The 54,851-nt window shown below is 48.4% G+C and carries 57 protein-coding genes; 56 read left to right on the plus strand and 1 reads right to left on the minus strand.

Translation table 11 applies throughout. From position 1 onward, the window contains the following. Nucleotides 1-1,006, minus strand: a 1,006-nt coding sequence (locus TX85_RS06800; RefSeq protein ID WP_044479875.1) for a YifB family Mg chelatase-like AAA ATPase, incomplete at its 3' end; no start/stop codon positions are given. Nucleotides 1,007-1,398: 392 nt separating this feature from the next. On the opposite strand from TX85_RS06800, the gene TX85_RS06805 reads away from it, so the two are divergent. The 56 genes from TX85_RS06805 to TX85_RS27390 all read left to right on the plus strand — a co-directional run. Continuing rightward, nucleotides 1,399-1,782 (plus strand): hypothetical protein, encoded by a 384-nt coding sequence (locus TX85_RS06805; RefSeq protein WP_148444346.1) that lies wholly within the window; start codon nucleotides 1,399-1,401, stop codon nucleotides 1,780-1,782. Nucleotides 1,783-2,165: 383 nt separating this feature from the next. Next, complete coding sequence (sucC, locus tag TX85_RS06810; RefSeq protein WP_044478338.1) at nucleotides 2,166-3,326, plus strand: ADP-forming succinate--CoA ligase subunit beta; 1,161 nt, start codon at nucleotides 2,166-2,168, stop codon at nucleotides 3,324-3,326. A 51-nt stretch (nucleotides 3,327-3,377) separates the two neighbouring features. Continuing rightward, entirely contained in the window at nucleotides 3,378-4,307 is a 930-nt protein-coding gene (gene sucD, locus TX85_RS06815; RefSeq protein ID WP_044478339.1) for a succinate--CoA ligase subunit alpha, read from the plus strand. Between the two features lie 123 nt (nucleotides 4,308-4,430). Next, nucleotides 4,431-5,519, plus strand: a complete 1,089-nt coding sequence (gene dprA, locus TX85_RS06820) for a DNA-processing protein DprA (protein ID WP_044478340.1) — start codon at nucleotides 4,431-4,433, stop codon at nucleotides 5,517-5,519. Between the two features lie 89 nt (nucleotides 5,520-5,608). Further along, the gene (topA, locus tag TX85_RS06825) at nucleotides 5,609-7,711 is read left to right on the plus strand and encodes a type I DNA topoisomerase (protein WP_044478341.1); all 2,103 of its coding nucleotides are present in this window, start codon (nucleotides 5,609-5,611) and stop codon (nucleotides 7,709-7,711) included. 57 nt (nucleotides 7,712-7,768) lie between these two features. Further along, nucleotides 7,769-9,088 (plus strand): methylenetetrahydrofolate--tRNA-(uracil(54)-C(5))-methyltransferase (FADH(2)-oxidizing) TrmFO, encoded by a 1,320-nt coding sequence (trmFO, locus tag TX85_RS06830; protein WP_044478342.1) that lies wholly within the window; start codon nucleotides 7,769-7,771, stop codon nucleotides 9,086-9,088. Nucleotides 9,089-9,319: 231 nt separating this feature from the next. Further along, a complete protein-coding gene (hslV, locus tag TX85_RS06835; protein WP_044478343.1) occupies nucleotides 9,320-9,859 on the plus strand; it encodes an ATP-dependent protease subunit HslV in 540 nt (179 codons plus the stop codon). A gap of 16 nt (nucleotides 9,860-9,875) precedes the next feature. Further along, nucleotides 9,876-11,279, plus strand: a complete 1,404-nt coding sequence (gene hslU / locus TX85_RS06840; protein ID WP_044478344.1) for an ATP-dependent protease ATPase subunit HslU — start codon at nucleotides 9,876-9,878, stop codon at nucleotides 11,277-11,279. A gap of 372 nt (nucleotides 11,280-11,651) precedes the next feature. Next, nucleotides 11,652-12,059, plus strand: coding sequence for a flagellar basal body rod protein FlgB (gene flgB, locus TX85_RS06845; protein WP_044478345.1), 408 nt, complete (start codon nucleotides 11,652-11,654; stop codon nucleotides 12,057-12,059). A gap of 6 nt (nucleotides 12,060-12,065) precedes the next feature. Then, nucleotides 12,066-12,521 (plus strand): flagellar basal body rod protein FlgC, encoded by a 456-nt coding sequence (flgC, locus tag TX85_RS06850; protein ID WP_044478346.1) that lies wholly within the window; start codon nucleotides 12,066-12,068, stop codon nucleotides 12,519-12,521. Between the two features lie 38 nt (nucleotides 12,522-12,559). Continuing rightward, on the plus strand, nucleotides 12,560-12,871 hold the full coding sequence (gene fliE / locus TX85_RS06855; RefSeq protein ID WP_044478347.1) for a flagellar hook-basal body complex protein FliE: 312 nt from the start codon (nucleotides 12,560-12,562) through the stop codon (nucleotides 12,869-12,871). 34 nt (nucleotides 12,872-12,905) lie between these two features. Then, entirely contained in the window at nucleotides 12,906-14,501 is a 1,596-nt protein-coding gene (gene fliF, locus TX85_RS06860) for a flagellar basal-body MS-ring/collar protein FliF (RefSeq protein ID WP_044478348.1), read from the plus strand. A gap of 32 nt (nucleotides 14,502-14,533) precedes the next feature. Then, nucleotides 14,534-15,529, plus strand: coding sequence for a flagellar motor switch protein FliG (gene fliG, locus TX85_RS06865; protein WP_101781124.1), 996 nt, complete (start codon nucleotides 14,534-14,536; stop codon nucleotides 15,527-15,529). Further along, a complete protein-coding gene (locus tag TX85_RS06870) occupies nucleotides 15,522-16,388 on the plus strand; it encodes a FliH/SctL family protein (RefSeq protein ID WP_044478350.1) in 867 nt (288 codons plus the stop codon). Before fliG ends, TX85_RS06870 begins: the two co-directional genes overlap by 8 nt. After that, nucleotides 16,366-17,688 (plus strand): flagellar protein export ATPase FliI, encoded by a 1,323-nt coding sequence (fliI, locus tag TX85_RS06875; protein ID WP_044478351.1) that lies wholly within the window; start codon nucleotides 16,366-16,368, stop codon nucleotides 17,686-17,688. The genes TX85_RS06870 and fliI overlap by 23 nt, the downstream gene beginning before the upstream one ends. Before the next feature lie 10 nt (nucleotides 17,689-17,698). Continuing rightward, nucleotides 17,699-18,142 carry a flagellar export protein FliJ gene (gene fliJ / locus TX85_RS06880; RefSeq protein WP_044478352.1) on the plus strand — a complete coding sequence of 148 codons (444 nt, stop codon included), beginning with the start codon at nucleotides 17,699-17,701 and terminating at the stop codon, nucleotides 18,140-18,142. A 45-nt stretch (nucleotides 18,143-18,187) separates the two neighbouring features. Continuing rightward, nucleotides 18,188-19,144, plus strand: coding sequence for a MotE family protein (locus TX85_RS06885; RefSeq protein WP_044478353.1), 957 nt, complete (start codon nucleotides 18,188-18,190; stop codon nucleotides 19,142-19,144). Nucleotides 19,145-19,177: 33 nt separating this feature from the next. Further along, nucleotides 19,178-19,888, plus strand: coding sequence for a hypothetical protein (locus tag TX85_RS25295; protein ID WP_049894846.1), 711 nt, complete (start codon nucleotides 19,178-19,180; stop codon nucleotides 19,886-19,888). 47 nt (nucleotides 19,889-19,935) lie between these two features. Then, the gene (locus tag TX85_RS25300; protein ID WP_049894847.1) at nucleotides 19,936-20,595 is read left to right on the plus strand and encodes a flagellar hook-length control protein FliK; all 660 of its coding nucleotides are present in this window, start codon (nucleotides 19,936-19,938) and stop codon (nucleotides 20,593-20,595) included. Between the two features lie 16 nt (nucleotides 20,596-20,611). Continuing rightward, entirely contained in the window at nucleotides 20,612-21,121 is a 510-nt protein-coding gene (locus TX85_RS06895; protein ID WP_044478354.1) for a flagellar hook assembly protein FlgD, read from the plus strand. Between the two features lie 5 nt (nucleotides 21,122-21,126). After that, on the plus strand, nucleotides 21,127-21,522 hold the full coding sequence (locus TX85_RS06900; protein ID WP_044478355.1) for a TIGR02530 family flagellar biosynthesis protein: 396 nt from the start codon (nucleotides 21,127-21,129) through the stop codon (nucleotides 21,520-21,522). A gap of 90 nt (nucleotides 21,523-21,612) precedes the next feature. Next, complete coding sequence (gene flgG / locus TX85_RS06905; RefSeq protein ID WP_044478356.1) at nucleotides 21,613-22,434, plus strand: flagellar basal body rod protein FlgG; 822 nt, start codon at nucleotides 21,613-21,615, stop codon at nucleotides 22,432-22,434. A 58-nt stretch (nucleotides 22,435-22,492) separates the two neighbouring features. Beyond that, entirely contained in the window at nucleotides 22,493-22,717 is a 225-nt protein-coding gene (locus tag TX85_RS06910; RefSeq protein WP_044478357.1) for a flagellar FlbD family protein, read from the plus strand. Continuing rightward, nucleotides 22,714-23,187 carry a flagellar basal body-associated FliL family protein gene (locus TX85_RS06915; RefSeq protein WP_044478358.1) on the plus strand — a complete coding sequence of 158 codons (474 nt, stop codon included), beginning with the start codon at nucleotides 22,714-22,716 and terminating at the stop codon, nucleotides 23,185-23,187. Before TX85_RS06910 ends, TX85_RS06915 begins: the two co-directional genes overlap by 4 nt. Before the next feature lie 41 nt (nucleotides 23,188-23,228). Beyond that, nucleotides 23,229-24,227 carry a flagellar motor switch protein FliM gene (gene fliM / locus TX85_RS06920; protein WP_044478359.1) on the plus strand — a complete coding sequence of 333 codons (999 nt, stop codon included), beginning with the start codon at nucleotides 23,229-23,231 and terminating at the stop codon, nucleotides 24,225-24,227. Then, the gene (fliY, locus tag TX85_RS06925) at nucleotides 24,217-25,449 is read left to right on the plus strand and encodes a flagellar motor switch phosphatase FliY (RefSeq protein ID WP_044478360.1); all 1,233 of its coding nucleotides are present in this window, start codon (nucleotides 24,217-24,219) and stop codon (nucleotides 25,447-25,449) included. The genes fliM and fliY overlap by 11 nt, the downstream gene beginning before the upstream one ends. 26 nt (nucleotides 25,450-25,475) lie before the next feature. Then, on the plus strand, nucleotides 25,476-25,841 hold the full coding sequence (locus TX85_RS06930) for a response regulator (protein WP_044478361.1): 366 nt from the start codon (nucleotides 25,476-25,478) through the stop codon (nucleotides 25,839-25,841). 134 nt (nucleotides 25,842-25,975) lie between these two features. Then, a complete protein-coding gene (locus tag TX85_RS06935) occupies nucleotides 25,976-26,392 on the plus strand; it encodes a flagellar biosynthetic protein FliO (RefSeq protein WP_233500638.1) in 417 nt (138 codons plus the stop codon). Continuing rightward, complete coding sequence (gene fliP / locus TX85_RS06940; RefSeq protein ID WP_044478362.1) at nucleotides 26,389-27,153, plus strand: flagellar type III secretion system pore protein FliP; 765 nt, start codon at nucleotides 26,389-26,391, stop codon at nucleotides 27,151-27,153. Before TX85_RS06935 ends, fliP begins: the two co-directional genes overlap by 4 nt. A gap of 36 nt (nucleotides 27,154-27,189) precedes the next feature. Next, nucleotides 27,190-27,459, plus strand: a complete 270-nt coding sequence (fliQ, locus tag TX85_RS06945) for a flagellar biosynthesis protein FliQ (protein WP_044478363.1) — start codon at nucleotides 27,190-27,192, stop codon at nucleotides 27,457-27,459. 9 nt (nucleotides 27,460-27,468) lie between these two features. Next, entirely contained in the window at nucleotides 27,469-28,263 is a 795-nt protein-coding gene (fliR, locus tag TX85_RS06950; RefSeq protein WP_081671667.1) for a flagellar biosynthetic protein FliR, read from the plus strand. 46 nt (nucleotides 28,264-28,309) lie between these two features. Beyond that, entirely contained in the window at nucleotides 28,310-29,368 is a 1,059-nt protein-coding gene (flhB, locus tag TX85_RS06955) for a flagellar biosynthesis protein FlhB (protein ID WP_044479878.1), read from the plus strand. 22 nt (nucleotides 29,369-29,390) lie between these two features. Next, nucleotides 29,391-31,427, plus strand: coding sequence for a flagellar biosynthesis protein FlhA (gene flhA, locus TX85_RS06960; RefSeq protein WP_071784172.1), 2,037 nt, complete (start codon nucleotides 29,391-29,393; stop codon nucleotides 31,425-31,427). Then, nucleotides 31,424-32,791 (plus strand): flagellar biosynthesis protein FlhF, encoded by a 1,368-nt coding sequence (flhF, locus tag TX85_RS06965; RefSeq protein WP_044478365.1) that lies wholly within the window; start codon nucleotides 31,424-31,426, stop codon nucleotides 32,789-32,791. The genes flhA and flhF overlap by 4 nt, the downstream gene beginning before the upstream one ends. Beyond that, nucleotides 32,788-33,678, plus strand: a complete 891-nt coding sequence (locus TX85_RS06970) for a MinD/ParA family protein (RefSeq protein ID WP_044478366.1) — start codon at nucleotides 32,788-32,790, stop codon at nucleotides 33,676-33,678. Before flhF ends, TX85_RS06970 begins: the two co-directional genes overlap by 4 nt. Nucleotides 33,679-33,705: 27 nt before the next feature. Further along, complete coding sequence (locus tag TX85_RS06975; RefSeq protein ID WP_044478367.1) at nucleotides 33,706-35,109, plus strand: protein-glutamate methylesterase/protein-glutamine glutaminase; 1,404 nt, start codon at nucleotides 33,706-33,708, stop codon at nucleotides 35,107-35,109. Between the two features lie 29 nt (nucleotides 35,110-35,138). Beyond that, complete coding sequence (locus tag TX85_RS06980; protein ID WP_044478369.1) at nucleotides 35,139-37,205, plus strand: chemotaxis protein CheA; 2,067 nt, start codon at nucleotides 35,139-35,141, stop codon at nucleotides 37,203-37,205. A gap of 46 nt (nucleotides 37,206-37,251) precedes the next feature. Continuing rightward, nucleotides 37,252-37,713, plus strand: coding sequence for a chemotaxis protein CheW (locus tag TX85_RS06985; RefSeq protein WP_044478370.1), 462 nt, complete (start codon nucleotides 37,252-37,254; stop codon nucleotides 37,711-37,713). A 3-nt stretch (nucleotides 37,714-37,716) separates the two neighbouring features. Next, a complete protein-coding gene (locus tag TX85_RS06990) occupies nucleotides 37,717-38,343 on the plus strand; it encodes a chemotaxis protein CheC (RefSeq protein ID WP_044478371.1) in 627 nt (208 codons plus the stop codon). Continuing rightward, entirely contained in the window at nucleotides 38,336-38,833 is a 498-nt protein-coding gene (locus TX85_RS06995; RefSeq protein WP_044478373.1) for a chemotaxis protein CheD, read from the plus strand. Before TX85_RS06990 ends, TX85_RS06995 begins: the two co-directional genes overlap by 8 nt. A 2-nt stretch (nucleotides 38,834-38,835) precedes the next feature. Next, the gene (locus TX85_RS07000; RefSeq protein ID WP_044478375.1) at nucleotides 38,836-39,255 is read left to right on the plus strand and encodes a hypothetical protein; all 420 of its coding nucleotides are present in this window, start codon (nucleotides 38,836-38,838) and stop codon (nucleotides 39,253-39,255) included. Between the two features lie 15 nt (nucleotides 39,256-39,270). Then, nucleotides 39,271-40,059, plus strand: coding sequence for a FliA/WhiG family RNA polymerase sigma factor (locus tag TX85_RS07005; RefSeq protein WP_044478376.1), 789 nt, complete (start codon nucleotides 39,271-39,273; stop codon nucleotides 40,057-40,059). Between the two features lie 43 nt (nucleotides 40,060-40,102). Beyond that, complete coding sequence (locus TX85_RS07010) at nucleotides 40,103-41,512, plus strand: DUF342 domain-containing protein (RefSeq protein WP_044478378.1); 1,410 nt, start codon at nucleotides 40,103-40,105, stop codon at nucleotides 41,510-41,512. A gap of 32 nt (nucleotides 41,513-41,544) precedes the next feature. Next, on the plus strand, nucleotides 41,545-41,868 hold the full coding sequence (locus TX85_RS07015; protein ID WP_044478379.1) for a hypothetical protein: 324 nt from the start codon (nucleotides 41,545-41,547) through the stop codon (nucleotides 41,866-41,868). A gap of 45 nt (nucleotides 41,869-41,913) precedes the next feature. Then, nucleotides 41,914-42,558, plus strand: a complete 645-nt coding sequence (locus TX85_RS07020) for a hypothetical protein (protein WP_049894851.1) — start codon at nucleotides 41,914-41,916, stop codon at nucleotides 42,556-42,558. Further along, nucleotides 42,555-43,142: an MltG/YceG/YrrL family protein gene (locus tag TX85_RS07025; protein ID WP_044478381.1), complete on the plus strand. Its 588-nt coding sequence runs from the start codon at nucleotides 42,555-42,557 to the stop codon at nucleotides 43,140-43,142. Before TX85_RS07020 ends, TX85_RS07025 begins: the two co-directional genes overlap by 4 nt. 221 nt (nucleotides 43,143-43,363) lie before the next feature. Further along, nucleotides 43,364-44,062, plus strand: a complete 699-nt coding sequence (gene rpsB / locus TX85_RS07030) for a 30S ribosomal protein S2 (RefSeq protein WP_044478382.1) — start codon at nucleotides 43,364-43,366, stop codon at nucleotides 44,060-44,062. A gap of 119 nt (nucleotides 44,063-44,181) precedes the next feature. Continuing rightward, nucleotides 44,182-44,832 (plus strand): translation elongation factor Ts, encoded by a 651-nt coding sequence (gene tsf / locus TX85_RS07035; RefSeq protein WP_044478384.1) that lies wholly within the window; start codon nucleotides 44,182-44,184, stop codon nucleotides 44,830-44,832. A gap of 124 nt (nucleotides 44,833-44,956) precedes the next feature. Further along, nucleotides 44,957-45,685, plus strand: a complete 729-nt coding sequence (gene pyrH, locus TX85_RS07040) for a UMP kinase (RefSeq protein WP_044478385.1) — start codon at nucleotides 44,957-44,959, stop codon at nucleotides 45,683-45,685. After that, nucleotides 45,686-46,240, plus strand: a complete 555-nt coding sequence (gene frr / locus TX85_RS07045; RefSeq protein WP_044478386.1) for a ribosome recycling factor — start codon at nucleotides 45,686-45,688, stop codon at nucleotides 46,238-46,240. 72 nt (nucleotides 46,241-46,312) lie between these two features. Then, nucleotides 46,313-47,080, plus strand: coding sequence for an isoprenyl transferase (locus tag TX85_RS07050; protein ID WP_044478387.1), 768 nt, complete (start codon nucleotides 46,313-46,315; stop codon nucleotides 47,078-47,080). Between the two features lie 21 nt (nucleotides 47,081-47,101). Further along, nucleotides 47,102-47,905, plus strand: coding sequence for a phosphatidate cytidylyltransferase (locus TX85_RS07055; RefSeq protein WP_044478389.1), 804 nt, complete (start codon nucleotides 47,102-47,104; stop codon nucleotides 47,903-47,905). A 21-nt stretch (nucleotides 47,906-47,926) separates the two neighbouring features. After that, on the plus strand, nucleotides 47,927-49,066 hold the full coding sequence (locus tag TX85_RS07060) for a 1-deoxy-D-xylulose-5-phosphate reductoisomerase (RefSeq protein WP_044478390.1): 1,140 nt from the start codon (nucleotides 47,927-47,929) through the stop codon (nucleotides 49,064-49,066). Nucleotides 49,067-49,247: 181 nt separating this feature from the next. Then, nucleotides 49,248-50,522: an RIP metalloprotease RseP gene (gene rseP, locus TX85_RS07065; RefSeq protein WP_044478391.1), complete on the plus strand. Its 1,275-nt coding sequence runs from the start codon at nucleotides 49,248-49,250 to the stop codon at nucleotides 50,520-50,522. 45 nt (nucleotides 50,523-50,567) lie between these two features. Then, entirely contained in the window at nucleotides 50,568-52,019 is a 1,452-nt protein-coding gene (gene proS, locus TX85_RS07070; protein ID WP_044478392.1) for a proline--tRNA ligase, read from the plus strand. Between the two features lie 129 nt (nucleotides 52,020-52,148). Further along, the coding region (locus tag TX85_RS27390) for a PolC-type DNA polymerase III (protein ID WP_044478393.1) at nucleotides 52,149-54,851 on the plus strand (2,703 nt) is incomplete at its 3' end.

Consider the following 54,851-nt stretch of genomic DNA (forward strand, 5'->3'; position numbering starts at 1 on the left):
CTAGAGCTGTCCGCGAGAATTCGGGCAGTTCATCCAGAAACAGCACCCCTCGATGAGCCAGACTGACCTCTCCCGGCTTGGGAATGCCTCCTCCGCCAATCAGCCCGCCTGCAGAAATTGTATGATGTGGCGAGCGAAAGGGCCGCGTGGTCAATAGACCGCCGGTATGCTGGCGTAACAGGCCAGCCGCGCTGTAAATTTTCGTGACCTCCAGCGACTCCTCGGGAGAAAGGGCGGGTAGGATGCCCGGAAGCCTGCGAATCAGCATCGTCTTGCCCGTGCCCGGAGGTCCTATTAGCAGCAGATTATGCATCCCTGCAGCGGCAATGGTAAGCGCCCGTTTGACATGATGCTGTCCCAACACATCACAGTAATCCTCGGCTATGCTGGAGGGCTCTGCCGCCGGAGCTAATGCGTCCCCTTCCCGTGTCGGCTGGCGGATCAAGCGTTCCCATGTTGCCGAATCAGCGGCGCTGGCTTGTTCCTGCTTGCCGTGATCTAATCCACTTTCCGGCAGAAGCTGCTTCAAATGCTGAAGGCCATAAATGGTCATCCCTTCCAACAGCAACGCTTCCTCGACGTTGCCTTCAGGCACAAGCACGGCATGAAATCCATTCCTTCTCGCCAGATCCACCATGGCAAGGACGCCTGGAACAGGGCGAAGCGCGCCGTCAAGCGCCAGCTCGCCAATGATCAGGAGCCGGTCCAGGCCCGGCAACTGGACTTGTCCGCTTGCGGCAAGCAGGCCGATGGCGATAGCCAGATCAAACGCTGTACCTTCCTTGCGAATATCGGCAGGCGCAAGATTGATCGTTATTCGCTGCATGGGAAAGGTGAACCCGCAGTTTTTGATCGCAGATCGTACCCGTTCAACCGCCTCCCGGATCGCCGAATCCGGAAGTCCCACCACCGTGGTCTGGGGAATCCCGCTCGCCAGATCGACCTCTACTTCAATCATAACTCCATCAATACCGTACAGACATGCGCTGGACACTTTGCTATACAACACAAAATACACCTTCTTCCATTGAATTCATTCGGCTTTGGCCGGTTCAAAGGGAAAAAGGTGCTTCCTTATTTCCGTGATTCTCTTATGATTCTCTATTGATTCTCTATTGATTCTCTAATGATTCTCTAATGGTATCCTAGTTGCTTCCAGCTTAATTGTCAATTCAATCAGGGATTAAAAGTGGTTGTTCAAAAAGTCATCTTTTGATCGCGAAGTGATTCAAGAGACTCATTCGATGTCGAAGGATCCTCTTGATCCCCCGCTTCTCCGATTTTTAACGGACATTACGTCTTCTTAGAACTGATTACTGATGATGATGGAATTGTAACGGACATTTTGTGCACTTAGCTAGTAGATTTGAAGGGGAAAGGGTTGATTGAGCACTCTAAGTGGCGAAAATGTCCGTTAGCGATCAAAACAGTCCGAAAAGGCTCGTTAACAATCCAAAATGTCCGTTAGAGGATCGGCGAAGCAGCCGCACGATGAGGGGACCAGCGAAGCAGTGCGCAATCGAGGGATCGGTGGAGCAGCCGTACGTTCGAGGGATCGGTGGAGCAGTCGCGTTTAAAAATGTAAATATCATGTCGAGGACCGCCGAAGCAACTAACTGCACGAGCGAGATCCTACGACGCAGCGGGTGTGAAGCAGGAGTGGAACGTGACCCTGCGGCGCGCAGCAGATGGGATGCAGGAGTGGAAAGCGGCCCTGCGACGCGCGGAGCGGGTGAAGCAGGCACTCCCAAATCAAAAGTTGATTATTTGAACATGCACTAATAGATAGATTTCAGAAAATCAAGTTACAAGCTCACAGAGGAATAATTTTTTTAAAAAGCAGTACAGGTGCTCCAAAGCTATGGGAGTGATACTTAATTGATATCAATATACATTGCATTTTCCAGATTGAAGTGCAGCAAGGATCGACGGCATCCCTTATTTTTTCTGAAAATAAGACTATTTTAGCAAGGAATAAGCCTTTTTAAAATTGGAAGGACGTCACCCTCTGATCGTTCTCGAAATGAGATAATATCCATATTAAAAAGTTGTGTATAAATCATGAACTTTTTAAGGAAAGCGTTTTAAAAACATGATACAATGGGTTGGGTTTTATCTAATAAGGCTTTACCTCTAATACCGCCTGTGACAGGAGGATTCCAAGTATGAATATCCACGAATATCAAGGAAAAGAAGTGCTTAAACAGTATGGAGTTGCCGTTCCGGAGGGACGAGTCGCATTTTCTGTAGATGAAGCGGTAGCTGCCGCGGAGGCGCTGAACAGTCCCGTTGTGGTTGTCAAGGCTCAAATCCATGCCGGAGGCCGCGGAAAGGCTGGCGGCGTCAAGGTTGCAAAGAGCTTGGAAGAGGTCCGTACATATGCGGATGACATTCTTGGCAAAGTGCTGGTCACGCATCAGACAGGGCCGGAAGGGAAAGAGGTCAAGCGCCTGCTGATCGAACAAGGATGCGATATTAAGAAGGAATACTACGTGGGCGTGGTTGTAGATCGCGGAACCGGACGAGTCGTTATGATGGCTTCAGAGGAAGGCGGCACCGAAATCGAGGAAGTTGCCGCGCATACGCCTGAGAAAATCATAAAAGAGATTATAGATCCCGCTATCGGACTTCAGGCCTTCCAGGCCCGAAGATTGGCTTTTGCCATAAACATTCCGAAGGAGCTTATCCAGGAAGCAGCCCGGTTCATGCTGGCTCTTTATGAAGCATTTATGGATAAGGATTGCTCCATCGCGGAGATCAACCCGTTGGTTGTGACCGGAGACGGGAAGGTCATGGCGCTGGATGCCAAGCTGAACTTTGATGCGAATGCCTTGTACCGCCATCCCGAGATTGTGGCGCTGCGCGATCTGGAAGAGGAGGATGTCAAGGAGATTGAAGCCTCGAAGTACGATTTGAGCTATATTGCACTGGACGGCAACATCGGTTGCATGGTGAACGGAGCGGGACTTGCGATGTCCACGATGGACATTATTAAATATTATGGCGGAGACCCGGCCAATTTCCTGGATGTCGGGGGCGGCGCGACAGCAGAGAAGGTTACTGAAGCGTTTAAAATTATTTTATCCGACTCGAAGGTAAAAGGGATATTCGTCAACATCTTCGGCGGGATCATGAAATGCGATGTGATTGCTTCGGGGATCGTTGAAGCTGCCAAGCAAGTTGAGCTGGACCGTCCGCTGGTGGTTCGTCTGGAAGGAACCAATGTCGAGCTTGGCAAGAAAATATTGGGAGAATCAGGGCTTGCGATCGTATCGGCGGATTCTATGGCTGATGGCGCGCAGAAGATCGTCGCCTTGGTTTCCTGACCGTTGAACATCACCATATCACCTGTTCTATATTAGGGGAGGTATTTTTAGATGAGTATATTGATCGGTAAACAGACCCGGGTTATTACCCAAGGAATTACAGGTAAAACGGCATTATTTCATGCCAAAGGGGCTTTGGATTACGGTACGCAAATGGTCGGCGGCACCTCGCCGGGAAAGGGCGGAACCCAGGTAGATATCGCGCTCGAAAACGGAGAGACTGTAAGTCTGCCTGTATTCAACACAGTTCGTGAAGCGAAGGAGGCAACGGGCGCAACGGCTAGCGTAATTTATGTGCCTCCTGCGGCGGCTGCAGATTCGATTCTGGAGGCGGTCGAAGCCGAGATGGAACTCGTAATCTGCATCACGGAAGGCATCCCGGTGCTTGATATGGTCAAGGTAAAGCGGTATATGGAAGGAAAGAAAACGGTGCTGATCGGGCCGAACTGTCCGGGGGTAATCACACCTGGAGAGTGCAAAATCGGCATTATGCCGGGCTATATCCATCTCCCCGGGCATGTAGGCGTCGTATCCCGCAGCGGAACGCTGACTTATGAGGCGGTTCACCAGTTAACGACCCGCGGGATCGGTCAATCCTCGGCGGTGGGCATTGGCGGAGATCCGGTGAAGGGCTCGGAATTTATCGATATTCTGCAGCGTTTTAATGAGGACGAGGATACCCATGCGGTCATCATGATCGGCGAAATCGGCGGGACAGCCGAAGAAGAGGCTGCGGAATGGATCCGGGATCATATGACCAAGCCGGTTGTCGGATTTATTGGCGGGGCAACAGCTCCGGCAGGTAAACGGATGGGTCATGCGGGAGCGATCATTTCCGGGGGCAAGGGCACAGCCAAGGAGAAGATTGAAAAGCTGGAGGAATGCGGGATTACGGTAGCTCCAACTCCTTCAGAAATGGGCTCAACGCTGGTTCGGGTGCTGGAGGAAAAAGGGATCCTGCAAGCCTGTCAGGCCAGATAGGCTGTTGCAACATGCGCAACTTTTGATATAATCAGTTCAAAGGTAAGCAACCTTCAGATTCCTGCGGGAAATGAGGGTTGCTTTTTTTGCGTTGTGCTAAGTTGAGGGAAGGATGTGACTTCCGTGGATCGACGGAATATGCTGATTGGATTGCATGAGTGCCCCGGATTAGGGTGGAAGCGAATTGAAGGTATTCTGCGCAAGGAGAAGCAGTGGACAGAAGCATGCCATTTTCAAGCCGGGGACTGGATGGAGTGTGGACTGGAGTCAGAGCTTGCGCTCCGGCTGGCGGAGGAGTTCGATGAAGCATGGATTGAGACGAGGTTATCTTTGATGGAGAGAAGCGGTGTTCAGGCGATCACCATTTTCGATCCCGAATATCCTGTATTAATGAAGGAAACGGCAAAACCGCCCTGGGTTCTGTATGCTATCGGCGATCCGGAGCTCTTAAACAGGGTAACGATTGCAATGATCGGGACGCGCATCCCGACCGCCTATGGACGCAGGGTGGCAGAAGATCTTACGGAAGCCTTGTGTAATGAAGGTGCAGTTATTGTCAGCGGTCTGGCGCGCGGAATCGACGGAATTTGTCATGAGGCGGCAATTCGCTGTAACGGATCCACCATTGCGGTGCTGGGTACGGCGATTGACACGGTCTATCCTTCAGAGCACAGCGGGCTATACCGGATGATTGCACAGCGAGGTCTGGTGCTGTCCGAATACCCCATAGGGACGAAGAGCCATCCCGGGCTGTTCCCCCAACGCAACCGGATCATTGCCGGTATTTCCCGCGGGGCGGTAGTCGTGGAAGCCGATGCTCGAAGCGGATCCCTAATTACTGCGGATCAGGCGCTGGAGGCGGGCAGGGATGTGTTCGCGGTGCCGGGACCGATTACTTCGCCCAAAAGCAGGGGGACGCTGGGGCTTCTCAAGCAAGGAGCGAAAATAGTGACCGAGCCCTCCGATATTCTAGAGGAATATGAGCAGGAATTAAAGGGCCGCGGTACGAAAAGCCGCTCCCTCCTTGCAATAAACGAGTTGACAAATGAGGAGCGCAAAATATACCATATGCTGGAGCAGGAGGACTTTACTTTTGACAGGCTAAGGGAACAGACCATGTGGGAGTTTGGACATTTACATTCAGTTCTGTTATCTTTAATCATGAAAAAAGCGGTAGTTCAATTACCTGGTTCTGTTTATAAGATTATATAGTCCATTCCTAACTGAGAGTGGCTTGTACAAGTGACTATATACTGCGTATTTTATTCAAGTGTTGTAATGTCTGAGAGGAGGATGAACCTGTGGCGGATTCACTCGTCATCGTGGAGTCGCCTGCCAAGGCGAAAACGATTGGCAAATACTTAGGGAGCAAATACATCGTGAAAGCCTCAATGGGACATGTTCGCGATTTGCCCAAAAGCCAAATTGGGGTTGAAGTAGAGAATGACTTCAGTCCGAAGTATATTACGATCCGCGGAAAGGGTTCTGTATTAAAAGAGTTAAAGGATGCCAGTAAAAAGGTAAAGAAAATTTATCTGGCGGCTGACCCCGATCGTGAAGGTGAAGCAATCGCTTGGCACTTGGCTCATGTACTGGATCTGGACCAGACGGAAAGCTGCCGGGTCGTATTTAATGAAATTACGAAGCAAGCTGTAAAGGATGCATTCAAAACCCCGCGTAAAATCAATATGGACCTTGTTAATGCCCAACAGGCCAGACGGATTCTGGACCGCCTTGTCGGTTACAAGATCAGTCCGCTGCTGTGGAAAAAGGTAAAGAAGGGCTTGTCTGCAGGACGTGTTCAATCGGTTGCTGTCAAGATCATTCTGGACCGGGAGAACGAAATTTCGGCGTTTGTGCCCGAAGAATACTGGAGCATTACGGCTCGCCTGACGACAAAGGGAACTCCTTTTGAGGCCAAGTTCTATCAATATAAAGGAGAAAAGCTGGAGCTTACCAATGAGCAGCAGGTTCAGACCATTCTGCAGGGGATCGAAGGAGCAAATTTTTCCGTCGCAGAGGTGAAGGAGAAGGAGCGCTTGCGTCATCCGGCAGCTCCATTTACAACGAGCTCCCTGCAGCAGGAGGCAGCCCGGAAGCTGAACTTCCGTGCCGCGAAGACGATGTCTGTTGCTCAGCAGTTATATGAAGGGGTCGACTTGGGCAAGGAAGGCACCGTCGGTCTGATTACCTATATGCGTACAGATTCCACGCGAATTGCTGCTTCGGCCCAAGAGGAAGCCAAAGATTATATTCAAGCCAAATATGGCGAGAGTTATGTGCCTGAATCACCGCGTCAATACTCGAAGAAAGCAGCTGGCGCACAGGATGCGCATGAAGCCATCCGTCCAACCTCGGCGCTTCGGGATCCGGATTCAGTGAAGGCATTTACAAGCCGGGATCAATACAGGTTATACAAGCTGATCTGGGAACGCTTTATGGCGAGCCAGATGGCTTCGGCAGTGCTGGATACGATGTCTGTTGATATTGCAGCCGGTGAATCGGTATTCCGTGCAGTCGGTTCAAAAATTCGGTTCCATGGATTTATGAAGGTATACGTAGAAGGAAATGACGATGGAACGACCGAGGATGATAAGTTTCTTCCTCCGATGCAGGCAGGGGATGCGCTGGAGATCCACGAGATCGAGCCAAAGCAGCATTTTACACAGCCTCCTCCAAGATATACCGAGGCCAGACTGGTGAAGACGCTGGAGGAGCTGGGAATTGGACGTCCGAGTACGTACGCGCCAACGCTTGAAACCATCCAGAAGCGAGGCTATGTAGCGATCGAGGAGAAGAAGTTTGTCCCTACTGAGCTTGGAGAACTGATCAATGAGCAGATGGAACAATACTTCCCGGAAATCCTGGATGTAGAATTTACCGCTCATATGGAAGGTGACCTTGACCATGTAGAAGAAGGCTCGGAGGACTGGGTTCGGGTCCTGGGAGAGTTCTACAAGACCTTTGAGCAGCGTCTTGAGGTGGCTGAGGAAGAAATGAAGGAGATCGAGATTGAAGATGAGGTCTCTGACGAAATATGTGAGAAGTGCGGCAAGCCTATGGTCTATAAACTCGGCCGCTTCGGGAAGTTTCTGGCATGCTCCGGATTTCCGGATTGCCGGAATACGAAGCCGATCATCAAGGATATTGGCGTGACCTGTCCAAAGTGCAAGGAAGGTCATGTGGTTGAACGCCGCAGTAAAAAGGGCAGGATCTTTTATGGCTGCGACAGATACCCTGAGTGCGACTTTGTGTCATGGGATAAGCCCTCTCCGAAGCCTTGTCCTAATTGCGGCTCCTTGCTGGTCGAGAAGCGCAACAAGCAGGGAGGGAAGCTGCAATGTACGGCCTGCGACTTTACGGAGCAGATCGAGGATCAGGATGACGATAGCATTGAAGATTGAGTGATAACCTTATCAACTCTACTTGAAGATTACAGCAAGATCCGGGAGGATAAGACATTGACAGACACGAAGAAGGTAACCGTCATCGGAGCGGGTCTGGCTGGCAGTGAAGCTGCATGGCAGCTTGCCAGCCGGGGCGTTCCGGTGAAGTTATATGAGATGCGGCCGGTCGTAAAGACGCCGGCCCATCATACAGATAAATTTGCCGAGCTCGTATGCAGCAATTCGCTGAGGGCTAACGGGCTTACCAATGCGGTGGGTGTGCTGAAGGAAGAGATGAGAATGTTGAATTCTCTGGTCCTCGGTTCGGCTGACCGCAATGCGGTGCCTGCCGGAGGGGCGCTGGCTGTCGACCGTGACGGATTCTCCGGTGAGATCACCGCTTCTCTTCATGAGCACCCGCTCGTAGAGGTTGTAAATGAAGAAATCACCCAAATTCCGGAGGATGGAATTGTAGTTATTGCCACGGGACCGCTGACGTCTCCGGCATTATCGGAGCAAATCCGCAACTTAACGGGTGAGGATTATTTTTATTTCTATGATGCGGCTGCCCCGATTGTGGAGAAGGATTCCATCGATATGAGTAAAGTGTACCTGGCTTCTCGCTATGATAAGGGGGAAGCGGCTTATCTGAACTGCCCGATGAGCGAGGAGGAGTTCGATGCCTTTTACGAGGCGCTGATTACGGCCGAGGTTGCTCAGCTCAAGGAATTTGAGAAAGAGATTTATTTTGAGGGCTGCATGCCGATCGAGATTATGATGCGGCGCGGCAAGCAGACAGCCCTGTTCGGACCGATGAAGCCGGTCGGCCTGGTCAATCCGCATACCGGAACACTTCCTCATGCGGTGGTGCAATTGCGCCAGGATAATGCCGCGGGAACCTTGTACAATTTGGTTGGCTTCCAGACTCATTTGAAGTGGGGAGAACAAAAGCGGGTATTTTCAATGATTCCCGGACTTGAAAATGCCGAATTTGTCCGGTACGGGGTCATGCACCGGAATACCTTTATCAATTCTCCAAGGCTGCTGTCTCCGACTTACCAGCTCAAGGAACGCCCGACTTTATTCTTTGCTGGACAAATGACCGGTGTGGAAGGATATGTTGAGTCTGCTGCTTCCGGCTTGATCGCAGGAATTAATGCCGTTCAAGCTTATCAGGAACGGGAAGGAATTGTATTCCCGGAAGATACGGCGCTTGGAAGCATGGCGAGATATGTTACCAATGCGGATATTGAGCATTTTCAACCGATGAATGCGAATTTCGGTCTGTTCCCGAAGCTCGATACCAGATATCGGAAGAAGGCGGAGAAGAATGAAGCGCTGGCGCATCGGGCTCTTGACAGTCTGAGGTCTTTTATTGGTGAAAAGGGACTATAAGTGAGAGTTCAAAAAGTCAACTTTTCAGCGCCGAGAAGGTTGCGAGAACCCGAAGAAGGAGGAACGGAGTGTAGGTAGACCCTACATGAGTACCAGAGTTCTAGGGTGAACGCAAGATTCGATGTCGAATTTACCTCTTGAATTACTTCGTGATCAAAAGATGACTTTTTGAATAACATCTATAATATACGGTAATTCAGCGAGCTAATCAAAAGGGAAGGAAGCGGTACGATGATTCCTAGTTTTCATGCCACGACCATCTGTGCTGTGCGTCAGAATGGGAAATGTGCCATTGCGGGGGATGGACAGGTGACCTTCGGAGAGAGTGTTGTCATGAAGCAGACAGCCAAGAAGGTTCGCAGATTATATCGGGGACAGGTTATAGCAGGATTTGCAGGTTCTGTTGCAGATGCAATCACCTTATTCGAGAAATTTGAGGCTAAGCTGGAGGAGCATCACGGCAATCTGCAGCGTGCAGCAGTTGAGTTAGCCAAGGATTGGCGGCAGGACCGGGTGCTTCGTAAGCTGGAGGCATTGATGATCGTTATGGATCGTTCGGGAATGCTGCTCATTTCGGGAGGCGGAGAAATTATTGAGCCTGATGATGAAGTGCTGGCTATCGGATCCGGCGGCAATTTTGCATTGTCGGCTGCCAGAGCCTTGAAACGGCATACCCAGATGGAAGCTAAAGAGATTGCTTATGAAGCACTCAAAGTGGCTTCTGAAATTTGTGTGTATACGAACAGCAACATTATTGTTGAAGAACTGTGACCGGAGGGATGCTGCAATGCAGAACGCTAATTTGACGCCCAGACAGATCGTAGCTGAGCTCGACAAGTATATTGTAGGACAGAAGCAGGCGAAGAAATCGGTTGCTGTTGCACTGCGGAACCGTTATCGCCGCAGTTTGCTCAGCGATGAGGTTCAAGACGAAATTGTGCCTAAAAATATATTGATGATTGGTCCTACAGGTGTGGGGAAAACGGAAATTGCCCGCAGGCTCGCGAAGCTGGTGGGAGCGCCTTTTGTGAAGGTGGAAGCTACCAAATTTACAGAAGTCGGATATGTCGGACGTGATGTAGAGTCGATGGTGCGTGATCTGGTTGAGGGCGCGATTCGCACGGTCAAGTTGGAGCGGACGGAGAAGGTGAAGGATCGGGCGGAGGAGCTGGCGAATGAACGCCTGGTTCAAATTCTAGTTCCATCCGGGAATAAGTCTAAAAGCAACCGCAATCCTTTTGAAATGCTATTTGGTAATCAAAATGACAGCAATGCTCCGACGGAAGGCAAGGAGGAGGAAGACAGTCAGGTAACGGAGAGCCGCCGGCAGATCCGGTTCAAATTATTGTCCGGGCAGCTCGAGAACGATATTGTCGAGATTGAGGTTGAGGATCACGCCCCCACGATGATGGATATGTTTGCGGGGCAAGGCAACGATCAGATGGGAATGAATATGCAGGAGATGTTCGGCAATATTTTGCCAAAGCGCACAAAGAAGCGCAAGCTCTCGGTAAAGGAAGCGCGCAAGGTGTTGACACAGGAAGAGGCCGCCAAGCTGATTGATCAGGATGACCTGATCCAGGAAGCGGTGGAGCGTGCAGAGCAGTCCGGCATTATTTTTATCGATGAAATTGACAAGGTGGCCAGCAAAGGGCAAGGCTCGGGTCCTGATGTCTCCCGCGAGGGGGTACAGCGGGATATTCTTCCGATCGTGGAAGGCTCTACGGTTATGACAAAGTATGGTCCAGTGAAAACAGACTATATCCTGTTTATTGCAGCTGGCGCCTTTCATATTGCGAAGCCTTCCGACTTAATTCCCGAGCTTCAAGGACGCTTCCCGATCCGGGTCGAGCTTAGCAGTCTGTCGCTCGATGATTTCGTCTCCATTTTGACTGAGCCGAAGAACGCGCTCACTAAGCAATACACTGAGCTCCTTCGGACAGAGAATATTGAGATCGAATTCTCTTCGGACTCGATTCGGGAGATTGCTTCAATTGCAGCAACTGTCAATGCCAATAATGAGAATATCGGAGCGCGTCGTTTGCATACAATCTTGGAGAAGTTGCTTGAGGATCTATCCTTCGAGGCCCCGGAACTAACTTTGGAGCGGATGGTCATTACACCGGAGTATGTTCGGGACAAATTGGGCGATATAGCCAAGGATCGTGATTTAAGCCAATACATTTTATAGTATAAGAATTGTTAATATAAGGCCATAGGACCCAATTTTTGCGGGTCTTGTGGCCTTTTGTCGTTTACGCGGGATTTTAGCAGAATTTAACCGGGACTCCTCGTCAAAATTGCAAAAAAATACAAATTGTGCCTATTTTATCATCAAAATCATGAAAGATAGGGCTTTTTTCATATTGTAAATATGTCGATTCTACACGAAACTTAGGATATATGACATTCTCCTAGTTTTTTCAAAAGTAGGACATTTGAAAGACGAAGTTGTTGTAATTATTTGTCGAAAAAAAGAGGGATTTGTGAAGCTTTGTGGAAGTTAGAGCAAGGAAGATTTTCAGAAAAAAGTGGAAGTTAGTAGTTTCGAGGAGGCAGCAGCATGCAACTGTTAAACGGCATCGGGTTCCAAAAGCTTGAAACCGCGCTGCAGGCGGCTAATCTCAGACAAGAGGTGCTCGTCGGCAACATAGCGAATGGGGATACGCCATATTACAAACGGTCAAGCGTATCATTTGAAAATTTACTGAAATCGGAAATGGACAGCATGACTCCCTCATTAGTCGGGCGCCGTACAAACGAAAAACACATGGAAATAGGAAAATCGACCCAAAATGTTAGACCGACAGTCACAATCGACCAATCAACTTCGATGAATAATAACTTAAATAATGTGGACATCGACAGTGAAATGACCCAACTCGCGGAAAACCAGTTGCGTTATAACGCGTATGTGGAACAGGTCAATTACCAGATTAAAATGAAACGAGTCGCAGTGGAAGGGAGATAGTGAGACATGAATATCAGCAACAGTTTTAGTATAAGTGCCTCAGCGCTTACTGCCCAAAGGCTCCGCATGGACGTAGTATCCTCCAATATTGCCAATGCCGAGACAACCAGAGCAGCAGTGGTGGACGGCAAAGCAGTACCCTACCGGCGGAAGGTAGTAGTGATGTCCCCATTGAACACCGGCAGCTTTAGTGAAACCCTGAATCAAGCGATTGGAAGCAGCCAGACATCAAGCCGCGGAGTCAAGGTCACTGCCATTAAAGAGGACGCATCTGACTTCAAACCGGTTTATAACCCTACGCATCCGGATGCGGACAGTGAAGGGTATGTATACATGCCTAATGTTGATATTTTGAAGGAAATGGTAGATGTCATTTCAGCTTCCAGGTCTTATGAAGCTAACGTCACAGCGCTAAATGCCAGTAAGGCTATGATCACCAAAGCATTACAGATTGGCAAGTAACGGTTAATCGAAACCTATAGAGACGGGAGTGGTGTAAGTTGATTCAAGGGATTGACTTAAATGCTTTAAATAGTGTAAGCCCGGTTGGAAGCGCCTCAGGAAAGACGGTATCTCAGACTCCAGCAGAAAGCATGAAAAACTTCGGAGCTTATCTGTCAGATGCATTGGATAGTGTCGCAGCACAGGAAAAAAATGTACAGGTAATGAACAATAAGTTCTTACTTGGACAGGTCAGTGCTGATGAAGTCATGATTGCTTCAGAACAAGCAATGTTAAGTTTGCAGTTGACTACGCAAGTGAGAAATAAGGTCATAGAGGCTTATCAAGAAATAATGCGTACGCAAATTTAACGAATTTTCAGGACGCTTGTGATGGGGTGACATTGTGAATGAAAGAATAGCCCAGTATCGGACGAAAGTTACCGAATTCTGGAACCGATTCAGTAATAAACAGAAAATTATGCTGTTTTCCACAGTTGGAATCATTTTGCTGGCGATCATACTGCTTACCATCCAATTCTCGAAGACGGAGTATGAGGTAGCCTTTACCAATCTCGATTCAACGGATGCTGCCGGGATTATTGAATATCTTGAAAGCGGCGGGATCCCATTTCAACTGGGCACTGACGGAACTAGCATATCAGTACCTAGTAAAGATGCTTCCAGGGTGAAGATTGGGGTAGGCTCTCAAGGGATTGTTCAGAACGGCTCGATTGGTTGGGAAGCCTTTAATGAAGGATCTTCGCTGATTGGCATGACGGATAATGAGTTTAACGTCAAATATAAAAGTGCTTTAAACGGTGAAATTGAGCAATTGCTTAAACGAATGCAAGGCATCCAGGACGCCAAAGTATTAATTAATCTTCCGGCAGAAAATGTATTTGCCAGTCTTAATGAAAAGGAAAAGGCTACAGCATCAGTAGTAGTAACCTTCAAATCCGGCTATCGTCCGGATCAGGAAGCGGTGGACGGATACTTCAACTTAGTTAAGACCTCTGTACCCAATCTGCCGATTGAAAATATTTCGCTTTCCTCTAGTGATGACTCTATCTTGTTGCCGACAGGAGAGGGTAAGGGGCAAATTGGCTCATTGACCTCGGCAGTGCAAGAAAACCTGACGCTGCAGAAAAAGTTCGAGAGCGATGTGAGGCAGAGCGTCAAACAGTTTCTGTCACGGTTGATGGGTCAGGAAAAAGTCGAGGTTCTCGTTAATTCCAAGCTGAATTTTGATCAAATTAGTCAAAGGGAAAACCTAGTAACCCCGGTGGACACGGAAAACATGAAGGGGATCGAAATCAGCGCTGAACGAATTCAAAAGAGCTATACCGGCCAAGGCACACCAAACAGCGGCGTAGCCGGAACGGGTGAAACGGATGTAACTAATTATCCGGCCGCTGACAATAACGGTGCCACAACTTCATCAGAGGAATCCTCCTCCATAATTAACTACGATGTCAATAGAATCACCAAGGATATCGTCGCAAGTCCATACGTCATTAAAGATTTAACCATAAATGTTGCTGTTGAACCACCAAACGGACAAGAAACTTTAGATCCTACTACAAAAGCGGATATCGAAAATGTGCTGGCTAATATTGTTGGTTCCTACTTAGCGGATTCTGGTAGTACTTATACAGACGATGAACTGCTTAAAAAAGTTTCGGTGTTGTCCCAAGCTTTTTATAAGGATGAGGCGGGATCTTCCGGACTTAGTCTTTCAAGCCCGCTTGTATGGGGAGCTCTTGCGGCGGCTTTGCTTGCCATTGCCGGAGTTGTGTTCGTACTGGTACGCCGCGGACGCAAACAGCAGCCCGAAGAGATTGAAGAGGAAATTCCTGTGCCGCTTACTCCGGAATTCCCGTCGATTAATCTGGATACTGTTACAAACGAAAATCAGGTGCGCAAACAGCTAGAGACGCTGGCCAAGAAAAAGCCGGACGAATTCGTCAATTTGCTTCGTACCTGGCTGGCTGACGAATAGAGGTGAACGCATTGTCAAAACCAACGACTCCCATGTTATCAGGCAAGCAAAAAGCGGCGATTTTACTTATTACGCTTGGTCCTGAAGTATCGGCACAGATATTTAAGCATTTGCGTGAGGATGAGATTGAGCAGCTAACTTTGGAAATCGCCAATGTACGTAAGGTGGATAACGCAGAAAAAGACATGATCATGTCGGAATTCCATCAGATTTGTCTGGCTCAGGAATTTATTACCCAAGGGGGGATCAATTATGCCAAGGAGATTCTGGAGAAGGCGCTTGGTCAATCCAAAGCAATTGATATCATTAACCGCCTTACTGCGACGCTTCAAGTTCGACCCTTTGACTTTGCCCGCAAGGCAGATCCAAACCAGATTCTGAATTTTATTCAGAATGAGAATGAACAGACGATTGCTTTAGTCTTGTCCTATCTGCAATTCGAGCAAGCAGCTGCGATTCTGTCTTCGCTCCCTCAGGAAAAACAAGCTGAGGTAGCAAGAAGGATCGCCATGATGGACAGCACATCTCCGGAAGTGATTTCTCAGGTCGAGCGTGTGCTGGAGCAAAAGCTCTCGGCAACGGTTACTCAGGATTACACCACTGCTGGCGGGCTCGAGGCGATTGTTCAAATCCTCAACGGCGTCGACCGGGGAACAGAGCGTACTATTCTCGATTCACTGGAGATTCAGGATCCGGAATTGGCCGAAGAGATCAAGAAGCGGATGTTCGTTTTCGAAGATATTGTCAATATCGACAACCGCTCGATCCAGCGCATTATTCGCGACGTGGAGAATGCCGATTTGCAGCTTGCGCTTAAAGTGGCAAGCGACGAGGTTCGAGATGCCGTATTCCGCAATATGTCCAAGCGGATGTCGGATACCTTCAAGGAAGAAATGGAATTTATGGGGCCTGTGCGGCTACGTGATGTGGAGGAAGCTCAGACCCGGATTGTGGCTACGATCCGCAGACTGGAAGATTCCGGTGAGATAATCATTGCCCGTGGCGGAGGAGATGACATCATTGTCTAATTTGATCAAAGTATCCCAGTATGTGCCGGTTGAGGTTCTCAAGCAACTGAATTTGGCAAGGACATATGATGTCCCTGAGGAGCAGCGATCAGATGAGGAAGAGCACCAAGCTGTAGAAGTTGAAGACAAGCCTTCGGCCCAGGACTTAGCCGCTGAGGAAGCAAGAAATCAAATGTTGTCTGATGCCAAGGATTTTGCCGAAACCCAGATTAGAGTCGCGTCGGAGCAGGCAGAGCGTATGCTGGAAGAGGCGAAGGCGGAGATAGAACGTTGGTGGAATGAACGCCGGGAGCAGGATGAGCATTTAATTGAAGCCGTTAAATCCGAAGCCTTCAATGAAGGCTATGAAGAAGGAAAACAGCGTGCGCTGGAGGATCTGCAGGATGAGATCTCCGGAAAAATGGCTGAAGCTTCTGCAGTACTCCAGCAGGCCTATGTGGAGAAGGATCAGATTATTCAAGAAGCTGAGCCGTTCCTGGTCGAACTTAGCTGTGCGATTGCCGAAAAGGTAATCGACAAGCAACTGGAGATCAATCCGGATTACACCATTGATTTGATCAAAAAAAGTTTGTCCCGCAAAAAAGAACAAGGCATATTGACGCTTTGTGTATCTCCAACTCAGTTTTCCTTTGTGCAGGCAGCCAGAGAAGAATTAAGTCTGGTGATCGATTCACAGGCAGAATTGCAAATTCTTCCCGATCCAGCCGTGCACGATAAGGGCTGTGTAATCCGTTCTTCATTCGGCAGCGTAGATGCTAAAGTTGATACCCAGCTTAAGGAAATCAAGAAGGAGCTTCTGCGAATATCCAGACAAAGTGATGAATGGAGCAGCGGAGATGGCGAATATGAAGGCAGATAGATACATTGAGCATCTAAGACAAGTGGATCCGGTGCGAATTAACGGAAAAGTAACCCAGGTAATTGGGCTCATGGTTGAATCTGAAGGGCCGGATGCTAGTATCGGTGACGTCTGTTATATCTATCCGGGAAAATCCACCCAACCGCTGCAGGCGGAGGTCGTGGGCTTTCGTGATAATAAGGTGCTGCTGATGCCGTTAGGCGAGCTAACCTCTATCGGTCCAGGCTGTGATGTGGTTGGAACCGGGAAGCCTTTAACGGTGCAGGTTGGTTCTGAATTGCTCGGCAAGGTGCTCGATGGATTGGGACAACCCTTGGACGGTTCCTTGCTGCCTTCACGAATGGGACACTACTCGACTTCAAATAAACCAATGAATCCTTTGACACGACCGCGAGTAGCGGAGCCGATAAGCATCGGGGTTCGAGCCATTGACGGACTGCTTACGATCGGCAAAGGTCAACGCGTGGGGATATTTGCCGGTTCGGGTGTCGGGAAGAGTACCCTGATGGGAATGATCGCCCGGAATACCGCAGCTGATGTCAACGTCATTGCTTTGGTCGGTGAACGGGGAAGAGAGGTGCTCGATTTTATCGAACGGGATTTGGGGCCGGAGGGTCTTGAACGTTCTGTCGTAATCGTAGCAACCTCTGATCAGCCAGCGCTTATTCGAATGAAGGGGGCGCTTATCGCTACTTCAATTGCCGAGTATTTCCGCGATCGCGGGCTGAATGTCATGCTGATGATGGATTCGGTCACACGCTATGCGATGGCGCTTCGCGAAGTTGGGCTCGCCGTTGGCGAACCGCCTGCGATGAGAGGGTATACGCCTTCTGTTTTTGCGGCTTTGCCTAAATTGATGGAACGAGCGGGCACGGGTCCGACGGGCTCGATTACGGCCTTCTATACCGTGCTCGTTGACGGGGACGACATGAACGAGCCGATCGCCGATGCAGTGCGTGGCATTCTGGACGGGCACATCGTGCTGAACCGGAATATAGCGAACAAGGGACACTTTCCGGCGATTGATATCTTGGCCAGCATCAGCCGGGTGATGAAGGATATCGTAGCTGACGATCAGAATGCTGCGGCGGAGAATTATAAGCGTCTGCTTGCCGTCTATAAGGAATCAGAGGATTTGATCAACATCGGAGCCTATCAGCATGGCTCGAATGCGGCCATTGATGAGGCCATCGATGCAATTCAGAGCATTAATAGCTTTTCCAAACAGAAAGTGAATGAGAAGGTTACTCTTGAGGAATCTCGAGTACGCTTGATATCAGAATTTTCGGGTGGGAGCTGAGCAGTAGAGCATGAAATTCCGTTACGTCTATCAAAAGGTCGTCGATTTAAAAACCAATGAAAAGACGCAGGCTGAGTGGATGTTGTCTGCGGCAGTTGGAGAACTGCAAATGGAACAGTACTCACTGGAGCAGCTGAATGAAGAGCGGAAGCGCATCTATTTTACTCTTCAGGACGAAATGGAAAACAGCGCTTCGATGATCAAGCTGCAAGAGCTTCAACGCTATCTCGAGCATCTGAACGATTGTATTCTCCGTAAAGCCGGAGATGTACAGCGCGCAGAACAAAAGGTAGAGCAAAAAAAGACAGTATTGACCGGGAAAATGCTGGACGAAAAGGTATGGCTCAAGGCGAAAGAAAAGGCCAAGGATAAATTTCAGCATGAGAGCCTTCTTCGGGAACAGAACGAACTGGATGAAATGGCTACGGTCCGCTTTGCCATGAGAGGCCGGTAATCGGAGACAGTGCCAATGCATTAGGTTTGCGAAGGAGGAATCAAGATGGCTCAAAATGATTTTGAAGAAGAAATTGAGGAATCGGTAGGCGGATTTTCGCGATTCTTGTTTTTTATGACACCGATTCTCTTTACTGTAGTGCTGCTTGGTGTACTGCTGGCTTTATTCAATATGAATTTTCGTGCAACGCTGATGGATATCGGGGAGAGAATTCCGATCATAAGAAATTGGATTCCTGATTCTGCTTCTAAGGATGCTTCAGCCGAAACGGATGATACTGAAGTCAATGCGGAAGAGGAAGAGCGAAAGCAGCGGGAAAGCACTGAAGCAACATTGAAGCAGCTGAAAGAACAGGTGGCAGAGCAGGAAGCTCAGCTTGCGGAAGCCAACAAGCAGGCTGCCGAGCAGGCCACTAAAGCTCAAGAGCTGGAACAACAGCTGGAAGCTGAAAAGGAACAGCAGACGGCTGCTGAACAGAGCGAAGCTCAAGCCGCTTATCAAAAGGAAGTAAAAAAATTGGCTCAGCTCTATGCGGGAATGAGTCCAAGCAAAGCTGCGGCGATCTTTGACAAGCTGACCACCGAGGAAGCCATTCAAATGCTGAGTGTGATGAACAATGAGAGCAAGGCAGCTATTCTTGAGAAAATGGATGCCCAGAAAGCTGCTGATATTTCAATCATGCTTAAGGATGCAAATATTTCTGAGGATTTGGCGATTGCAGCTTTGCAGTCCAGACTCAAAAAAGAGGCCGCTGAAGAAGCAGGAGCTTCACAGTCAGCATCAGCTGGCCTAACGGATGCTCAGTTGAGTCAAACCTTCTCATCACTCCCGGCTGAATCAGCTGCCAAACTGATTGTCCAGACTTACAAAATCAGCCCTGACAAAGCATTAAGAATTCTTAAGGCAGTTGGGGATTCAACAAGATCAAGTATTTTAGAAGAGATGATGAAGGCGGATGAACAGCTGTCCGTGAAGATTATGAATCAACTGGTAACTGAATAAGGCATTGAAGACCTATGAAAGGAGGTGAAAAAAATGAGTCAATCTGTATCGAATGTATCTTCTAATTCCGCGCTAGGAGGCTTGTGGACCGGCTCGGCAACCAAAAGCTCGGGCGCACAAGGAAGTGATTCTGCCTTCGGTTTGGCGTTATTAACGATGATTGGCGGAGAAGCGGCAACTCAAGATGGCGGCTTGGCAGCACAGCTGACCTTGTTGTCCCTGGCTAATTCAGCCGAGAATGCTGAGGGGAATGCCGAGGCCGATGTGGCGGGATTGCTTGATGGACTGGTTGCACAGCTGGAACAAGCTGACAAGGAGTCTTCCTATAATCAGGAGCTTTTGGACATGCTTCAAGGCTGGTTGCAAAGTGCGATTTCTTTCCTTAATAGTGCATCCAATCAAAAGGCAGAACAGAATGCTTCTAATGAAGCATTGCTGACTTTGGCGGAACAGCCGCAAACCATCCGTTTTGCCCTGCAAGACGTAATGATGCAACTTGCGCAAAAAAGCAGCGCAAATCAGTCAGAGCTTACAAATGTGACCTCAGGACAAGCAACATCGATTCTGGAGTCCCTTCAAGCGATTTTGACGAATGCGGGATTGTCTGCGGAGAAAGCCTCAGTAAATCGCAGCAGCCAAACTACGGGCAGTGAATTTGCAGGAAAGCTGGCCGGCCAGCTGGGATTAGCGAATCAGGATGCAAAGCAGCCTCAGACCACCGGAAGCAGCCAACCAGCGATTTAGATGCGGAGCCTCTGAAGAATGTCACGGACACGGCACCGCTCCAGGTAGTGCAGCAGCAAGTTAAAGAATCGGATCCGACAGCCGGCAGCAAACAGGCTGCAGCCGATAGTACCCTGGCTGAAACCGATGGTTGGATTCAGTCTGGAACGATCGTAACCGCCGGTCAGCTTGCACTTCGTGATCATTCAGTGGCAGCATTGAAGATTCCTGCAAATCAGGTTCCTGTGGAAAAGTTCAGTGACGAGGTCGGTAAGTTCATCGTGAATAAGCTGGAGATTATAAAGGCTGGCGGTGTTTCCGAAGCAAGAATCTCCCTCTATCCTGAACACCTTGGTCAAGTGGATGTAAAGATCACAATGCAAAATGGCCATATGGTTGCCCAGTTTGTGACCGAGCATCTATTTGCGAAGGAATCTCTCGAAGGCCAAATGGCCCAACTGCGCTCTGCGCTTCAGTCTCAGGGGCTGCAGGTGAACAAGCTGGAAGTAACACAAAATGTCGGCCTCTCCTCCCATATGTATCAGGATGGCCGTCAACAAGGAAGTTCGTCCAACTTGAATCAACAGCATAGCGACAGACAACGCAACGAAGTTCGAGAAGAAGATTTTCTATCCGTACAGGATTTGAATGAAGAATGGACGGAATGGATGACTGATGTTCGGACACGTGAAGCCGGATTGGGCAGTTCCTTTGTCGCACGAGTCTAATGAGAGGAGGTAAAATATGGCTTCTTCTATTAATGGAGTCCCTCTGTGGTCTAACTATTCAAGTACAAATGCTTCTACGAAGACTGATAATGAACTGGGGAAGGATTCGTTTCTCAAGCTGATGCTCACGCAGATGCAGAATCAGGATCCTTTATCGCCGATGGATAACAAGGATATGATTGCACAAATGGCGCAATTCACATCAGTGGAGCAGTTGGTTAACATCTCTTCTCAATTATCAGCAATGAGTCAATCGCTTGGGAATAACTCGGGATTGATCGGTAAAGTTGTGAGCTGGCAAGGAGAGACAAAAACAGGGAATTACGATATATCTACCGGGAAATCTGAAGTTATTACAAACTATGAGAGCGGCCTGGTGGATTCAATTATTGTTCGTGACGGCGTGCATTATGTCAAGGTTGGAAGCAAGGAAATCGAAATCTCGGACATTCAGCGAGTTGAAGACGCACCTGACCAGGAAGAAGGCGCAGTCGACGATCTCTCCGGCAGCGATCAAGGGGAGTGATACAGATGAACGAACCGATTCGTATCGGTGCCCTGTATCCGGGCAGGATACAACCTGGCATTGGCATATCTACAGCAGCCAAGCGATCGGGTAACCAGGCAGCATCCCCCTCAGTAGAATTTAAGGATGTACTTCAGAGCCAGTTGCTTCATTTCAGTAATCATGCTGTCAAGCGCTTAGAGCAGAGAGGGATTGAACTGAAGCCTGAACAGATCCAGAAAATTGAATCTGCGATTGAGCAAGCTGCTGCCAAGGGGGCTAAGGACTCACTTATTTTACTTCAAGATATGGCGCTAATTGTGAATGTAGGTAATCGAACCGTAGTGACTGCGATGGATGGGAGCAGCATGAAGGACAATGTATTCACGCAAATCGATAGCGCCGTCATTATCTCATCTTGATCATGGCTGGCCCGGTATCGGAAGCCAATGAGGACGCGGATCGACTGATGCGGCCTCAACTTCAAATTTAATTTTGGGAGGAATTACAAGATGCTTAGATCCATGTATTCGGGCGTTTCAGGGATGCGCGGTTTTCAGACCAAGCTGGATGTAATCGGGAATAACATCGCGAACGTGAACACTGTTGGCTTTAAGGCTGGACGCGTTATGTTTAAAGATATTATGAGCCAGACAGTATCCGGTGTAACTGCACCTGAAGATGGCGAGAGCGGCGGTATTAACGCTAGACAAATCGGCCTTGGCGTATCTATCGGATCCATTGATACACTCCATACTGCGGGTAGCGCAATGACAACAAATAACCCGCTTGACTTGCGGATTGACGGAGACGGATTCTTCCTGGTCAAGCTGTCTCCCGATCAGGAAGATCCTTTTCTAACCCGTGCGGGTGACTTTCACTTGGATGCCGCCAGACAGCTGGTTACTTCGGATGGATTTCTTGTTTGCGACATTGACGGGGAGCCTCTTGAGCCGCTTGATGAAGAGGTGACTGCTTTCTCAATCTCCGCCAACGGTACCATTGTCCAAAAGATGAGTGACGGTACAACTGAAGAAGGAGCTCAAATCGGTGTGGGCAAGGTCTCCAATCCAGAGGGCTTGGAGAAAATCGGAGGCAATCTATATCGGATGACTCTTAACGCCCATGCGGATGGTGAGCTTATTACTACAGCAGCGAACAGCATCGAAGATGGCACAGGAGCAATCGTGCCCGGTCAGCTTGAAATGTCCAACGTAGACCTGACAGGTGAATTTACAGAGATGATCGTTGCTCAACGTGGTTTCCAGGCAAATTCGCGTATTATCACTACTTCAGATGAAGTTCTTCAGGAAGTCGTTAACCTGAAGCGATAGGATGAACGGGGGCAGGGAGGGATAAGCTTCCTTCCCTGGCCCGATTGGAGGGAGAGCATTGATTTCTGTAACAAGGTTGAACGGTTCGCCGATGTGGCTTAATGCACTTATGATCGAAACAGTCGAAGAGACTCCGGATACATACGTAACGCTGATCACCGGCAAGCGTATCATCGTTCTGGAAAAAGCAGCTGAGGTTATAGCGATGGTCAAGGAGTACTATAGCGAGATCGGTATCCACGCTGCAACCATTAAAGTGCAACAAACGGAGGAATTGTCATGAAAAAAATGGTGCCATGGCTAATTACGATTTTACTTGCCATCACGCTGATTGTACTCGCCGCTTTTCTATTAATGAACCAAATGACACGTCCCGAAGCGGGAACAGAAGTAAGTGCTTCGGTTGCCGAGGTAGGTTCGCCTCCAAGGCTGCCAGCTGAAGAATTGGTGAAGGTAACGGCAACGATGGATCAGATCAAAACAAATTTGTCAGATCCGAATTATGTTGTAGTTATCAATTTTGCCTTCCAGCTGGACAAGGAGAGCTCCAAGGCTTCCTTTGATCAGATCAAGGATTTCAAAGTAAAGTCAATTATAATTAAGACTCTTGCGGACACAAAGCCGGAAGAATTGACCGGATCTGTAGGCAAAGACAATCTAAGCTCAAAGCTGCTGAACCTGATCAACCAATCACTTCCGGAAGGAAGAGTGGTGCAGATCGATATTAATGACTTCATCATGACAACAATTTAAAGCTATCGGTCTATTCCATTTCTGCTAAGGAGGTGAGTTGTTTGGTAGATGTATTATCACAAAATGAGATTGACGCGCTTTTGGCCGCACTTTCCTCCGGTGAAATGGATGCCGAGGAATTAAAGAAGGAAGAGACGCAGAAAAAAATCAGATCTTATGACTTCAAGAGAGCGGTCCGCTTCTCTAAGGACCATATTCGAAGCCTGACGCGAATCCATGAAAACTTTGCCAGGTTTCTCACCACTTATTTCTCGGCACAGCTTCGGACATTCGTGCAGATCAATGTAGTGCAAGTCGAACAGCTTCCATATGATGAGTTTATCCGCTCTATCCCGAAAATGACCATTCTTAATATCTTTGAAGCTGAGCCTCTTGAAGGCAGAATGGTACTGGAGGTACATCCCAATGTCGCGTTTGCCATGTTGGACAGACTTCTTGGGGGAGTGGGGGCTGCCCCTTCCAAAATCGGCTCTTTAACGGAAATCGAGACCATTATTATGGAACGGATATTCAGCAGAGCATTTGAAAGCCTGCAGGAAGCTTGGAAAACGATTATCGATATTAATCCGCGGATGGAAGGCTTGGAGACAAATCCTCAGTTTATGCAGATTGTCTCGCCGAATGAGACGATTGCGCTGATTTCGCTGAGCACAAAGATCGGGGACACCTCGGGGATGATCAATCTTTGTATCCCTCATGTCGTCATCGAGCCGATTATGCCTAAACTGTCAGTGCACCACTGGTTTGTATCCCAGAAAAAAAATCGCGCTCCCGAAGAAATCGACGCCTTGCAGCATCGTGTCAATCGAGCTAAATTGCCGATTGTTGCGGAGCTTGGCGAGTCTCAGATCTCTGTGAAGGAATTTCTGGGACTGCAAATTGGCGATGTGATTTCACTGAACAAGCAGGTTGAAGATGGTCTTGCCATCAGGGTAGGGAACCGGCTTAAATATATCGGAAGTCCAGGGATGACAAGAGACAGGGTTGCCGTTCAAATTGATGAAATTGTCAGCGAAGGAGTTGAGGAACTTGACGAGTAAAGATTATTTATCACAGGAAGAGATCGACGCGTTGCTTAAGCAGTCCATGTCCGATCCTGCACCAGCTGAAAAGACGGTATCAGATTATCTTACGCCGCTTGAACAAGATGCTTTGGGGGAGATTGGCAACATCACCTTCGGAAGCGCGGCCACAGCGTTGTCCACGCTGTTGAATAAAAAGGTAGACATTACTACTCCTAAAGTTTCTATTATTACCCGTGGTCAATTCGAGACGGAGTTTCCTAAACCGCATGTAGCCATTCATGTTCAGTATGTAGACGGGTTTGAAGGAGTCAACTCCTTGGTCATCAAGACACGTGATGCTCAGGTGATTGCGGATTTGATGCTCGGCGGGGAAGGAAATCCTGCAGAGGAAGAGCTGAACGAGATTCATATCAGTGCGGTTCAAGAAGCGATGAACCAAATGATGGGATCGTCGGCAACCTCCATGTCTACAATTTTCAATCGGTTTGTAAACATTTCTCCACCCGGAATCGATATTCTTGACATGTCCGATGGCTCGGGCGCAAACAGTCTCCCGCCTGATGAGACGTTGATTAAAATATCATTCCGCTTGACGATTGGGGAACTCATCGATTCCACGATTATGCAGCTATTAACGGTGAAATTCGCAAAAGAAATGGTGGACAGTTTGATCGGCGGTTCAGCGGACAGCCAGCCACAGAGTGCGGCGGAAGAGGCAGCTGCGGCAGCATCGGTCTACGAGGCGCCTGCGCCGACCTTCCAGTCACCTAATGAGTCCACGCCGCAGCAAGCTTATCAGCAACCGCCGCATCAGCAGCCTTATCAGCCGCAAATGCAGCAGCCGGGATACTATTATCCCCCGCAGGAACGGCCGTATAATGAGCCTCAGCATTATGGAAATGGCGGTGGGCGCGGGATTAATGTACAGCCTGTTCAGTTTGCGAATTTGGGGAATCCGGCTTTCGGTCAAACTGACGCAAATAATTTAAACTTATTGATGGACATTCCCCTCAAAGTCACCGTAGAATTAGGAAGGACCCAAAAGCAGATCAAAGATATTCTGGAATTGTCCCAAGGTTCGATTATCGAATTGGACAAGCTGGCCGGGGAGCCGGTTGACATATTGGTAAACAATAAGTTGATCGCTAAGGGTGAGGTTGTCGTTATCGATGAGAACTTTGGTGTTCGAGTTACAGATATAGTGAGCCAATGGGACCGCATTCAAAAATTACAATAGAGATTCTTAGGGAGGATTTTTAATCAATGGCTAACCGAATTCTTATCGTGGACGATGCAGCATTTATGAGAATGATGATCCGTGATATTTTGACAAAAAACGGATTTGAAGTTGTTGGTGAAGCACAAGATGGTGCGCAAGCAGTGGAGAAGTTTAAAGAATTGCGTCCGGACCTAGTTACAATGGATATTACGATGCCAGAGATGGATGGAATTGCAGCATTGAAGGAAATTAAGAACATGGACGCAAATGCCAGAGTCATTATGTGCTCTGCGATGGGCCAACAAGCGATGGTTATTGATGCGATTCAAGCAGGTGCGAAAGATTTCATTGTGAAGCCGTTCCAGGCTGACCGGGTTATTGAAGCGATTAACAAAACCTTGGGAATGTAGGGAACGCTATGCTTCTTCTACAGCAGGATGAACCAGTATATCCAAGCGGTGATGTGAATATTTGGGGCAACCTGATTTCTGTCATTTTCGCACTTGTTATAATCATCGCTTTGATAGTTCTACTAATCAAATTCTTGGGCAAGAGAAACCGGATGCTGACGCAAGGCGGGGCCATCCGTACCCTTGGTGCGGTTGGAGTAGGGCAGAACAAGTCACTTCAGGTCGTAGAGATCGGTGACAGAATCTATTTGGTAGGCGTGGGTGAAAATATCACCTTGCTTGATAAAATCACCGATTCAGATGAGATATTGGCTGTTCAGCAGGCTTTTGAGAGGGAAGGGAGCGAGTTTGCGGGACTATCCACGTTTTTCAGTAGTCTCGTATCCCGTATCCGCAAGGAGCCTGCTTCAGAGTCGGAAGAGCTTGATGAAACGGCCTTTCACGAGGTATTTCACTCTCAGTTGCAAAAAATGCCTAACCGCAAGTCTCAGATGGAGGCGCTGCTGAAGGATGAGGAACAACAATCTACAGATCGGTTGAGGGATTCATGAAGAAAAAGAGCCTTGCTATTACTCTGCTTTTTGCATTATGGAGTGTTTTCGTTGCAGCTACTGCATCGGCTGCCCCAGTAGACCCTATTCCGGGGATAGATATCTCAATTGGCGGCGGATCGGGCTCCGAGGCGGGAACGAGCTCCCTATCCTTGATCCTGATCATTACAGTATTGAGTGTAGCGCCGGCTATTCTGGTGCTTATGACGAGCTTTACCCGGATTGTGATCGTACTGGGTTTTGTGCGGAGTTCGCTTGGAACGCAATCCATGCCTCCGAACCAAGTATTAATTGGTCTGGCTTTGTTCTTAACGTTATTTGTCATGAGTCCTACATTATCAACTGTTAATGAAGTTGCTCTGCAACCTTATATTAAGGGCGAAATTTCGCAGACAGAGGCTTTGGACAAAGCGGCGGTTCCGATGAAGAAGTTTATGTATTCCCATACGCGCCCTAAAGACCTGCAGTTGTTTATGAGCTACACCAAGACGGAAAAGCCTGAGAGCTACGAAGACATTCCGTTAACGGTTATGGTTCCCGCTTATGCAATCAGTGAGCTTAAAACGGCTTTTCAAATGGGGTTTATGATTTTTATTCCCTTTTTGATCATCGATATTGTAGTTGCGAGTGTGCTTATGTCCATGGGGATGATGATGCTGCCGCCGGTAATGATCTCATTACCGTTTAAGATTCTACTGTTTGTTCTGGTGGACGGCTGGTACCTGGTTGTGAAGTCATTGTTGGCAAGCTTTATCACGTAAATATTTGAAATCATATTATTAAAGGGGATGACGGTGATGAGTTCGGAATTTGTTATTGCATTGGCCGGACAAGCCGTTTATACCGTATTGAAGGCGAGTGCCCCGATGCTGGTAATCGCATTGGTTGTGGGCTTGATCATCAGTATCTTTCAGGCTACAACGCAGATTCAGGAGCAGACGCTTGCCTTTGTCCCAAAGATTATTGCTGTACTGATTGCTTTGCTGATGTTCGGACCTTGGATTTTATCCACGCTGGTTGATTTTACTTATGGCATTTTAAATAACCTGGCCAACTATATCGGATAGGCTGATTATATGATAACAGAGCTGATTGTTCAGGGAATCTCAGTCTTTATGCTTATCTTTTGTCGAATGACAGCATTTTTTGTTGTCGCTCCTGTCTTTTCATCGCGAAGCGTGCCGGCATCCTTTAAGATCGGTATTTCCGGGATCATTTCTTTATTCATCTTATTGATCCAGGGGGTAAATCAGCCTGTGCCAGCGGATTTGGAGTATATTCTCTTGATCCTGCGCGAGGTCTTGATCGGATTGTTAATAGGCTTTGCAGCCTTCCTGATATTTGCGGTTATACAAACGGCAGGTTCTTTCATCGATATTCAAATCGGCTTCGGGATCGCTAATGTGATTGATCCGATGACAGGCACCTCAGCGCCGGTAATCGGTAATTTCAAGTATATTTTTGCTACTTTGATTTTTTTTAGTATCAATGGTCATCACTATTTGCTTGATGCGGTTATCCGCAGCTATAACTGGATCCCATTAAACAATGATGTGTTTCTGAGGATGGCCTCCGGAAATGTGACGGAGTTCCTGGTTAGCGCATTTGGACAGTCCTTTGTTCTTGCTTTCCAGATGGCTGCTCCGCTTGTTGCAGCTCTTTTTCTGACGGATGTTGCTCTAGGATTTCTGGCCCGTACAGCTCCTCAATTCAATGTATTTGTTATCGGCATCCCTTTGAAGATTATTGTGGGCCTTGCCATGCTGATGTTGTTGGTTTCCGGTTTTATTTATGCTTTTGAGCATTTATTCGAAGTGATGTTCCGTGCGCTTCATAATTTGTTCGGCATCCTTGGAAATCAACCGTCATAGGTCGGGAGGATTGTTCGTGACGTATCGGTATAAGCTTGATTTGCAAATGTTCGCCGGAGAGAAAACCGAGAAAGCGACCCCGAAGAAACGACAGGATGCTAGAAAAAAGGGACAAATCGCCAAAAGCCAGGAGATTCCGGGAGCTGTTGTATTGATTAGCGGATTTTTAAGTCTCCTCATGTTCGGCAGCTATCTCAAAGAAAGACTGATCTCTCTATATAGTGATATTTTCTTGAATCGCCTTACGATGGATGTAACTTCAGAGAATGTCATGATGATGTTCGGTGAATATGGAATTCAAATCTTATTGCTGCTTGCCCCGTTATTTTTGACTATATTTGTAATGGCGATTGTTGCCAATTATGTCCAGGCAGGCTTTTTGTTTACGGGGGAGTTGCTGAAACCCAAATTCAGCAAGCTTGATCCCATTAAAGGCATGAAACGGATTTTTTCAATGCGCTCTCTGATGGAATTTTTCAAATCTATTATGAAGCTCATCATCATTGGATACCTCGTTTATTCAACGTTATGGGGAGAGAAGGACCAGCTAGCTGGCTTAAGCCGCATTTCCGTAGAGGAGGCTTTTTATTTCACCGCTGATATTACTATGAACCTTGGTATTAAAATTGCTGCGGCACTTTTGGTGCTGGCGGTGTTGGACTTCTTATACCAGAGGTACGAGCATGAGAAAAATCTGAAGATGTCGAAGCAGGATATTAAGGATGAGTATAAAAAAATTGAAGGTGACCCGCTCATCAAAGGGAAAATTCGTGAAAGACAGCGCAGAATGGCGCTGCAAAGAATGATGCAGGAAGTTCCCAAAGCGGATGTCATTATTACGAACCCGACCCACTTTGCTATTGCACTGAAATATGACGGTTCTGAAATGGATGCTCCTCAAGTCGTGGCAAAAGGGCAGGACTTTGTTGCTCTCCGGATTAAGGAGATTGCGAAGGAGCATGGCGTTATTACTATTGAAAACAAGCCGCTGGCCAGGGCGTTATTCCAAAGAACGGAGATTGGGGATAGTATTCCCGGAGATTTGTTCCAGGCAGTCGCCGAAGTGCTGGCCTATGTATATAAGCTTCAAGGAAAAGTGAGATAGTTAAGGGATCGGAGGAGAAACGGTGAAGAGATTTAAAGATGTGTTCATCCTGGTTGGCATAATCGGCATCGTTCTGATTATGATTGTTCCGATCCCGACCTGGCTGCTGGATGTCCTGTTAATACTTAACATTTCTATTGCACTTATGATTTTGCTCGTCGCAATGAATACGAAAGAAGCGCTCCAGTTTTCGATTTTCCCTGCATTGCTCCTGATTACAACATTATTTCGGGTGGCACTGAACCTGTCGACAACAAAACTGATTTTGGGCCAGGCCCATGCCGGTGATGTTGTTGCAACTTTTGGCTCATGGATTTCAGGAGGCCAACCGGTCATTGGCTTTGTTGTCTTTCTTATTCTGATTGTCGTACAGTTCATTGTCATTACGAAGGGTTCAGAGCGCGTGGCAGAGGTTGCAGCACGCTTTACGCTCGATGCGATGCCAGGCAAGCAAATGAGTATTGATGCGGACCTGAATGCAGGCTTAATCAATGAACAACAGGCAAAAGAGCGCCGAAGCAAAATTGAGCGCGAGGCTGATTTCTACGGCGCGATGGACGGTGCGAGTAAGTTCGTAAAAGGGGATGCTATTGCAAGTATTGTTATCCTGTTGATCAATTTGATTGGCGGCTTCATCATCGGGATGACGATTCACGGGATGACCTTTCCGGACGCGCTCTCTACATACTCCATCCTGACGATTGGTGACGGGTTGGTAAGCCAGATTCCGGCGCTGTTGATTTCAACGGCTGCAGGCCTGATCGTAACGCGGGCCTCATCGGAAGGTAATTTGGCAGACGATATTACAGGTCAGTTATTTTCATATCCTAAACTGCTTTACATAGTAGCTGGAACCATTACTGTACTTGGATTGTTCACTCCGATTGGTCCATGGACGACACTGCCATTCGCAGGTCTGTTGGTCTTTGCGGCAATTCGTATGAAAAAGAACTTGGATAAAAAGCAGATAGAGCAAGAGGTTCAAGAGGAGGAACAACAAATCGAGGAGGTGCGCAGTCCGGAAAGTGTAATCAATTTACTGCATATTGATCCGATTGAATTTGAATTCGGCTATGGTTTGATTCCGCTTGCGGACACTGGCCAAGGCGGGGACTTGCTTGACCGGATTATTATGATCCGGAGGCAGTGTGCTCTTGAATTGGGACTTGTTGTTCCGGTTATCCGTATCCGCGACAATATTCAACTAAAACCGAACGAATACGTCATAAAAATTAAAGGAAATATCGTTGGCGGCGGTGAATTATTACTTAATCACTATTTGGCGATGAGTCCTGGGTTTGATGACGATTCCATTTCGGGTATTGAGACTCAAGAACCGGCGTTTGGCTTGCCGGCGTTATGGGTAGATGAGGCTACGAAGGATCGTGCAGAACTGTCAGGATACACCGTTGTGGATCCCCCATCTGTTGTGGCAACGCATTTGACGGAATTAATTAAGAAGCACGCCCATGAACTGCTTGGACGTCAAGAGACTAAGACATTAATTGACAATCTCAAAGAGAACTATGCTGTGCTAGTTGATGAGCTGATACCGTCGGTGCTTACAGTGGGCGATGTTCAGAAGGTGCTTGCCAAGCTGCTTCGGGAAAAAATCTCGATTCGAGATATGGTTACAATTTTCGAGACATTGGCTGATTACGGATCCTATACCAAAGATCCTGACGTATTAACGGAATACGTGAGACAAGCACTGTCGAGACAAATCACCCAGCAGTTTACTCAACAAGGAGAGACAATGCGGGTAATTACCGTAGGGCCTTCTCTGGAAAAGAAAATTTCCGAAAGTGTGCAGCAGACCGAGCAAGGCAGCTATTTGGCTCTGGATCCTGTATCTACACAGACTCTATTCCAAAAGCTGTCGGAGCAAATTAACCGTCTGCTTCAATCGGGGCAGCAGCCAATCGTGCTGACCTCTCCAACGATCCGAATGTATTTGCGTCAGGTCATCGAGCGCAGCATGCAGGATATTCCGGTTCTATCCTACAGCGAGCTTGAGCCAACAGTTGAAATTCAAAGTGTCGGAGTGGTGAATCTATGAGAGTAAAACGCTATATCGTCGACACGATGCCGGACGCCATGGAAAAAATTCGCAGCGAGCTGGGTGCAGATGCTGTCATTCTTAGCACTAAGGATTTAAAGGTCGGCGGTTTTTTAGGAATGTTCAGCAAGCGAAAGATCGAAGTCATTGCAGCCTCGGAGGAAAATGAGAAGAATGCTTCTAAAGCCAGCTTGGGCAGCAGGGCTTCGGGAATGAAGCCCCCGTCATCTGCACCTGTTATCCGGCCCGCTGTTCCGGATGCCTACCGCAAATCAGCGCAAATGTTTGCTGCCGCTGCTTCTGAAGCGTTGAAGAACCCGGCTCCAGCTTCATCCTCTCTGGATGCGGATAGAGAAGAGGTTCTTGCTGCCGCTGCTTCGGTTAAGAGCCAAGATCTGGAGAGACAGCCGACGAAGATTGTCACTCCGCATTCGCCTGCGGCGCCTCTCGTAGGAGGCAGAGCGGAAGATGGCAAGCGTGCTGCAGCAGAGGAACGGTTACTGGATGAATTCCGAGAAATGAAGCTATGGATCGGGCAATTAGCCAAGCAACAGAATCGAAGCCGCGAGATGCCTGAGTTGTTGCATCGGACTCGTAATCTACTGATCGAGCAGGACCTGGATGAGGAGTTGATTGATAATTGGATCGAGTCCGCCTATCAGGATTGGCTTGATTCCGGGAAGACGGCCAATGATGAGCAATTAAGGACTGTACTTCGTAAAACGGTGAGTTCCTTCTTGGGGGACAGAATCGGGGATGGGATTCGAAGCGATACAAAAATAGTATACATTGCAGGTCCGACTGGAGTAGGAAAGACAACGACGATTGCTAAGCTTGCCGCTGATCAAATTTTTCGGGCTCGTAAGAAAGTTGGCTTTATTACAGCTGATACCTACCGGATATCAGCGATTGAGCAGCTTCGCACATACTCTTCCATATTGAATGTTCCGCTTGAGGTGGTCCAATCACCGGGAGATGTGCAGCGGGCGTTGCAGCGCTTATCGGATTGCGATCTGATTCTGATGGATACAGCAGGAAGAAATTACTTGAACGAGCTGCATGTCGCCGAGCTTCACAGCCTTCTTAATTATGAGAAGCAGAGCGAAACCTATCTCGTACTCAGCCTGACGTCCAAGTCGCAGGATATGATTAAAATTACGGAGCACTTCAGCAAATACGGGCTGGATAAAGTGATCTTTACAAAATTGGATGAAACGGCAAGTGTCGGGCCGATGTACAACTTACTTCAACGGTATCCGCTCAAGGCATCTTATATCGCCAACGGACAAAACGTACCGGATGATCTTCTTCCAGTAACTCATGAGCTGATGCTTGATATGATTCTTGGGGCTGAATCATCATGAACGATCAGGCACAGGCGCTTAGACAACTAGTATCAAGGCGAACCGGCACAGAGGGAGCGCCCCCAGGCAAGCCAGCTTCAGCTCGAATCATTACGGTTACCAGCGGGAAAGGAGGCGTGGGAAAATCCAATTTTACCTTGAATTTTGCACTGGCATTGAAGTCATTGGGTTGTAAGGTGCTCGTCTTTGATGCTGATATCGGAATGGCCAATATCGATGTTCTAATGGGGGTCAGACCAAGGTACAGCTTGTACCATTTGTTAAAAGGTGAACGTAATATTCAGGAAATTGTAGAGTTAGGAACCAACGGACTTCCCTTTATTGCCGGTGGTTCCGGGATGGCGGATTTATTTACTTTATCCGAATCTGATTTGAATTTTTTCACAGCTCAAATAGAGCGCATCGCTGGAGAGATGGACTTTATTATTTTTGATACAGGTGCTGGTCTATCTAAGGAAACTCTCAAGTTTATCACTGCTGCGGACGAGTGTCTGGTTGTCACCACTCCAGAGCCAACTTCCATTACGGATGCTTATGCATTAATCAAAGTGGTTCGTGGCCAGGAAGAAGACGTATCCTTCCGGCTGGTCATTAATCGCGTGACAGATGAAGCGGAAGCGCGGCAGGTTGCTGAGAAAATTTCGCTTGTTGCACAACAATTTTTGAAGATGGAGATACCCACTCTTGGGCATATGTGTGATGACTCGCATGTCATGCAAGCAGTCAAGAGGCAGATTCCCTTTTCTGCTGCGTATCCCGGATGCGTTGCCGCCAAAGATATTCAGAGCCTGGCTATGAAATTCTTGAACGTTCCACCAAAACACTCAAAGGATACTTTGTCAGGAATCAGAGGATTTATGCACAAATGGCTAAGACTTGCGAAATGATTCTGAATAAAGAAATGGAGTGGAACAATGATGCCTTATAAGGTGATTGTTGTTGACGATTCGGCCTTTATGAGGAGGATTATCTCTGATCTGATCGAGCATGAGCCGGGTTTTAAAGTGATTGGAACCGCGAAAAACGGACGGGAAGCCATCGATCTGATTGGAGCTCAAAAGCCGGATTTGGTAACGATGGATGTTGAAATGCCTGAAATGAACGGACTTGAAGCTTTGGGCCTGATCATGCAGCAGCATCCATTGCCTGTCATTATGCTCTCGGGAATTAATGAGCAGGGGATGCGGGAGACGATTATGGCGCTTGAGCTTGGCGCATTTGATTTTATCCGCAAGCCTTCTGCATCTACCAGTTCACATGATATAAAGCAGGTAGGGCAGCAGTTGAGAGAGCAACTGCAGGCTGCTATGAATGCTGTTGAGAGAAGAGCGGCAAGACAAGCTGCACTTGCAGACAAGACAACAGAGCGTCTTGCGCCGCCCCCGAAAAAACCGGATGCAAGTAGTCTGGATAAGGCCCGCTTCGACCCGGCTAAGGCTGTCCCTGATTCTTTGAAGAAAACAGACGATTTACGGAGTATGCCTGCCAAGGACGCTGCGCCTGTCAAAAGCAAGGAACTTCCTGATCGGCGTGCTTCCGGTCTTCCCCGGAAGAAGGCGGATAACCTGCCTACAGCAGGGCCTGTTAAAAAATCCCGTGAGAGTCAGGCAGGATCTGATTTGGCATCTGCAGCTGGCAGGCAGCCAGGGACTCGAGCAAAACTTCCGGAACGGACAGTGTCGGTAGAAAAACCTGCTGTTTCGCACAAGGTTGCTCCGGTTGAGCCGAAAATTCGTACAGGCTATACGGATCTGGTCGCTATCGGTACTTCTACCGGCGGACCTAAAGCTTTGAGGGCTGTTCTTGAACAATTGCCGGAAGCATTTCCAGCGCCGGTGATCATCGTTCAGCATATGCCCCCGAATTTTACAAAATCACTTGCTCAGCGATTAAACACCTTAACGAAGTTGAATGTGGTTGAAGCGGAGGATGGAATGGTTCTACAGGCAGGAGAAGTGTACATTGCTCCCGGGGGTTATCACATGAATGTCACTGCTGCTGGTGACGGAAGTCTGAAGCTCACTCTTTCGAATGAGGCACCGCGCAATGGCCATAGACCATCGGTTGATGTGATGTACGAATCCTTGCTGCCTCTTCGAATGCTAAAACGCCATATTGTACTTCTAACGGGGATGGGCAGTGATGGAGCAAAAGTGATGAAGCAATTGTATGACACCGGGGTAACCTCAACCATTGCGGAAAGTGAAGAGACCTGCGTTGTCTACGGAATGCCAAGATCGGCGGTGGAGTTGGGCTGCGTTACTGAAGTGCTTCCGCTGCATGAAATTGGAAAAAGACTTATACAAGTTGTGAAATAAACGGAATCTCTTGAAGGAGGTGCCTCACCATGGACATGAACCAATATTTATCCATGTTTATCGATGAGTCAAATGATCATTTGCAATCATTAAATGAAAATATGCTAGAGCTGGAGAATCGTCCTGATGATCTAGGAATTGTACAGGTGATCTTCAGATCAGCCCATACGTTGAAGGGTATGGCGGCAACCATGGGATTCGAGGATTTGTCCTCGTTGACGCATCAAATGGAAAATGTGCTTGATCTGGTTCGCAATGATAAGCTGAAAATGCAGGAGTTTATCTTTGATACCCTGTTTCAAAGTCTGGACGCGCTTCAATTAATGGTACAGGATATTACTCAGGGCGGAGAAGGTAAAGCGGATGTCAGCTCGATCGTGTCTTCGCTTCAGGCGATTGTCCGTGGTGAAGAGCCGGGGGGCAAGCAACCAAAGCCCGAAGAGAAAGAAGCGTCCTCGTTTAACGGTTCGGCAATTCAATTGGATGAATTCCAATTTTCCGTATTAGATCAATCTATTACAGAAGGCCATAAAGTTCTTTACATTGAAGTGGCTATTCGCAAGGACTGCCAGCTTAAAGCTGCTCGGGCCTATCTCGTATTCGATTTGCTGGAACGTTATGGTGAAGTCGTAAAGTCATATCCTAGTGTGCAGGAAATCGAGCAAGAAAAATTCGATCGCAGCTTCTCCTTGTATTACATAACCCAGAAGGAAGCGGCTGAGCTGAAGAGCCTGATCTTGAACCTGTCTGAAATTGAATCAGCAGAAGTCGTCTTGCTCGACCACGAATCACTCACAGAGCTTAACAGCGGAGTGAGTGAGGCGGCAGCAACTAGTGCGCCGGCTCTGGCTGAGAAAAAGACAGAATCGGCTGTGACATCTTCAGCAAATCAAAAAGAGCAAAAGCAGACAAAGGAAACCGCTCGCCCTGCAGCAAGCAGCACTCCTTCGCGTACGATTCGAGTGGACATTGACCGCTTGGATGTACTGATGAACTTGTTCAGTGAACTGCTTATTGACCGTTCGAGATTGGAGCAGCTGGCGTATGAAGTGAAGCGAAGCGATCTGACCGAGACGGTTGAGCATATGAGCCGGGTCAGCAGCGATTTGCAGAATATTGTACTGAAGCTGCGAATGGTTCAGGTTGATTCCGTGTTCAACAGATTCCCGCGGATGGTACGCGATCTTGCGAAATCTCTGGATAAGAAAATCGATCTTATCATTACAGGCGCTGAAACCGAGCTTGACCGGACGGTCATTGATGAAATCGGCGATCCGCTGGTACATTTGCTTCGCAATGCCGTCGATCACGGGGTTGAGCATATTGATGAGCGGGTTGCTGCGGGCAAGCCGGAGACCGGCACCATTAAGCTGAGAGCTTTCCATAGCGGCAATCATGTATTCATTGAAATTGAAGATGATGGAAAGGGAATTGACCGCGACAAGATATTGCAGAAAGCATTGAAAAATGGTGTGGTCAAAGAAAGTGAAGCGGCCGGCATGACTGATGAGCAAGTGTACATGCTGCTCTTTGCACCTGGCTTCAGTACTGCAGAGATCATTTCCGATATTTCGGGCCGAGGTGTGGGCCTGGATGTCGTTAAGTCGAAGATTGAATCGCTTAGCGGTGTCGTATCCGTAGAATCAAAGCTTGGTCAAGGCACCAAGTTCTCCGTTCAGCTGCCGCTGACCTTATCGATCATCTCGGCGATGCTGATTAAGGTGGGGATCGAGAAATATGCAATTCCATTGTCCTCTATTGTGGAGACTGGCCTGATTCAGCGCAACCAGATTCGTAAGGTTCATGGATATACCATGATTCCGTACAGAGATACACATATTCCTCTGATGTCACTCAGCGAGTTGTTCAGTGTGCCTGGATTTGATGAACGTGCTGAGGAAGAAACAGAGATCGTGGTCGTCCATAAAGGCGATCGGCTGGCTGCACTTACTGTTGAGGATTTTATCGGTCAGAGCGAGATTGTCATCAAGAATCTGGGCAAGTACCTCCCTTCCATTCAAGGGGTTGCAGGGGCAACGATTTTAGGAGATGGGCAGGTCGCGTTAATTATCGATCCGAACGCGTTTATTAAGTAGGGGAATTTGATTCACATAGCCATGCAAAATGAAGGAGGTTTTTCTCATGGGAGAAGAAATGAAAGTAATCGTATTCAAGCTTGGAACAGAAGAGTACGGAATTGAAGTGGACAGGGTCCAAACCATTGAACGAATGATGCCGATTACCCGGGTTCCCAAGACATTTTCCTTCGTGAAGGGCGTTATCAATCTGCGAGGCGTCGTCATTCCAGTGATCGACCTGCGGGGGAGATTTGGCCTTCCGGAGGCTGAATACACAGATCAGACCCGAATTATTATTGTTGTAGCCAATGAAATGGAAGTCGGCTTTATTGTGGATTCAGCGAATGATGTAATTGATCTTGACAGTGATTCAATCGATTCTCCGCCGGATGTTGTAGGTGGAGTCAAGGCTAAATATCTTCATGGTGTTGCGCGAATTTCGGAGGAGCGCCTCCTCGTCATGCTTAATCTTTCGGAAGTGCTGAACCGGAATGAGATCATTCAACTGGAAAGCTTAGAGGGCTAACCTGTGGATTTATTTAAGAACTTTGCAGAGTTTAAAATGGATGTGCTGAAGGAAGTCGGCAATATCGGTGCAGGCAATGCGGCAACCGCCCTTTCAAGACTTCTGGATAAACCGATTGATATGGCTGTTCCCAAGGTCCAGATGCTTCCCTTCGAAGCCATTGCCGAACGAGTTGGGGGAGCGGAGAAGGTCGTTCTGGCGGTCTTCTTTCGAGTGGAAGGGGACACGCCGGGAAATCTGTTTTTTATCCTTAGCCCGGAGGCAGCCAAGAAGCTGCTGCACCGTCTGGCAGGAATACAAGTTGAGGATGAAGATCAGTTTTCGGAAATGGAATGGTCCGCACTTTCAGAGATTGGCAATATATTGGCCGGATCCTATATTTCTTCACTGGCCGATTTCACATCGCTCGCTATGACGCCAACCGTTCCTGCGCTGGCGCTGGATATGGCGGGGGCTATTCTTGGTTATGGACTGCTGCAGTTTGGAGAAATGGGCGATTCAGCGTTATTGATTGATACGACTTTTATTGAAGGTCAACACGAGGTAGAAGGACAGTTTTTCTTGATTCCAGACCCCGAGTCCTTTGCTAAGATCTTTGCCGCCTTAGGAGTACCTTTGCAGGATGATTGACGAACATCTGATTGTTAAGGTTGGGATGGCCGATCTTAACGTCGCTCATACGGAAGGCTTGATCCGTACCACTGGGCTGGGATCGTGTGTCGGGGTAACATTGTTCGACCCTAAGCTTAAAGTGGCAGGATTAGCCCATGTAATGCTTCCATCCTCAGAGATTGCGAGAGAAGGGGCGCTGAATATTGCCAAATATGCAGATACTGCCGTTCCTGAATTGGTCCGGAGAATGAATGAGTTGGGAGTAGTGACCAGTCGCCTTGTCGCAAAGATGGCGGGCGGCTCTCAAATGTTTGCCTTTTCGGGATCCGGAGATTCGATGCGAATCGGTCCTCGGAATGTGGAGTCTTGCAAGCTGGCGCTGTCTGAACTAGGAATTCCTCTGATTGCGGAGGACACCGGGGGCAACTACGGTCGTACGATCGAGCTCGATTGTGTGACCGGCATATTGTTCATACGCAGTGTACAAATGGGGATAAAGGAATTGTAGCTATGACAGGTAAACTGAAGATTTATTTGCTGTTCGGCTTTATCGGTTTTCTAATCACATACGCCGTGTCCGCCGGAAACAACATGTTTACGACCAGCCTTGTCCGGGGACTGATTGCATTTGCGGTCTGGTTTTTGCTCTGCTTTATCGGAGGATGGGTGTTTGAGTTTCTGAAAGAGCAGGACGCAAAAGAAGATGATGAAGTCATCTCCGCAATTTTGCAGGCACAGGGGAAAGGCGGCAATCTGGACCTGACTACACCTGATCAGAGCGATGAACTAAATGATCTGTTGAAGCAGCCTGTGGGTTCTCCATCCCAGAGTACGGAATTCGCCCCATTGAACCCGCCGAAATTAACAAAAATTGACGACAAAGATCCTGAAGAGCTGGCTAAGGTCGTTCGTCACCTGACAGAAGAATAAGGAGGGTGAAGGCAATTGAACGAGCGGAAGACATCCACTCTGAATTACGCCGATGTCTGGGAGCAATGGAAGGAGCACGGTGAATTAGAGGCGAAGAAACAACTGATCGAGAAGTACTTGCATATTGTTGACTATGTTTCAGGACGTCTGGCCGTAGGTCTGCCCAAAAACGTATCCAAGGATGATCTTGCAAGTAATGGAGTTATGGGGCTTATTGATGCCGTGGAGAAGTTTGACTACAAACGCGGACTTCAATTTGAAACCTATGCTTCCTGGAGAGTTCGCGGGGCGATTTTGGACGGGCTGCGCCAAGGGGATTGGGTTCCTCGCTCCGTAAGAGAGAAAGCCAAGAAGATCGAAGAGGGTTATCAGCAGTTGGAGCAGCAATATCTTCGATCTGTCACCGATGCGGAAATAAGTGATTATCTAAATATAAGTGAAAAAGAGTTCCAATCCATGCTTCAAGAAGTAGCGGTCATGACCATCTGTTCCTTGGAGGATCCGATTCGTGAGGAGGAATCAGAGACCCGTTTAACTTTACTTGTTGACGAAAAAGCGAAAAACCCTGATTATAAGGTTCAGGAGTTCTTTTTAAAGGAATCGCTCGCCAAAGGAATTGAAAAGCTGACAGAAAAGGAACGTACAGTGATATCTTTATTGTACTATGAGGACCTGTCACTTAGTGAAATTGCAGAAGTGATGGCCTTATCCCCTTCGCGTATTTCCCAGCTGCATTCCAAAGCGATTCTAAGACTCAGAGGCAATTTGGATAAGCAGAGGGACCTGCTGATGAGGGAATATTAAAAGCTTCTATATTTGACCATTCTGGCGGAGGGAGGAATACTTCATGGATATGTTGGAGGACCTTGCTCAAATTATTAGTATTACAGTGAACGATGACCGGACCATCGCTTATCTGCAGTTTATTGTGAAGGATGAACATTTCACCTGCACAGCTGAAGCCTTTCGTAGCTTTTTACAGTCACAGGGTGTTAAATACGGGATTCAGGAAGATATCTTGAGACGTTTTGTTCAGAATCCGAGGGAGTACTTTTACAGCAAGACACCTATTGCAATCGGCGAAGAGCCGCAAGATGGAGAGAACGGTCGAATCCGTTATTCCGTTTCGCTTGAGGATGAGCAGCAACATCGACCTACTGAGAATGACGATGGGATTGTTGATTTTAAAGAGGTCAACCGATTGAACAATGTCCGACGCGGGCAATTGATTGCAGAATTGCTGCCTCCTTCTCCAGGCAGACCGGGGCAAGCGGTTACAGGAGAACCCATTGCTCACAAGCCTGGCAAAGCAGCACTTTTGAAGCTTGGCAAAAATGTGGTGCTCAATCCGGAACAGACCGCAGTATATGCAGCAATAGACGGTCTGGTGACCTTGACCGATAAAGGCAAGCTCAACGTTTTTCCGGTATATGAAGTAAATGGCAATGTGGATTATAGTACAGGAAACATTGACTTTGTAGGTACGGTTGTCATCCGCGGAAATGTCTTGACGGGGTTTAAAGTCAACGCTTCCGGGGATATTCGTGTTGTAGGCGGCGTGGAGGGAGCAGAGCTTTATTCCGAGGGATCAATTGAAATTACAGGGGGCATAATCGGCTATAACAAAGGGCTGGTCAAGGCGGGTAAGACCGTTAAGAGTTCCTTTATCCAGGACGGAAATGTTATTGCTGGTGAAGATGTGATCGTTACACAAAGTATTATGCATTCCACCATCAGAGCTTCCCGAGATGTTATTTGCAGCGGAACAAAGGGACTGATCGTCGGAGGGAACATTCAAGCGGGTGAAAAAGTCACGGCACGAATTATCGGTAATCCGATGTCTACAACGACAGCGATTGAAGTTGGCGTACTGCCTGAGCTTCGAAATGAGTTGAATGACCTGCGTAACCAGTTAAAAGATACTATGCTGAATTTAGACAAAAGTGAGAAGGCGCTTGCAATGCTGGACCAGCTTGCCTCAATGGGACGTCTGACTCCGGATAAGGTAGAAATGCGTTCTAAACTTGGATTAACCAAGAAGTCGCAAATATTGGAAATAGGTGAAATTAAGGAACGGATTCTGGCGATAGAAAAAGCTCTTGAAGATACAGGACGGGCTCGGGTTGAGGTTCTCAAAATGATCTACGGCGGCTCGAAAATTGTTATCGGAAGATATACCAAATATATTAAAGAGCCAATTTCGAGAATGTCCTTTTACTTTAGCGAAGGGGACATTGAGATGTCGTCCTATGTCTGATTGCTGAATAGCTTAATCGATGAGGTGATTTAATGAACCTGAAAGCTGTTGAGATGCAAATAGCAGTTCCGAGAACCGGTGAAGCAGGCCGGATTCAACAGGATGCACAGCATCGTCCGGCCGTCGAGCAAAATATGTTATCGGTTGAACAATTAAAACTGCAGGAACATCAGCGGCAACGCAGCGCTGGAGTTGATGAGAGTGCACAGAATACGACAGTCAAGAGAGAGGGCCAGCAGTCAGGGCAACATCAAGGTCAAGCCCATGCCCATGCCGAAGAACAAGCGGAAGAACAGAATAAGGATCGTCCAGCTGTTCATCCGTTTAAGGGAAAGCACATTGACTTCTCGTTGTAACGTCGTTTTACTACATATACTAATACATCAAAGGTGAGGATCGTATTGTCATTTGGAGAACCCTGGTTCTATATCGTTCTGTTGGGCGCAGCAGCACTCCTGTATGCGTTCATGCTTCCTGCACGAATTGATTCGGCCAAGCCTGGACGAAGCGGATACGAAGAAGTCGAAGCTACCCTGGAACAGTATATGGCGGAAATTGAAAAGGAAAATAATGAATTGATTGATCTCGTATCCCAAATGAAGCAGGACTTTGCGGCGAAGCAACTGTCACAGCAGGAACAGCTTGTAGAGCTTCGCCAACGTCTAAGCGAGGTTGAACGGGCTTCCCGAGAAAATGGAGTAAAGCTCGGAGAACTGGGGCTAAGCGTTAATTCAGTACCAATGAAGACCGTAGAGGGAAATCCCTCTTTCCAGTCCGAATCGGCTGGCAGCGCTCTAACTGATCCTTCTATGGCTATTGGCGCCGTGTTTTCCGAAGCTGCTCCTGTGCTAGAAATCATTGAAGAGACTGTTATTGAGGAAGAGCCGCAAGAGAGCAATAATCCAACTGTGCGTGAGCGATATGCAGAATTGTTCGAACTGTATGCTCAAGGAAAGTCATTGGATATGATCGCAAAGGCTACCGGAATTCAGCGGGGCGAAGTGCAGCTCATTCTTCAGCTTGCCAAGAAGGAGGACTCGCAATGATCCGTAACCGCAGCTTTATGCTTGGCTTGGGTGTAGGGCTTATTGCCGGTGCACTTCTTCTTCAGCTTATGCTGCTGGGTCAAGGCAGTTTCAGCAAGGCTCAAACTCGTGAAGAGGTTGAACGCGCTGCAGCGCTTTTAGATCTGAAGGTAGTCGGGGAGCATGAAGAGCTGATGACCAAAGAAGAATGGAACGCTCAAGAGCGGCTAGGCTCAGAGCTTGAACCGGATGGAGACACACCATCCGTCGCAGCTCCAGACTCGCCAGACTCTCCGGAGTCTCCGTTGCCGCCGTCGGCAGACGATGAGAACGATGGGACGAGCAGTGAGGAATCCGGTTTCATGGAGGATTTGGCTAATCAAGGCTCTTATATTGAATACAAAATTGCTGGCGGCATGACACTTTCCGGGGTTGCTGACGGACTGCTACAGGCTGGGGTCATCAGTGATAAGGATGAGTTTCTAAAGCAGGCAACTGCCCGGAAGATTAATTATACGGTGCGGGCAGGGACCTATCAGTTCCTTGCCGGCGAGGATTATGCCTCTATTATCAAGAAGCTGTCGCCTTCTAAAGCATCCAATTGAAGCACAAATTAACAGAGAAGCTCCTGATTTCAGGGGCTTCTCTGTCTGCTAAGCAACATGATTTCAATTGTTGCATCGCTATTTCAGTTATGGTATATTAATTGACGGTGTTATAACGCACGCTGGCTGATTTCGGGAAGGGTGCTCCGGTAGGAGTCTTCACGGAAGGTGAATCCGGCGGAGGAAGCATCAAATAAAACCAAACTAGGAGGTGCGTGAAGATGGCAGTAATCTCCATGAAACAACTGCTTGAAGCAGGCGTTCACTTCGGACACCAAACACGTCGTTGGAATCCGAAAATGGATCGTTATATCTTCACAGAAAGAAACGGTATTTACATTATTGACCTGCAAAAGACGGTCAAGAAAGTAGAAGAAGCTTACAACTTCGTTAAGAGTGTAGCGGAAGACAACGGAACGATCTTGTTCGTTGGCACGAAGAAGCAAGCTCAAGATTCCGTGAAGGAAGAAGCAGAGCGCGCTGGCCAATTCTACATCAACCAACGTTGGCTCGGCGGTACGCTGACTAACTTCCAAACTATTCAAAAGCGGATCGACCGCCTCAAGCAACTGGAAACTTGGGAAGAAGACGGTACTTTCGCCGTTCTGCCTAAGAAAGAAGTTATCATTCTCCGTAAAGAGAAAGATCGTCTTGAGAAATTCCTCGGCGGGATTAAGAACATGAAGGGCCTTCCTAGCGCTCTGTTCGTAATCGATCCTCGCAAGGAACGTATTGCGGTTGCAGAAGCCCGCAAATTGGGCATCCCTATCGTAGGTATCGTTGATACGAACTGCGATCCGGATGAGATCGACTATGTAATTCCAGGCAACGATGATGCGATCCGTGCTGTTAAGCTGTTGACCGGCAAAATGGCTGACGCTGTAATCGAAGCTAACCAAGGTGAGCAAACTACAGCTTAATGCTGTGACTCGACATAGGTTATGAATTAAATGAAAAAGGGTGGTTGGTAGGTGTCAAACCTCTCACTGCCCTTTTTTTAAGATGAATAGAATATACTTATTATGGAGGTAAATACAATATGGCAGTAGATGCAAAAGCGGTAAAAGAGCTACGTGAAAAAACAGGTGCAGGGATGCTTGACTGTAAAAAAGCGTTGGAAGAAGCAAACGGCGACCTGACAAAGGCTTCTGAGATCCTTCGCGAGAAAGGTTTGGCAGCTGCAGCGAACAAGGCTGGCCGCGTTGCAACGGAAGGCGTTGTCGAGTCTTACATTCATGCCGGAGGCCGTATCGGCGTATTGGTTGAAATCAACTGCGAGACAGACTTCGTGGCAAAGACAGATCAATTCAAGGATTTTGCTCGTGACGTAGCTATGCATATCGCTGCGATGAGCCCTCGTTATGTTCGTCGTGAGGAAGTTCCTCAGGATGAAATCGAGAAGGAAAAGGAAATCCTTAAGGCGCAAGCACTGAATGAAGGCAAGCCTGAGAAAATCGTTGAAAAAATGGTTGAAGGCCGCATCGGTAAATACTATGAAGAGTTCTGCTTGCTGGAGCAATCCTTCGTTAAGGATCCAGACAAGACCATCTCTGCTCTGGTAAACGAGAAAATCAGTGCGATTGGCGAAAATATCTCCATCCGTCGTTTTGTTCGTTATGAGCTGGGCGAAGGCCTTGAGAAGAAAGTGGACAACTTCGTAGAGGAAGTTATGTCCCAAGTGAAGCAATAATTTAGAAGCTAACTGCAAACGAACAAACTAAACGTTTGAATAGATGGAACACGCCGTGTTCCTTCTTTTTTAAACTGAGACCCCTTTTTGGAGTCAAGAGAGGTCTAAAGTGGAGGTATACAATTTGGAACAACCAGTCTTTAAACGCGTTGTCTTGAAGGTCAGCGGAGAGTCGCTTTCCGGACAAAATGGATATGGCATTGATGCCGATACGATTTCATCAATTGCCCAGCAGGTGAAGGAAGTTACCCGTCTCGGGGTTGAAGTGGCCATCGTATGCGGGGGCGGCAACATCTGGCGCGGTATTGCCGGCAGTGCGAAAGGGATCGATCGTGCAACGGCCGATTATATGGGGATGCTCGCGACGGTGATGAACTCGTTGGCATTGCAGGATGCGCTGGAGCAAATTGAGGTTCCGACTCGTGTCCAAACCTCGATTGCGATGCAGCAAATCGCTGAGCCCTATATTCGCCGCAGGGCCATTCGGCATCTGGAAAAAGGCCGTGTCGTCATTTTTGCGGCAGGCACGGGCAATCCGTTCTTCTCGACAGATACCACCGCTGCTCTCCGCGCTGCAGAGATCGAAGCCGAAGTGATTCTGATGGCGAAGAACAAGGTTGACGGCGTATACTCGGCAGATCCGTTCCTGGATCCTAACGCTGAGAAATACGAGGTATTGACCTACCTTGAAGTACTTAACAAAAACCTGGGCGTAATGGATTCCACAGCTTCCTCGCTGTGCATGGACAATAACATTCCGCTCATTGTGTTTAATATAACCGAGCAGGGCAACATCAAGCGTGTCGTACTCGGTGAGAAAATCGGGACGATTGTCAAAGGGAGTGTAGATTAAATGCCACAAACGATCAAACAACATGCTGAAGAGCGCATGGACAAGGCGATCCAGGCACTTAAACGAGATCTTGCGACGCTTCGTGCAGGAAGAGCAACACCTGCGCTGCTTGACCGAATCCAGGTAGATTATTACGGTTCGCCAACCCCGGTTAACCAGCTTGCCAACATTAACACGCCGGACTCGCGCACCTTGATGATTCAGCCTTGGGATAAGTCCTCGTTGTCTGAGATCGAACGTGCGATTCAGAAATCGGATCTGGGACTAACACCGGCCAATGATGGATCGATGATTCGTCTGTCGATTCCTCCTTTAACAGAGGAGCGTCGGGTGGAGCTGGTGAAGATGACGAAGAAATTCGGAGAAGAAGCCAAGGTAGCGATCCGGAACATTCGTCGGGATGCTAATGACGATATCAAGAAGTTGGAGAAAACCGACATCTCTGAAGACGAATCACGCAGACACCAGGAAGATATCCAGAAGACGACCGATAAATATGTTGCGGAAGTCGAAAAAGTGCTGGCGGGAAAAGAAAAAGAGATTATGGAAGTTTAAGAGATCATACGCGGCCCCTCCTTTTACGGTGGGGTTTTGTCTCTTTTTCATCACCGGCTTGGAGGAACTATAATGATCAAGTTGTTTAAGTCCTGGCGAAAAAAAGCCAATGCTCCGGAGGCCGCGGTAACCGACCTTGATAATATCCCGAAGCATGTTGCCATCATTATGGATGGAAACGGAAGGTGGGCTCGCAAGCTCGGCCTTCCGCGTATTGTTGGCCACAGAAACGGAATGAAGGCAGTCAAGCGGGCGACGATGGCGGCTGATGAACTCGGAATTTCTGTCTTGACCCTTTACGCCTTCTCCACGGAGAACTGGAAGCGTCCCAAGGAAGAAGTGGATTATTTGATGTCTCTTCCCCAGGAGTTTCTTGCGCTTGAACTTGAAGAATTGATTGAGAAAAATGTCCAGGTTCGGATGATGGGACATACAGATGAACTGCCATCCCACACCTTCGCTGCCATGGAAGAAGCAATTGAACGGACAAAGCAGAATACCGGACTTATTTTGAATTTTGCATTGAACTATGGAAGTCATCGCGAGATCACGGAAACGGTGCGTGGAATTGCGGCAAAGGTGAAAACAGGCGAGCTGTCGCCGGAGGACATTACCGAGCAACTGCTGGGTTCTTCCCTGCTTAGCGGAGACCTTCCTGATCCGGATCTGTTGATCCGTACAGGAGGAGAGCTGAGACTGAGCAATTTTATGTTATGGCAGACTGCTTATAGCGAATTGTGGTTCACCGACCTTTACTGGCCGGAATTTGGACGCGCACAGCTTGTGGAGGCAGTAGCCGAGTATCAAAGACGCACCCGGAGATATGGCGGATTATCCTAGCGGATGGAAGGAGTTGGCGAGTTGAGACAAAGGATGATTACTGGAATCGTTGCTGGAGCCGGCTTCCTTGGGCTCTGTATGCTGGGCGGACTCTGGTACCATGTATTGGTCCTGCTGATGAGTCTGATTGGTTATTACGAATTCGTTCGTATGACCGGCATCCGCCCCTTCCAGGGAACCGCTTGGATCGGATACCTCGGTGTTCTCTACACAGTATTCCCTTGGGAGCTCCTCGGACTCTCGATGCCGCTGGACCTCCTGCGCAGCTATTGGCTGCTCATGTTCCTGTTCCTTGTAATTACCGTAATCAGCAAAAACCAGATTCCGATCGGACAAATGGCCATGCTGTTTTTGGGAATGGTCTATATCGGGATCGGCTTTCATTACCTTGCGGTTACACGGAGTACGTCAGACGGTCACGGGTTGTTCTGGACGTTCCTGATGCTGGCAGCCATCTGGAGCAGCGATGCGGGGGCTTATTTTACCGGGCGGAGAATAGGCAGGCATAAGCTATGGCCTGCAATTAGCCCGAATAAGACGATTGAAGGCGCGGTTGGCGGCATTGTCGCCGCTGTCATTGCGGCCGTTCTGTTCGCGGTGTTCTCAGGCGGTATTCTAGGGATTGGGCAAGCCCTGTTGTTGGGATTGTGTGCTGCTGCAGTCGGACAAATGGGCGACCTGATTCAATCGGGATATAAAAGAGTGTATGGAATTAAGGATTCGGGCACGTTGCTGCCCGGCCACGGCGGAATACTCGATCGCTGCGACAGCTGGATTATCGTATTTCCGTTCGTACATATTTTGCAGTTGCTTCCTATTTTTTGATGACAAGATGAGGTGAGCTTGATGAAAAGAATATCGGTAATCGGCTCCACCGGCTCGATTGGCACCCAGACGCTGGATGTGCTCAAGCAGCATCCCGGGCAATTTTCGGTTGAAGGATTGGCTGCCGGTAGGAATATTGAACTGTTTCTGGAGCAAGTTCGTCTTTTCAAGCCCAAAAAAGCTTCTGTAGCGGACAAGGACGCCGCGGATTCGTTGCGTCCCTTTCTTCCCGCTGGAGTGGAGCTGTTTTACGGTGAGGAAGGCTTGACCGAGGTGGCAGCAGGGACCGATGCGGATACAGTGGTTACAGCGATTGTAGGCAGTGCAGGACTTCCATCTACACTGGCAGCAATTGATGCGGGAAAGCATATTGCCTTGGCCAACAAAGAAACATTGGTTACAGCAGGTCAACTGGTTACCGAGCTGGCCCGCAGAAAAGGCGTTTCATTGCTGCCGGTAGACAGCGAGCATGCTGCCATTTTTCAGTGCTTAAATGGAGAGCGTCTTGGCGATGTGGAGCGGATTGTGCTCACGGCCTCAGGCGGATCTTTCCGTCATTTGAATCGTGAGCAATTGAAGCAAGTGACGGTGGAGGATGCGCTCAAGCATCCGAATTGGTCGATGGGGGCGAAGATTACGATTGATTCCGCGACGATGGTCAACAAAGGACTGGAAGTTATGGAAGCCCATTGGCTGTTTGGAATGGACTTTGAACAGATCGGTGTTCTGCTTCATCCGGAGAGTATTGTCCACTCCTTCGTTGAATATCGTGACGGCAGCGTGATTGCCCAACTTGGCAATCCGGATATGCGCGTTCCGATTCAATATGCCTTGACCTATCCGGAGCGCTGGCCTTCGGAGACCAAGCGGCTTTCCTTGTCGGAGGCAGGGCAGCTTCATTTCCGTGAGATGGATTTGGAGCGTTATCCTTGTTTAAGAATGGCCTATGAATGTGGTAAACTAGGTGGGACAGCACCAAGCGTGTATAATGCGGCAAATGAAGTCGCGGTTGCGCGGTTTTTGAACGGTGAAATTCCGTTTCTGCGCATTGAGTCCCTGATTGAGGAGACATTGTCCAGACATACGAATCATTCGGCAGATGATCTGGATACGATATTTGCCGCCGACCGCTGGGCTCGAGAGATTGCTTCAACGATTTAACCCCTTTTAAGTGCGAGTTCAAAAGTCTTCATGAGCAAGAGATGAATTTTTGAACAACCTCTTTAAGAGCAGTCTTTTTCAGTCGGAAAGTTCCATCCCTGTATTCTCTTGTGAACATTCGGAGAATAATGATAATCTAAAACCATGTGGACGATCCGCGGCCCAAAGGAGGATGCTTAGTTTGGAATTGCTTAGAATCATATTTCTGACGGTTTTTATGTTCTTCATTATTGTTACGGTACATGAATGGGGACATTATTACTTCGCCAAGCGTGCGGGTATTCTAGTGCGTGAATTTGCGATTGGATTCGGTCCGAAGCTGTTCTCCTACAAAAGAGGGGAGACGCAATTTACACTTCGTCTGCTTCCGTTCGGCGGATATGCGCGGATGGCCGGGGAGGATCCTGAGCTTGTGGATCTAAGCGTCGGACAGACGGTAGCTCTCCGCCTGGAGGGGGATGAGGTTCGCAAGATCTACCTTGACCGGCTGGACAGCCGTAAAAATGTGATTCGCGGCGAGGTTGTGGAAGAAGATCTGATCGACCGCCTGCAGGTGACGCTGAATGTAGATGGCGAGACGCTTCATTATCCGGTTCATCCGCAAGCGATGCTTGTTGCCAAGGGCAAGGAGACGCAGATCGCACCGAGAGACCGCCAATATGGAAGCAAGACGGTGGCTCAGCGGGCCTTGTCTATCTTTGCCGGACCCCTGATGAATTTTATCCTCGCATTCGTACTATTTGCGCTGCACATTCAAATGGCGGGAATTCCTGAACCCGACCCGAGTCATCTTGAGGTGGGCGAGGTTATGCAGAATATGCCTGCTGAGGATGCCGGAGTCCGTCAAGGCGATATTATTGATACGGTGAATGGAGTCAAGGTTGGAACAGACGCTAATGGTCTCATCGAGATGATTAAGGCATCCAAAGATAAAGCCATGATATGGACCGTCAAACGTGGAGAACAGACCATTGATATTACGTTGACTCCTAAAGCGGTCGACGAGCAAGGGGATGCCAAGGTCGGAACCTCGATCATTACCTTTTATCCGACGCGCAGCGCATCCTTTGGCGAGACCTTTACGGTAGCCGGCGATAATATGGTCTACACGACCAAGGCGATCTTCCTCGGCTTCCAGCAACTGATCAATCAGTTCTCGATGGATGATCTGGGCGGTCCGGTTCGTACCTTTGAAGTGACAGGACAGATTGCGAAGCAAGGGATCACCCAGTTGACGTATTGGGCAGCGATCCTGAGCCTCTATCTTGGCATATTCAACTTGCTGCCGATTCCGGCCTTGGACGGCAGCCGGCTGATCTTCCTGGGAGTAGAGGCGTTGCGCGGCAAACCGATAGATCCGAATCGGGAAGGGCTGGTACACTTTATAGGGTTTGCTATGCTGTTCTTGCTAATGATTGCAGTTACCTATAATGATATTTTACGCTTGATCGGATAAACGAAATATTTCAGTTGTTGAACTAACGGGAGGACATGAAAGGTTATGGCTAATGAGGAGAAGCAGTTTGTAACGGAAATTACGCCGCAGGGAGAGGACTTTTCCCGGTGGTATATCGATGTCATCAAAAAAGCGGATTTGATGGACTATTCGCCTGTACGGGGATGTATCGTGTTCAAGCCGGACGGCTATGAAATCTGGGAGCATATTCAAGCTGAGCTGGACCGCCGCTTCAAAGAGACCGGACACCGCAATGCGTACTTTCCTCTATTTATTCCCGAGAGCTTCTTCCAGAAGGAGAAGGAGCACGTGGAGGGCTTCAATCCTGAGCTGCCATGGGTGACGGAGGCTGCTGGGGAGAAGCTGGAGGAACGCCTGGCGATCCGTCCTACCTCGGAGACCATGATTGGTCATATGTATGAAAAATGGATTCAATCGTACCGGGACTTGCCGGTACTGATTAACCAATGGGCCAACGTAGTTCGCTGGGAGAAGCGGACGTTGCCGTTCCTGCGTACAAGCGAGTTCCTGTGGCAGGAAGGTCATACCGCCCATGAGAATGAACAGGATGCCCGTGAAGAGACCATGCGGATGCTGGAAATTTATCGTGATTTTGTGGAAAATTATTTGGCGATTCCGGTCATTGTCGGACAGAAAACACCATCGGAGAAATTTGCCGGCGCTGTAGATACCTATTCGATTGAAGCCATGATGAAGGACGGACGAGCTGTCCAAGCAGGAACCTCTCATTATCTAGGTACTAATTTTGCCTCTGCGTTTGATATACAGTATTTGAACCGGGACAATGTTCAGGAATATGTGCACACCACTTCATGGGGAGTAAGCACCCGGCTGATCGGATCGCTGATTATGGTTCATGGCGATGACCGCGGTCTTGCGCTTCCGCCAAAAGTTGCTCCGAAGCAGGTAATGATTATTCCTATTGGGCCTCCTAAGACGCGGGATGCTGTGGTCGGCAGAGCGGACGAGCTGTTTGCTGAGCTTAAGAAGAACGGCATTCGGGTGGGCATCGATGATCGTGCTGATGTGCGTCCTGGCTGGAAGTTCAACGAATATGAAATGCGTGGCGTTCCGGTTCGCCTGGAGATCGGCCCTCGTGATATGGATAACGGAGTTTGCGTATTGGTGTCGCGAATTTCCGGTGAGAAGAAGGTTATTGAGCAAGAGCGGTTAGTGGAAGAGGTTCAGGCGATGCTGGAGCAGGTGCATCAGGAAATGTACGAGCGTGCCAAAGCCTTCCGTGAAGAGCATTTCTATTCCGTGGATACGCTGGATGAAATGAAGGCAAGCATCGAGGAGAAGCGTGGCTTTACATTAGCCGGATGGTGCGGATCTGAGGCCTGCGAGCGCCATGTGAAGGACGAGACGGGTGCTACAAGCCGTAATATTCCGTTCCAGCCAGAGGTAACCAAGACAACCTGTCTTGTCTGCGGCGAAGAGGCGAAGCATACAGTTGTTTTTGCCAGAGCCTACTAAGGTCAGCTTTTGATCACGAAGAATATAGCTTCCGGCAGAGGAAGTGCGGCAGGATGATTCCTGTCTTTCGCTGCCGGAAGTTTTGCTATTATAAAATTCTATTTCCACTACGGCGATGGGGGGAGAAGCATGTCTGACGCTAAGGGGAAGAGAACAAGGCTTGAACTGTTGATGAAGCAGGCAGAGGTTCCGGCCCAGGTGATTGATCCGTATTTTCTCGATGGGGTTATTGAAGCGGTTGAGGTCAGCCGAAGCAATAAAGCGTGGTTGATTACACTCAGCAAGTCCACCCTGGTTCCGGCTCAAGTGTACCGAACATTTTATACGCGAATAAAGGATAGGATGGAGCATATTGCCCAGATAGCATTCTTGTTCCGATATGAAGACCCGGTTTCGCCTGGGGAGATTGTTGGGGAGTATTGGAAGCTATTCCTGGAGTGGGTTCAGCGTGAGGTTCCATCGGTCAATGGCTGGATGGCTAGAGCGACGCATGAAGTGGACGGGGACTTGGTGTCGGTAACATTTACCGATGAGACTTCACTGGAGCTGGCCCGGAAAAAAAATATAGATAAGGCGATTACGGCATATTACGATACTTTTTTCGGGTTGCCGCTGCGTGTAAAGCTGCTGACTGGTGAGGATGCAGCAACTGCATTTGAAGAATTCCAACAGCGGATTGAGGAAGAGAATAGGGAAGCAATCAGTCGGATGATGATGGATAGCTTGAGCGCGGAAGCCCCGCCGGAAGAAGTCGTTGACAATGAAGAGGTCATCAAGCTGCAAATTGGTTATGATATCAGGGAACAGGCGGTGCCTATTCAGGATATCCAGGACGAAGAGAAGAAAATAACGGTTCAGGGTACCATTTTTGGACTGGACCGTAAAGAACTGCGGAATGGCAATACGCTGTTCATGTTCAATTTGACGGATTTCACGGATTCTCTGCAAATGAAGCTGTTCGCTAAAAACAAGGAAGATTTGAAGGTAATGGGTCAACTCGCCAACGGCAAGTGGATCAAAGCAAGAGGCAAGGTGGAAATGGACCGCTTTATGCAAGTCCCTGAGCTGGTGATGATTCCTTCCGATTTGACCGAGATTCAGGCTCCGCCTTCCCGGAAGGATCAAGCTGAGGAGAAGCGCGTTGAATTCCATCTCCATACAACGATGAGTACGATGGATGCTGTAACTCCGATCGGAGATTATGTCAAACAAGCCGCTAAATGGGGGCACAAGGCGATTGCGGTAACCGACCATGGCGGGATCCAATGCTATCCGGATGCAGCCAAGGCTGCAAAAAAGAACGGAATCAAAATGATCTATGGCGTGGAAGCGAATATTGTGAATGACAATGTAGCTGTTGTTCTGAATCCTCGACCTGAGGAATTGAAGACAGCGACATTTATCGTATTCGACATCGAGACCACCGGCTTATCGGTGACTCAGAACAAAATCATCGAAATTGCTGCCGTTAAAATGGTGGATGGCAAAGAAATAGACCGCTATGCCACCTTTGTGAATCCTCATGAACGCATTCCCTATAATATTCAGCAATTGACGAATATTAATGATGATATGGTCAAGGATGCGCCAGATGTGGAGCCGGTATTGGACGAGTTCATCACCTTTATCGGCGATGCGATACTGGTGGCGCATAATGCGAGATTTGACTTTGACTTTGTAAACGCCAAGCTCAAAGAGCTGGGACGGTCCGCCATGACTAATCCGGTATTGGATACGCTGGAAATGGCCCGTCTGCTGCATCCGAGCATGAAAAATCATCGGCTCAATACGCTGGCTGCCAAATACAAGGTGTCGCTAGAGAATCACCACCGGGCGATCGACGATACGCTTGCCCTCGGCCAGATCCTGATTGGATTAATTGAGGATGCGGACAAGCAGGAAGGGATCGTCTCCCTGGAGCGGCTCAATGACCGGGTCGGGAAGGACTTATCCAATGCACGTCCGTTTCATAGCGGAATCTATGCACTGAACATGACAGGCAAGAAAAACCTGTTCAAGCTGGTGTCCATGTCTCATACCCAATACTTCAAGCGGGTAGCCTGCATTCCTAAATCAAAGCTTGCAGATATGCGTGAAGGGTTACTGATTATGTCAGGCTGCGAAAAGGGCGAGTTTTTCGAGGCCGTGCTTAACAAATCCATGGAAGAAGCAGAGGGTATCGCTGACTTCTATGATGTGCTTGAGATCCAGCCGCTGACGATGTACATGCATCTTGTGGACAAAGGGCTTGTGGGCAGTGTGGAAGAGCTGAAGACAGCGGTGCGCAAAATCGTTGAGATTGGCTTTAAGCTGAACAAGCCGGTAGTCGCAACGGGCAATGTGCATTATCTGGATCCGCGGGACAAGCTGTATAGGGATATTACGATCCATGGCATCACCGGATTTAGTCCGCTGAAGGATATCCGCAAGCCGGATGCTCATTTCCGGACGACAGACGAGATGCTGGAAGAATTCGAATTTTTGGGCAAGGACAAGGCATTTGAAGTTGTCGTGACCAACACGGCTGAGCTTGCTGAACGTTTTGAGGAGTTAGAACTGTTCCCGGATAAGCTGTTCACACCGATCCTTGAAGGTGCGGATGAGGAAATCCGTAATACTTGCTATGCGACCGCCAGATCCATCTACGGTGAGGAGCTTCCCGACGTTGTCGTGAAGCGGCTCGAGAAGGAGCTGGAACCGATTATCAAATACGGCTTCTCTGCGAACTATCTCATTTCCGAGCGGCTGGTGAAAAAGTCGAACCAGGACGGATATTTGGTCGGCTCACGGGGCTCAGTAGGCTCCTCGGTCGTTGCGACCTTCCTGGGCATT

Source organism: Paenibacillus antibioticophila (assembly GCF_000455265.1).
Lineage (GTDB): Bacteria > Bacillota > Bacilli > Paenibacillales > Paenibacillaceae > Fontibacillus > Fontibacillus antibioticophila.

What these genes read in the sequence shown, in the direction of transcription:
- TX85_RS06895 (WP_044478354.1), top strand. Translation starts at nt 20,612, where the DNA reads ATGGCTTCTTCTATTAATGGAGTCCCTCTGTGGTCTAACTATTCAAGT.
- flgC (WP_044478346.1), top strand. Translation starts at nt 12,066, where the DNA reads ATGAATATCAGCAACAGTTTTAGTATAAGTGCCTCAGCGCTTACTGCC.
- sucD (WP_044478339.1), top strand. Translation starts at nt 3,378, where the DNA reads ATGAGTATATTGATCGGTAAACAGACCCGGGTTATTACCCAAGGAATT.
- TX85_RS06970 (WP_044478366.1), top strand. Translation starts at nt 32,788, where the DNA reads ATGAACGATCAGGCACAGGCGCTTAGACAACTAGTATCAAGGCGAACC.
- fliQ (WP_044478363.1), top strand. Translation starts at nt 27,190, where the DNA reads ATGAGTTCGGAATTTGTTATTGCATTGGCCGGACAAGCCGTTTATACC.
- flhB (WP_044479878.1), top strand. Translation starts at nt 28,310, where the DNA reads ATGTTCGCCGGAGAGAAAACCGAGAAAGCGACCCCGAAGAAACGACAG.
- fliP (WP_044478362.1), top strand. Translation starts at nt 26,389, where the DNA reads ATGAAGAAAAAGAGCCTTGCTATTACTCTGCTTTTTGCATTATGGAGT.
- TX85_RS07010 (WP_044478378.1), top strand. Translation starts at nt 40,103, where the DNA reads ATGGATATGTTGGAGGACCTTGCTCAAATTATTAGTATTACAGTGAAC.
- rpsB (WP_044478382.1), top strand. Translation starts at nt 43,364, where the DNA reads ATGGCAGTAATCTCCATGAAACAACTGCTTGAAGCAGGCGTTCACTTC.
- TX85_RS06885 (WP_044478353.1), top strand. Translation starts at nt 18,188, where the DNA reads ATGGCTCAAAATGATTTTGAAGAAGAAATTGAGGAATCGGTAGGCGGA.
- TX85_RS07050 (WP_044478387.1), top strand. Translation starts at nt 46,313, where the DNA reads ATGATCAAGTTGTTTAAGTCCTGGCGAAAAAAAGCCAATGCTCCGGAG.
- TX85_RS06915 (WP_044478358.1), top strand. Translation starts at nt 22,714, where the DNA reads ATGAAAAAAATGGTGCCATGGCTAATTACGATTTTACTTGCCATCACG.
- fliR (WP_081671667.1), top strand. Translation starts at nt 27,469, where the DNA reads ATGATAACAGAGCTGATTGTTCAGGGAATCTCAGTCTTTATGCTTATC.
- TX85_RS06975 (WP_044478367.1), top strand. Translation starts at nt 33,706, where the DNA reads ATGATGCCTTATAAGGTGATTGTTGTTGACGATTCGGCCTTTATGAGG.
- TX85_RS07000 (WP_044478375.1), top strand. Translation starts at nt 38,836, where the DNA reads ATGACAGGTAAACTGAAGATTTATTTGCTGTTCGGCTTTATCGGTTTT.
- flhF (WP_044478365.1), top strand. Translation starts at nt 31,424, where the DNA reads ATGAGAGTAAAACGCTATATCGTCGACACGATGCCGGACGCCATGGAA.
- sucC (WP_044478338.1), top strand. Translation starts at nt 2,166, where the DNA reads ATGAATATCCACGAATATCAAGGAAAAGAAGTGCTTAAACAGTATGGA.
- TX85_RS06980 (WP_044478369.1), top strand. Translation starts at nt 35,139, where the DNA reads ATGGACATGAACCAATATTTATCCATGTTTATCGATGAGTCAAATGAT.
- TX85_RS06985 (WP_044478370.1), top strand. Translation starts at nt 37,252, where the DNA reads ATGGGAGAAGAAATGAAAGTAATCGTATTCAAGCTTGGAACAGAAGAG.
- fliJ (WP_044478352.1), top strand. Translation starts at nt 17,699, where the DNA reads ATGAAATTCCGTTACGTCTATCAAAAGGTCGTCGATTTAAAAACCAAT.
- TX85_RS25295 (WP_049894846.1), top strand. Translation starts at nt 19,178, where the DNA reads ATGAGTCAATCTGTATCGAATGTATCTTCTAATTCCGCGCTAGGAGGC.
- frr (WP_044478386.1), top strand. Translation starts at nt 45,686, where the DNA reads ATGCCACAAACGATCAAACAACATGCTGAAGAGCGCATGGACAAGGCG.
- fliG (WP_101781124.1), top strand. Translation starts at nt 14,534, where the DNA reads ATGTTATCAGGCAAGCAAAAAGCGGCGATTTTACTTATTACGCTTGGT.
- fliI (WP_044478351.1), top strand. Translation starts at nt 16,366, where the DNA reads ATGGCGAATATGAAGGCAGATAGATACATTGAGCATCTAAGACAAGTG.
- TX85_RS06900 (WP_044478355.1), top strand. Translation starts at nt 21,127, where the DNA reads ATGAACGAACCGATTCGTATCGGTGCCCTGTATCCGGGCAGGATACAA.
- TX85_RS06995 (WP_044478373.1), top strand. Translation starts at nt 38,336, where the DNA reads ATGATTGACGAACATCTGATTGTTAAGGTTGGGATGGCCGATCTTAAC.
- tsf (WP_044478384.1), top strand. Translation starts at nt 44,182, where the DNA reads ATGGCAGTAGATGCAAAAGCGGTAAAAGAGCTACGTGAAAAAACAGGT.
- flgB (WP_044478345.1), top strand. Translation starts at nt 11,652, where the DNA reads ATGCAACTGTTAAACGGCATCGGGTTCCAAAAGCTTGAAACCGCGCTG.
- TX85_RS07015 (WP_044478379.1), top strand. Translation starts at nt 41,545, where the DNA reads ATGAACCTGAAAGCTGTTGAGATGCAAATAGCAGTTCCGAGAACCGGT.
- hslU (WP_044478344.1), top strand. Translation starts at nt 9,876, where the DNA reads ATGCAGAACGCTAATTTGACGCCCAGACAGATCGTAGCTGAGCTCGAC.
- flgG (WP_044478356.1), top strand. Translation starts at nt 21,613, where the DNA reads ATGCTTAGATCCATGTATTCGGGCGTTTCAGGGATGCGCGGTTTTCAG.
- TX85_RS06930 (WP_044478361.1), top strand. Translation starts at nt 25,476, where the DNA reads ATGGCTAACCGAATTCTTATCGTGGACGATGCAGCATTTATGAGAATG.
- TX85_RS07060 (WP_044478390.1), top strand. Translation starts at nt 47,927, where the DNA reads ATGAAAAGAATATCGGTAATCGGCTCCACCGGCTCGATTGGCACCCAG.
- proS (WP_044478392.1), top strand. Translation starts at nt 50,568, where the DNA reads ATGGCTAATGAGGAGAAGCAGTTTGTAACGGAAATTACGCCGCAGGGA.
- TX85_RS07025 (WP_044478381.1), top strand. Translation starts at nt 42,555, where the DNA reads ATGATCCGTAACCGCAGCTTTATGCTTGGCTTGGGTGTAGGGCTTATT.
- hslV (WP_044478343.1), top strand. Translation starts at nt 9,320, where the DNA reads ATGATTCCTAGTTTTCATGCCACGACCATCTGTGCTGTGCGTCAGAAT.